The sequence below is a fragment of the Cryobacterium sp. PH31-AA6 genome (assembly GCF_030063195.1).
GTDB lineage: Bacteria > Actinomycetota > Actinomycetes > Actinomycetales > Microbacteriaceae > Cryobacterium.
In genome coordinates, this window is record NZ_JASISS010000013.1 from 1 (window position 1) to 57,671 (window position 57,671).

Here is a 57,671-nt window from a genome sequence, read left to right on the forward strand (position 1 = left end):
AAACGCGACGCCATGCGCCTACTCAAACGCTACCTCGCCCGAGAAATCTTCCCCATCCTCAACGCCATCCAACAACGCCACACCCCAACCCAAATCGCCGCTTGACATCAATAGGAGCATCGAGACCAGGCAAACCCACGAGTCCCTACAAAACCAGCTCCACCACCGCGCGCTCACCCGTGGGTCGCGCCACAACCTCAAACCCCGCGCCCACGAACAATGACACCGTCCCGTGGTACAAATCCGCAGCCGGCAACTTCGGCCGCTCGGCCGTGTCCACCGGGTACCCCTCGATCACCCGGGCACCCAGCCGCCTGGCCTGCTCGACCGCACCGGTCAACAACTCCGCCGCGATACCGTGCCGACGAAACCCGATCCGCACCACGAAGCAGGTGACCGCCCAGACCGAGGCGTCGTCGGCATCCTGCCGGCTGCCCTCGGTGACAACCTTCGCCCGTAGCAGCCGCGGGTAGTTGGGCCGGGGCTCGACCGCGCACCAGCCGACGGGTTCGCCGTTCTGGTAGGCGATCACGCCCGGTGCGGGATCATTGGTGCGCGCCTGCCCCTGCAGCAGCTTCTCGCACTGGTCGGGCTCCGCGGTCTCCCACTCCTTGCTGGGCAGCTTGAAGAACTGGCACCAGCAGCGGTGTGGGTCGCCGCGGTTGCCGAACACGGTGCGCACGTCGTCCCACGGAACCGTCTCCACGGATGCGATGGTGATCTCAGGGTTCGACACGCCTTCAAAGTACAACCTCGCGGGCCCGTGCGGGGGTTTGGGTACGAAATCCCTGCCCGCCGCCCGCCCGCGGGCCATGGCCGGCTCAGCGCGCGGTGGTCGGCTCCAGATCGGGCTCCACGCCGGCCGCGTCCCGGCCGGTGCTCTCGCTCGTGGTCCCGGCCGTGACGCCCGTCTCGTCGGGAGTGACGGCATCCGCATTGACGGCGTTGAGTTTTTCATCATCAGGCTGATCATCGGAGAGGTCCGCCTTCTCGTCGAGGGCATCCTGCGCCGGTTCCGCGTCGGTCACTCCAGCAACCACGCCCGCCGGGCGGACAATGACGTGCGCGGCAAGCGCGAGCAGGAGACCGAGCACGCCGGCGCCGATCAGAACGCTGCCGAGGGTGCCTCCGGACTGCGCCGAGAAGTAGGTGGCGTAATCCAGCGACCCTGAGGTGTAGAACTCGGCCTGCGCGGCGTTCGACGACGTCAACACCAGGTAGCCCACCGTGGTGACGATGAACCCGCCCAGCCACAGCAGCGCGAGGGGCACGTTGATTTTTGCCAGGAGGCCAGAGTCATTGCGAGACATGTTTTCCTTCGTTGGGGGAGCGGCCGATACCAGCCACGGGTCACGCTACGGAAACTGACGATGGATTGACTATGCACGGCCAGTGGGTTGGCCCGGGTGCCCTCCAAGTGCGGTGATTCCGTGCCCTCGCGCCGCCGGCATTGACCATTTTTCACCGGCGGCCCGAGTCTGACCCGCCTCCGACAGCTATTCGGGGCGCCAGCGGTGCACGAGCACCCCGCGAAGGCGGTAAGCTATCGGAGTTGTCTCCTGCTGGTTTTGTTCCTTGAAACCGTGTGGGAGCGGCGGGCTGTGGCGCAGCTTGGTAGCGCACTTGACTGGGGGTCAAGGGGTCGCAGGTTCAAATCCTGTCAGCCCGACCAAATGTCCCGGAAACTCAAGGGTTTCCGGGACTTTTTTGGTTAAGAGATTTGACTACCCCATCACAAACCCATCATTTACTCCTCTCCGGAGCCGCTGAGACGGCCTTCCTATCCGGGGCAGCGACGTCGTTTTCGGTCCATCCCGATCCTCCGGGATTGCGGTGCGCACCTCCTGGGTATGAGCATCCACGACGAATACCCAACCTCCTCCTCTACCGCCTCCACCGACGCCTGGGGCCTGGAACCCCTGATGGACATCAACGAGTTGGCGTCCTACCTGGGCATACCGATCTCCACCGTCTACGACTGGCGCGTGCACGGCAAAGGCCCAACCGCCTACCGGTTCGGCAAACACCTGAAGTTCGCCATCTCCGACGTGCGGGCCTGGATCGCCGAGCAGCGCGAACCCTCCAGCCCACCCCGGCGCACCGATCGGCGGTGAGCTGAGATGTCGCGGCCACGGTTGACGATCAGCACCTTCGGCGACATCACCATCCGGGTGACGCCGTCCGGCCGATTCGAAGCTCGGACCCGCTACCGGGACTGGGACGGTCAGACACGACAGGTTCAGGCCACCGGCGACACCGCCCGGGCTGCCGAGCGATCGCTGAAGAGCAAGCTCACGACGAGATACCTGCAGCAGCCCACGAACACGTCACTGACGCCGGACAGCTCGTTCAATGATTTGGCGACGTATTGGCTCGAGGACATCGACATGGAAAATCGAATCTCGAGGACGACCAGGAATCTGTATGAGCGCAACATGCGCACGCTCGTGCTCCCGGTGTTCCGCAGTCTCACGCTCCGCGAGATCGGTGTCGCTCGTTGCGATCACTTTATCAAGCAGCTGGCGAAGCTCTCTCACAGCCGCGCAAAGCAAGGTCGTGTCGTTCTGCGGCTTGCGCTTGAGTTGGCAGTGCGGCATGAGATTCTCCCCAGCAATCCGATGGACCACGTGTCCCGCCTGTACCGCGAGCCGCATCTCCCCGATGCGCTCACGGCCCCGGAGGTGAACGTGATCCGCGCGGCGATCGCCCAGTGGGAGAGCGCCGTCAATCACGTCTCCGGGCCCAAGCCCGACGGCCAGCTCAGTGCGATCATCGAGGTGATGCTCGGCACCTCAGCTCGGATCGGCGAGGTGCTGGCCATCCGGCGCCGGGACGTCGACATCACAAGCGCGATACCATCCATCCGCCTGGCCGGCACGATCGTCAGCCGGAACGGCGAGCAGACCTTCCGGCAGGACCATCCCAAGACCGCAAGGTCGCGTCGCGTTGTGGCACTACCCACGTTCACCGCCGACGCGGTTCGCCGAAGGCTCGCCAGAGTCGGCAGCATGGGTCTGGATGAACTGCTTTTTCAATCCCGGGACGGCACACCGCTGACCACCGCGAACGTGCGTCGACAATTGCGTCACGTGCTCGGGGGAGCAGGAATCGAGGGTGTGACCCCGCACATGTTCCGCCGCACGGTTGCGACCGCGGTCAACGCCAACGCCAACATCGAACTCGCCGCAGAGTTGCTCGGCCACACGGATACCAAGATCACGGTGCAGCACTACATTCAACGGAGCGAACTGGTGAACCCGGCGACCGCCGCGCTTCTCGACCGGGCATTCGCAAAAGACGAAGACTAGACACGGTGCCGTCACGGTGGGTGGTGGGTCGTGAGCCTCACGGTCGAGCGAGGGGTCAGGCGGGTGCTGTTGCGAATTCGGATTGCTTTGTGTCGCTGACCCCGGCACGAAGTTGAACCTATCTACGTCAGAGCGTTCAGGCTAACGTCCGGGATACAGATTAACTTCGGAAAACCAAAGGACGCCGATGTCCAATCAGCTTGGTGACAGTGACTCAGAGTTCAATGAACAACCCTTGCTTCTCAAGGAACTGATCGCGAAAGTACAGACCGACCTCATCCAGTCCCAACGCGAGCGGGAGGAACGAGGCGACCAAGCCATTTTTGAAGTGGCTGACCTTACGCTCGAAGTTCATTTCGTACTCCAGCGCAGCGGCGAAACAAGCGGCGGAATGGATCTGAAAATACTTACGGTGGGGGGGAAGAGCCAATATCAGCGCCAACAGGTTCATAAGGTGACGCTTCGCCTAGTCGGCGTGCCATTTGGCGCATCAGAAGGCCTTTCGGCATTTTCCGATGATTCCTTGCCCACGTTCCGACCAAGCGAGCATTGACGTGGCTGACGCTCGACTCCCGTCGGAGCCCAATACGTCAGTGTTGAACATTGACGATGCAGACATGACTACGCTCGCCGCCGCAGCGATCACCTCGGGTCGCATGGAAGTGGTGTCGTTAACGGCTACGTACGGGTTCACTCTCCAAGAACTGCAAGCGGCGACGTTTGGAAGTCGACCTGTAAAAACTTGGCTACATGAACACGTCCACGCCTACCAAGGGATGACGACGTCATACGGCTATTACACGACGATGCTGCGCTTGTACCAAAACACGCGTGTGGTCAGGATAATTCGGGAGATTGGATCAGCGTCCGCGCGACTCGAGCCCCCGTTGCTTGACCAAATACGCCGGCTCAAAGGACCGGCTCGGGGGCGCGCCCAGGAGAACGCACAGGCGTGGTACACCGTAGAGCTCCTGCTGATGTACCTAGAGGGCGACCTCGACCGCTATTCGCGGCTGGTCACTTCATCATCTGACGGGCGCTCATTCGCCGCTCTGTTCGCCGAAGTCGAGGAAAACATGATCGCCTATTTTAAGGCGGATCTGCACAACATCTGCCCCGCCACGACGAGTCCGTTGCTTCGCGAAGATCGGATGCTAGACGAGCAGATTCTTTCCTGGAAGTTTTGGGTAGATGACGGGGGCGGAGACGTTCGAAGCGTCCTGGAAAGCGGCGCTCTGGCGACGGAGTGGTGGCGGGCATGGCCGAGCACTTTCGAGGAACTCAAATCCTCCATGCCGAGCATCAATCTGTACTCGAGGTGGATTCATCATGCACTGAAAGTGCTTGATGCACCGGACCCTCGATCTCTTCTTCTCACGTACTCCGCGTTGGTTGACTTGGCGCTAAACCCTCCTATTTTGCCCCACCACGCCGACTTGAGGGCGCCCGGAATGCTCTCGGGTGATATGAACCCTTTCTGGCGGCTTATCACCAGCATGCAAATGGTGAGCAGTGCAGGCGTCCCAATCATTAGAGACCTTGAACGTGACTACATTCGTTTCAATCAGTCACTTTGCGATTTGCTTGGCTGGCCAACTCCGATGACCATCGCGGCCGCGTCCAGTGAACGCCTCCCGCATGCACTTCACATGCCTGACCCGATGACAGCAAACTACAGCCTGGCTTCTTTCTTGCGGGGCCAGGACCCGGTGGTTTTCCTCGATATGGATGTGTGGTGGGATAGCTCCGAACCGGCGAAGGCGTTTTGCGGCAAGTTCACCCATCCGGTAGTGCAACTCGCTGGCGACGGCGCATTCTTTTCCTCTACACCGCAGGATTCCATCACCTACGTTGAGCAATTCCTTCTGCACCGATACTTCAACCAGATCATGGCGTCGAGAACGCGGCCCCTGCCGCCCATCGAACTGCCCTTCAACGCGATCCAAGGCGAAGTCGATATATACACATCAAAGATGGAACAGACGATCCGTCGTCGTACGGGCCTCATGCATCCGCAGGTTCGGTTAGCGGCGGGCGCTGTACGAGCGCATATGGAGTAGCAAACCGGTGCGTCTCGTTGAAATCAAGGAGATTCGGCGCGTGCATAGAACGCCGCCTCGGCCGCGCGCCGCCTGGCGACGTCATCGACGACGAACTGCACGAAGTCCTCATCGCGATCGCTGATCACGATGTCGTCGACAGCATCCGCCGGCGGCTCTCCTGGCCACGAAATTTGACGCGTCGGACGGTCGCGATCGAGGCGCGTGCCCGATGTCGCAACCCAGTCGTGGAGGCGCTGGCGGGCATCCGCAAAGTCTCGGTGCCATCCGAATGGGGCCGAGCCGTGCTGGTCGGGGTCGTAGGCGCAGAGCCAGTGTAGGTGGAGTGCGGAGAGTTCCCAGACGAGTTCGGGGTGGCGATGCCAGAAGGGTGGCACGACGGATGCGGGGAGCCCGTAGGTCCGTCGTAACCAGTTCACCCAACGGTTGAGTTCGATCCACTCCGTTTCGGCGTCGTCTGCGCTGAGGAGATTCCAGTTGATGGGATGCGGCGGCTCTGCCGAGAGTGGCCCGTCGAGTTCGTCTTCGCCCAATGAGGCTCCCTGGTCGCTGGACGCCCAGTCGACCAGGGACGCTGTCATCGTTGGCCTCACATTCCGAGCGCGGCGGAGCCGGCACGGGCGTGCTCCGCCTCGAGCAAAACTGCCTTCTGGGTGGCTAGAGCATCCCGTTCGGTGCCTGCAGCTGAGCGGCGGGTGCGGTCGACGTCGTAGTTGGTGCGTGCGAGGTCGTGGCCGATCTTCTTCGCGACGAATTCCTCTCGATTGATGACCTCACCGTCGCGCTCAAACTGAAAGTTGCGCGCATAGCCTTCGGCGACGAAACTGTCGCCCTTTGCAAACCTTGTCAGTGCCCGGTCGGCGGTGGCGCGATAGGCGACGAGGTCGTGGAAACTTGGCTCGAGAACGGTGAAGCTGCCGCTGTCTTCGCGACGGAAGTGCGGCTGGCCGACGCGCACGTAGAAGCGGGTTTCACCGTTCTCGGTCACCGATTGCTGCGGGTCCGAGGCAATGAAACCGGATAGCGATTGCTGGGTGTGAAGTGTCATGGGACTCAACCTCCTGTGATCTGGGCGGACCGTCGTGATCCGCGTTCACTACGAGGTGCGCCGCGCGCCCCCCCAGACGCGACATAGCGGCCTGGTCGGGACCCAAGCCTCATTCCGCTGGGCTGACCGGGTGCTCCTCGGGCTCGTCACGAGTGGGTGCGCGCATTAATGCTTCGATGTCCGCCCGGTATTCCCGCAGCTCCTTGGCATCGGGACGTGAGGTCCACATTCTCAGGCTCGCGACAACGGGCGGGGCCGCGCGCAGCATGATCAGGCCCGTGCCGAACGGGAGGGTGCGGATCGTGTCCGGCGGCATGATCGCGACGCGACGGATCGAGCGCTGCGCTGAGCGTGAACCCCGATCGCCGATTGTTGTCGAGTCGGTCGACTCGTCGCGGTCTCCGATTAGCGTCGAGAGGTCCTGTAGGTCGCGGGAATTGGATGCTCCGCCGAGCACGATCTTGACGATCGAGGAGTCCCAGATGGTGCCGGCTGCGTTGTCGCTCCACTTCGTGCGTGCCTGAGCGAGTGATTGCAGCACGGGCATGGTTGTGATGCCGGTGCCGCCGCCCTCGGCCATGAGAGTGGGGAGGGAGGGGAGTGGCGCGAGGTTGCCGATCTCGTCGAGAGCGAGCAGCAGCGGCGGGTCGAGCCTGGCGCCCGCGCTTCGTGCGGCGATGCGGCGGGCGGTCTCGACGAGGTCCTCGACGAGCGCCGATACGAGTGCGGCGGAGTTGTTCGAGCCGGCGCCGGTTGCCAGGAGGTACAGGGTGCCGTTGCTCCGCAAGAATCCTTCCGGGTCGAACGCTTCGCCCTCGCTCGGTGAGACGGCATCCAGCACGCGGGGGTCAGCCAGTGCGCCCAGCGAGAGGGAGACCCCTTGCCAGATGGAGTCGCGGGTCCGGGGGTCGGCCTCGAGCATGGCTTGCAGGGAGTCGCCCCAGCCGGTGGCCGCGGCTGGGGTGCTCAGCAGGATGGAAACCGCGTCGTGCGCGGCGGCAGGATCAAGGGTCCAGCGAAACAGCTCGGCGGGTGTGCAGCGGTCAAGCGCTGCAGCGTGCAGTAGCGACTGCAAGGCCGTGCGTGTCTTGGCCTCCCAGAACCCGCCGCCGTCAACGCCGCCTGCGGCCAGTCCGGTTCCGGCTGCCAGCCCCGCCGCGCGGATCATCGCCGTGAGTGGGTCCTCGCAGCCGCGGATCGGCGACCAGCGGAGTCCCACCGGAATGCCCGGTGCAAGCTGCTGGGGGTCGAATACCGCCACGGGCCCCAGTCGTTGCCGGGCACGCAGCGTGGTGGTGAGGTTATCGGGGCGGGTTGAGGTGGTCACGACGGGGCCGGGGGCGTCAAGGATGGCGTTAATGACAATGTGCGCCCCCTTTCCCGAGCGCGGTGGGCCGATGACCAGGATCGAGTCTTCGACGCTCGCCCAGACCGTGGTGTTGTGGGATCGGCCGATTTGGTAACCGACATCGCCGGGGGTGGCGCTGGTGAGAGAGGGCCTCAGGTGAGCCGCGCGCTTCAGGAGTGCCTGGTGCGATGCGGCTCGGGTTACTTCGGCACGGGTGGCGATGCCGGGGATACGGTGCGGGTCGACTTTTGCTGCGCGGCCCGTGCCCCTGAACATCCGCCACAGCCAGATGGCCGCAGCCACGGCGACACTGAGCAGCAGGATCGTCGTGAGCCAGTACGCAACCGGGTTCAGGCCCGGTGCTTGCAGGGCCGCCGAGGGGGTGTCTGGGTTGAGGAGCACGGCGAGTCCGGCTTCGGGTCCGCCGGCTGGTTGTTCCTGTCTCGTCGCCCAGGCCGCGATAGCACCCGCGGCTCGGAGCAGGAGGGCAAACGCGGACACACCGATCAGGATGCCGATGCCGAGGTTGGCCAGCTCGTCGCCGAGCGTGGCCTGCGGTCGTGGTGTGCTCATCGAGACTGTCCGTTCGGTGGAGATCGGTTAGAACCGTAGATCCGGACCGGTCCGGCTGAATCGTCGCGTGGGGGAGTACGCGAAGGTCCGGTCACCGGAGAAGCCGGCCGTGGAGTCGAGCAGGTCGGTGACATCCTGCGCGTCGATGACGAGGCTCGCGATTCCCTCTTGGACCAGCCGGTGGCAGCCGGCGCTCGCCGGGCTCGTCACCGGTCCAGGAACGGCGCCAACCGGCCGGCCCAGGGAGTGCGCCTGCCCGGCGACGTTCAGCGAGCCGGATCGATGCCCTGCCTCGACGATGACCGTCGCGGCGGAGAGGGTCGCCAGAATCCGGTTTCGTTGGAGGAAGCGCCACCTTGTGGGGGTGGAGCCGGGCGGTAGTTCGCTCACGAGCAGTCCGCCGCTCTGTTCGATGCGCTCGAAGAGTTGCTCGTGGCCGACCGGGTAGACCCGGTCGAGGCCTCCGGCGAGCACGGCGACCGTTGAACCGGGATTGGCGACGGTGGCTGCTCTATGTGCTGACCCGTCGATGCCGTAGGCGCCTCCGGAGAGGATGACGCGGCCCTGGGAGGCGAGTTCTGAGGCGAGCTCGGTCGCCACTTGGCTGCCATACGCCGTCGCGGCTCGGGCGCCGACGATGGTGACTCGACCGGGGAGAGGAACCGAGAGGCGACTCGGGTCGCCCTTGAGCCAGAGTGCGATCGGCGCGGTCGTGCCCAGCTGCTGCAGTTCGCCAGGCCAGTCGATGTCCTCTGGTGTCAGCAGTCTCAGGTCGTGGCGTTCCATATCGGCCTGGATCCGTTCGATCTGACCGGGGTTGATTCGCGGGGCTAAACGTCGTCGCCACAGCTCACCCTCAGCGGGGTCGACGCCGTTCGGAAGTCGAACGCCTGAGGTGATGAGGCTCACTGTCTCCGCTGCGCCGAGCCTTGAGACCAAGGTTCCCGTGATGATGTCGCCCGGTTCGGACAGCGCCGCGAGGGTCATCCTGGCTTCTCGTTCCTGACTCATACTCTCGGCCATTACAAGGCCTCCTCGCTCTAAATGGATGTCGCGCTTCGGGTCACGCATCTCGGCTACTGACCTGAGGTCATCCGTGCGGTCGTGTCGAAGATCTCGAGCTCATCGGGGTGCAGCTGGTGCTGCACGACGAAGCTGCGATCCTTGATTCGCCAGAGGCCCTGTCCGGTGCCCAGTGCGGGCAATAAGTTCTGCTCGGTTCGGCTGAGGCCGAGTGCGCTTGCCGTGGATCCGAGCTGGTCCGGTTCCTGGCGGTAGACGATGCGAGTCTCCGCATTCGCTAGAAGCGACGACGCGAGTGCGCGCATCGCGGATCCCGAGTCGCCGACGTTGTCGAGGTCGCTGAGCTTGTGGAAGACGAGCATGTTCGCAATCCCGAAGTGCCGGGCCAGGCGCCACTGCGCATCCATGCGGCGAAGGAGCGCCGGATACGCCATGAGCCGCCAGGCCTCGTCGTAGATGACCCACCGCTGGCCGCCGGCCGGGTCGGCGAGCGCGGACTCCATCCACGCAGATGAGCAGGTCATCAGCACCGAGATAAGCGTGGAGTTCTCGGCCACGCGCGACAGGTCGAGGGAGACCATCGGCAGGGAGGGGTCGAAGCGCACGGTGGACGGTCCATCGAAGAGGCCGGCGAGGTCCCCGGCAACCAGGCGTCGCAGCGCATGGCCGACGAGACGCCCATCCTCCGCGAGCCGGCCCTCGTCGTCCTCGGGGTTCGGGGCGAGGATGCGATCGACCACCATGGGCAGGATCGGCACTTCAGCGCTCCGAACGGTATCCGCCAGTGCAAGGTCGATCGCCGTGTGCTCGAGCGGGCTGAGCGTCCGATCGAGTACAGTCTCGGCGAGTGCGCCGATCAGGTCACGACGCCGCGAGGCCAGCTGTGCCGACCACTCGGCATCCGATGCGGATGCCGCCCGGTGACCTTCGTCGAGCGGGTTTAGTCGGTTGCGTAGTCCGTGGCCGAGGATGATTGCCTTGCCGCCGACGGCCTCAGCGACGGCGGTGTGCTCGCCTTTCGGGTCGCCGGGAACGTAGACGCGTCGACCGAAGGGGAGCGAGCGGGTGTACAGCGACTTTGCCAGTGAGGACTTGCCGGAGCCGACGATGCCGGCGAGCACGATGTTCGGCGCGGTGATCATCCCCTGTTGGTAGAGCACCCAGGGGTCGTAGACGAAGGAGCCACCCGAATAGAGGTCCTGCCCGACGAAGACGCCGGCCGATCCCAGTCCGGCCTCAGCGAGAAACGGGTAGTGGCCGGACAGCGTCGCGGAGGTGTCCTGGTGTTTGGGCAGCCGGAGGCGTCCGGGCATCCGCAGTTGCGCGGAACCCGACTCACCGGCGGCGGACAGGTAGGCCCCCGATCGCGCCTCGTCCCGCTCGGTGAGCCATCGCGTGCGCGCCTCGAGATGCTTCGCCTTCTGAGCATCCGCTTCGATCTTCGCGGCAGCTCGCCGGCGAGCTCGACGGTCGCGGTGCAGCTCGCCGTGCGGCTCGACCAGCGTCGTCGTGTGTAGCCGCTCATTCACCCTCGCGTTGTTCACAGTGCCACCCTGTGCCCTGCGTGATGTGCTGACCGGTCACGTTTGGCAACCCAGGTTTCGGCAACGTCCGGATGCGCCCGAGAAGTCTGAATGGCTGACGCCCTGGACGCCGGGACAAGTTCTGATTCAGAATCGGCCGGATGCCGACGCAACAGCGATACGTAACCGAACGTTGTGCTGTACGTCAGCGCGTAGGTCGAGCCGTCGCTCTCGATGGTTCGGTCGGTCGATCCAGCCGGGATGCGGTCGTAGACGTACCCGTTTTCGAGCGCGGCATCGGTTGTCTCCTCGCCGTAGTCCCAGTGCCGCAGGTGCTCGATTGCCGCGGTGACTCCGTCTCGGTCGATCATGGCGAGCACCTCCTCGGCTTCGTCTCCCTGCAGGAAGGTGACGCTGATCCATCGGGATGCTGGTGAATTCGGGTGGGTGTAGAACATGTCGGCTCCAATCGGGATGCTGTGAAGGACAGGTGCGCACCGCTCACACGCTGCGGCACAGAGGCAGAGCCGCGGCCGTGAAGGCTTGTGCCTGCTGGCCGACCAGCCGTCGTGTTTCGCACGAGCTCTGGATGGCGGCTTGCTCAATCGACGCCACAGCGGCATCGAGCTCGTCGACGGTAGGCGCGGTCACGCATACGAGACCGGTTGCGCGCAAAACGCCGTGACCGGCCGTAAGGTCCGCCTCCTGATGCATCAGGTCCTCGTACTCCGCCGTCGCGCCGGCATCCTCGATCTGACCGATACGCCGGCGCTGGTGGGCGTCGCTGATCAGCTCGGTCTTCTTCTTGCGTAGGTCGCGCGCTGCTTGATCCGCGCGCACGGGCAGGTAGTGCAGCGACACGGTTCGAAGGATGCCGTTGGTGAAGACCAGGGGTAACAGGAAGCCGGGGAATACCTGAGATCTGGGCCATTCGCTAATCCAGAGCACCGCGTGGAAGGCACTGTCGGTGCGAAGACGATCCCAGCTCTCGGCGACGGAGACCGGGCCGGCGGTGTCGAGAGCACGGCCGATGTCGGGATGGCGTTCCAGGTCGACGCCGACGGCAGGGTCGTAAGCAGTTCGCAGGGTCATCGCGAGCTCGTCGGCAGTCAACCAGCCTCCGACAGTGAGGTCCGCTGCCCGCAGCGCCTGGGTCAGGGCCGTCATTTCCTGGCGAAGCACCGCCGCCCCGCCGCGCATCCCACCGCCCTGCGTGCGGACCTGTCGGGAGGCCGCGGTGAGATCGAGGGAAAGCGCGATCGTCGTCGCATGACGCTCACCCGCAGGCCCGGCACGTTCGATGAGCTCCCGGTAGGTGGATGCGGCCCAGCTGTCGTCATTGAGGCCGTGCCGCTCCCACCACTCGGCCAGCCCGGTGCCGGAATCAGGCAGGGTGCGCTCCGACACCTGTAGCCGCGCGATTCGCCCCGACCTGCACGCACCGGCCAGTACCCGCCCCCACCCCGCCACGCGCCGATGCTGCTCGCCAGGGTCAAGCAGCGCGAATGCCGGGTGCGACACCGCCACGACCGCGGTAAGGGTCTTCGCATGCGGGTCGTGAATCATGACCGCCCCTGACTCGGGATCATTCCATTCGCGCAGCGCGGCCGCGTCGCCCGGAAGCGACAGGGTCCCAATCGGACGCGGTCGCACGATTTGCCGCCGATAGGTCAACTGCTCATGGGCAGCACGCCATACCCATCGACTGACGATCGGCGCCCATTCGACGATCTTTCGGCCGCCAATCGGGATACTGGCAATCACCACCGCGGTACCCCAAATAGGGCTCGTCCAGGCAACGCCCGCGGCGCCCGCTGTGTAGAGCGCGGTGACGATGGTGAGCGTTCCGATTGACAGGGCAACCAGTTGCGGAACTGAAAGACCGAGAAGGATGCCCCGCTTGGTCAGTCGTGAGAACTGCACTGGCGCCAGCTGGTATTCGGCGCGGTTCTTGTCAGTGTCCATGACTACACGTCCTTCTTTGCTGATCGGACTGTGGGGGAGGCAGAATCCGGTGCAGACGCGGGCGGCCTTGGTCGCGGTGGCCTGGGTGCCGGGGGAGAGGCGCTCGGCAGGGCCGACTCACCGGTGGACTGCATATGAGCGTCTGCTGTTTGCCCGACCGCAGAACCGACCTTCGGGCCGGCCTTCGCCGCGGCCGTTGCAACAGTCGCGCTCGCCGCGACACCCGCGGCGGCCACACCCGCTCCGGCACCCGCGCCCCCGCCGGCGGTGCCAGCCTTGGCGGATAGGCCCGTGCTCGAGGCTGATGTGGGGCCAGGTCCACCGCCGTTCGGTGCGGCCTTCGGAGCCGGACCGCCTTGCGCTGACGGGCCACTCCCAACATCGCCACTTGGCCCAAGGATCTTCTTCGCTCCTTCCGCCATCGGTGCGTTCGGCACAGGGACGGGCCGGTTCATGGCCGACTTCGCCTCCTGCTCGGTCGACATGGCGTGATGAATATCGAGCCCAACAAAGCTCAGGAACTTGTACGTAATGTACGGCGCGAATGCGGCGATGAACATCAAGACGATCCCGGCGATCGGATCGCTCACGGATGCCAGATCCGCATCGATCGGTGCCGCGACCTGCGCGACCGCCACCAGAAAGATCACGACGAGTACCAGTTTCGACAGGATCAGGGCAATCACGAACGCAACCCATTTCGTGAACCAACCCTTGGCGGCATCCCAGGTCGCGCCCGCCAGCGCTATCGGCCCGAAGACAATGGCCACCAGCAGCAGTGCCTTGCGGATGAGGAGCGAGAACCAGACGATCGCCGCGGCGCTGATCGCAAGCGCGGACAGGAAGATCGTCACAATGACACCGACACCGGGGGCGCCGAGGTTGAGCGCGGCGAGGCCCGCAGGTAGGAGCGCGATCCGGTTGCCCATCCCCTCCATCGTGTTGCCGCTGGCGTGGACGATCCCGATCGTCAACTGATCGGTGATCTCCAGGAGAAGGCCTGTGATAGCGATGATCACGAACGATCCGAGCACCGACTTGGCGACACCGATCGCGGCTCGGGAGAGCGCCGTCGGGTCGCGGTGAACGAGCCCAGTGATGAGTTGTAGGCAGAAGAACACCAGTGTGACGAAGACCGCGACACCGAAGAGCACGTTGTAGACATCGATGTACGCCGGATCGGTGAGGTCCACGAGCGTTGTCGAGTCGAAAGCGGCCCAGACGGATTCGAAGAGCCAGGCCGCGGCGGAGCCCATCGCGTTCGCAAGCCAATCGAACGGCGCCGCGACCAACGATGCAGCGCCTTCCCCGACGGTGCTGCAGACCTCCGCAATCACCGGCACGTCGCACACGCTCATCCGAGGACCCCGCTCACGTAGGAATCGGGGTCAGACGGCTTGGCCGACGTTCCAGAAGAAGTTGACCAGAGTGACGGATGCGCCAGCGATAATCGCAGCGCCGCACGACACGAGAACGCCGAGTTTGCCTCGGGATGCGAGGTGAGGGTTGGACGAGTTGGCTCCGAAGCCCCAAACGATCGCCGAAATGATCAAGGCGAGCACGCTCAGGATCAGGCCAACTGTCATCACCGCACCGACGATGATTCGCAACTGCTCGATTCCGGGAAGCCCCGTCCCGTTCGGATTGATGTCGATCACAGTTGGCTCCCTCGGTCGTTTGATGCGTACGACAGCTAGGAGCGCACAGTATCCCCGAGTTTGCTCAGGTGGATGCCGAGCCCATACAGGTCCCGTTGCTCTTCCACAGCCACGAGAACGGCGAGCAGTCTCAGTGAATCGTGCGGTACGCCCAGGCTCCTGACCGGCCAGAAAGAAATACCGACGGCCTCCAGGTAGTGGCGAGGCCTTCGAGGAAATCGGGGGGTATGGGCTTTTGCGGCTGCCCGATCGTGTAACCAGCGCTCGCGAAAAGGGCTTGGGCATCTAGGGATGAGGCATACGCCGTCACTGATCGGGCGTGCCTCCGATGGTCCGCCAGGAGAACATCGTGCAGGGCTGCAATGAGGGCCGCACCGATACCATTCTCTCGATGGGTTGGTGCTACGGCAATGTACTCGATCTTCGTACAATTCTGAACAATCTTCGTGAACAGTGCTAATCCTCCCACCACCGGAAAGCCACGCTGAATGGTATCCGCTAAATGCTCAGCTTCGCCCGGTACTCCGGCGTGGATAACCCCAACCAGGTGGTGGCCATCGTAGGCGCCAAGCCATACCGGGTCAGGGAAGGAGTTGGGCATCAATGACTTGGCGATGGGACGGCCTGCCGAGGCAGTGATTCGTGCTGCCGAGGCAGAGTCAATGTTCGCCGCGAGTAATCTGACAGCTCTTGTCTTCTGATGCTCGACAATTGATCTGATCTGTACGCCTGCTGTCTGGTGTTTGCTCACAGGGTTGTCTCTTTTAATCTGACCTGACTATTTCCTTTATTGGACGTTGCGGCACGCATGAATTGCGTCGATGAGTGCCCTGAGTTGAGGCTGGGTTCGGTTAGCCACAGCATGGACGACGTCCACGCGTGCGCGAGCATAGCCTTCTGCTGAAGCGCGTGGCGGCTCGTTGTTTGAGCCGTGATGAATGACAGCCACGTTGGCAGTTCAGTTTCGATGTCAGCCCCAATTCGTGTAGTTGTGACGCACCCTAGTGCGCTTTCCCAACTTGGACGGCGGCGGCGTCGACACGGCGGCGTCGACACGGCGACGCCCATTGGCTGCCAATAGTTCACGGTTATGGCGGCCCTCGGCGAGATTGAACCCAAATCCAGTCAAGTGCGTGTGGTCGATTCGTTCGCAGAAGGCCGTGGAGACTGACCGTCAGAGAGTCGAACCAACGTCGAGCAGGAAGTTGACCCAGGCGACGCCGCCGCCCGCGAGGGCCGCTGCTCCGCAGGCGACCCACACCCCCATCCGTGCCCGGGTGGCGGTCTGAAAGTTACCGTTCGCCGAGGCGAGAGCCCAGGTGACCCCGCTGATGATCATCATGAGCACTGCCATGATGAGCACGAAGGTCAGCAGAGCGCCGACGATACTCTGCAATTCCGCAATCAGTGGCGGTCACGTCGATGTCGACGACGTCGATTCCCGACCTGCCGCCCGTTGGTATCCCGATGTTCGCGCCGGCCCACCGAGCCCACCAGGTTCGCACCTGGCTGATGTCGCAGCTCGCATCGTGAAAGCCCGCCGGCGTCAGTGGGCGCTTGCCGCCCGTCGCGCACGGAAAGACAGGGGTGCCCGCCCGGGCGAAGGCAAGCGCGGCGTCCCGCACGGGGAGTCCGGCTGTGGCCATGAGCACCGCAGCGATACTCATCAGAGGCTCCGGGCCACGAGCCGCTCGATCGGCAAGGCGGCTGGGGCCGTCGCTCCGGTGGTCAGATTCTGGGTTGGCTGTGACCGATCGAATTCTGGGGGATCGCCGGCCCCGATCTGGTCCGTCTGAAGCTGGTCGAGGATCACCACGGCTGCGCGACGAACGCGTTCGCCCGTCTCCAAGGCCACTTCGGATGCGGTCTTGCCCTCCACCGAGCTGGCCCAGGAGGACACATACGGAATCGTGTAGTCGCTCGTATCCATCCCGTGTGCCGCGCCAATCATCAGGGCGACCGACTCTGCCTCGACCTCGCCGATTCCGCGGTGCGAGACCGTGCCGGCGTCGGGTGCGTGTAGGTGAATGTGTGCAAGTTCGTGCGCGAGTGTCTTCACCTGGGCCGCGGCATCCATATCGGCGCGCACCGAGACCGTCCGACGTTCGAAGTCGGTGAGTCCGTTCGCGCCGCCGAGCGCGGCAGCATCCGGTGCCGTCGAGAGGGCGAAGCCCGCGTTATGCACGATTGCTGCAAGGCCAGCCCAGAGGCCTCTGGGGGCTTCGCCGGTGAGAAGTGCCGGGGCGGGACGTTCAGGGATCAGTGAGCCGTCGGTTTGCGAGACGTCCCACACGTAGGCCGCCCTGACGCCGATCATTCGCTGGCGGACGACCTCACCCGCGCGAGGGCGTTCGTTGCGGTCGAGCCTTCGCCATGAGCCTGCGTCGGTGGGGGAGGAGGTTGCGAAGCGTGCGGTGAGGGGCGCGAGAATCAGGTACCCCTTCTGGCCGGCGACGACGCGGCGCCCGAGCGTCTGCCACTGCTTGAATCCGGCGACGTAGGTCGGGAGTGCGCCTGGAACGAGGCCGTGTTCGTACGCGGCCGCATGTTGCGTCCAGATCAGGAGCGTGTTGTTGAAAGATCGTGTTCGGAACCGGGCAGCGAACTCGAGCGCTTTTTTCCACTCGTCACCGGTGACCAGTGCCTCGACGGAGGAGACCAGTTGTTCGTGGAGTTCCGTGAGCTTGGCATCCCGGTCCTGTCGCAACTGCGGCTTCGTTGACACAGCGATCACCTTTCCGATTAGCTGCCACGCCCGCACGGGTGGCTGACACAGAGGTGCGCCTGGCCACGCCAGGGTGCGCGGCGAGGCAACAACGCATTGAGCATGCTCAAATTCCGTTCAAGATTCGTTTTACCACCCGATTTGAGCATGCGCAATCCTTGCGTTGGTCATGCTCAACGAGTAGATTGGGCACTCTCAATGACCCGAGCATCCGTTCGCCATAAATGTCATTCCTGGCCCGGGGTGAAAGGTTTCGCACATGACCGATATCGAGAGCAAGACCGCCGCCCAGGATCTCGCGAAGCGCCTCCGGCTGTTGCTCGACGTCGCGGTCGCCGAAACGGGGAGTGAGCCGACGTTCACCCAGATCGCTGTCTTCCTCGCAGATCGCGGCATGAACCTCTCGAGGTCGCGATGGACGTATATGGTGAATGGCCACCGGTACGTGCAAGACCGTCCACTCTTCGAGGGCCTCGCCGAGTTCTTCGATGTCGACGCCGAGTTTCTCGTTGGCCAGGCCGGCGCAGAGACCCCTGCCAAGGTGAGCGCACAACTCGATCTCGTGCGTGCAATGCGTTCTGCGCGGGTGAAGACGTATGCGGCTCGCACCCTCGGTGACATTTCCCCCAACGCGCTTCAGGCAATCAGCAGATTCCTGGACGCGGAGATCTCACAGTCCTTGCCGGCAGTACGCGACGGCGCTGAGGACGTTGGAGCCATACAGACGTAGGAGGGGAAGTGACGCGGCAGTGAACAATGAGGTAATCGCGTCCGCGGCGGTTCACGAACTCGCACTTGGCGATAACTTCACTTTCGACCAGCTCGTCGGAGCCGTGCAACGCTATCGGCGACGTCGACTGCGAATCGTCGAACTCGCGGACCTCGGCGCTCACGACGGACTGTGCGCCGTCTGGCTCATGACGCCTGAAGAAGATCTGGTGCTTCACGCGCACAGCGATTCGGCGCTGCACCGGCAGCAATTCGTGCTGCACGAACTGGCGCACATGATCCTCGGCCATGACTTCGATCACGATCCCGACGGTCCCGACTTTCTGCTGCCCGACATTCCGCCGAAGACCCGGCGACGGCTGCTCAGGCGACAGGATCTGGACACTCCCGAGGAAATCATCGCGGAGACGCTCGCCGATCACCTTGCCGCGGCGATCAGGGGATCGGCGATGTACCGCTCTCGGTATCTGGAGATCTTCGGGTGACTGCTCTCCTCGTCTCCGTCCTCATGTGGCTGCTCGTTGCGAGTTTGCTCATCTTGCGGCGTGGTCATGCCGAGCGCAACATCACCTACGCGGCCTTCACGATCGCGGTCTCGATGACGCTGAATATCGATCTGGTCTATCGAGCCCTCGACTCGTTCGTCGGCGGCGCCAACCTGGTGACCCTGGTGGCGGACGTCGCATTGATGGTCGGCGTCTTCTTCCTCGGTCGCGGAGTATTGAAGGCCTCCGAGCATCAACCATGGGCCGTGCGCCTCGCACTCAACCGGTTCGCCCTGGTTGCCGCACTCGTCGGCGCGGTCGCCACATTCGCTTTCATCGATCGTGGTGAGACCACCACCAGCTTCATGCGTGACCTCGGCGCTCAACCAGTAGCTGCCGCCTACTCGATGATCCAATTCCTGTACTACGGAATCGTCCTCACGGCGATGGCCGTGCTTGCTGCGCGGCAACGCCGTAGCAGCGCTGGAACCCAACGACTGCCTCCGGTTTCCCTGCTGATCGGAAGCATCTTCGGAGTCGTGCTGAGCCTCATTGTCATCACCCTGGATGTCGCCCATGTGGCCGGCAACCTGGGCCTGATGGCATCCGTCGCCGTCGCGTATGAACCAGTCTTTCTGCTGGCAATCGTCTTCCTGTGTCTCGGGTTCGCTGGCCAGCCCGCCGCCCGCACCTTGCAAGCGCGATCTCGTGAACGGATGACGCGGATGCTTGTCGAAGAGCTCGAGCCGATTTGGGCAGTGGCGACCAGGGTACGACCGGGCATCAGCCAGAACGAGCAGGCGGGGTTCCACGCCGGCGAGCCCGAGACGCTGCTCCACCGTCAGGTCGTCGAGATCCGCGACGCGATGATAGACACTCGGGTGTCGTTTGATTTGCGCGACGGGGACAGAGAACTCGTTGAGCGCGCCGAACGCCACCTCCTCGGATCCGGAGCGACCGACGCAGAGCCTGTAGATTCGCCAGCGACGACCGGAGAAGGAAAGCAACGACGATGAGAGCCGGTTGGGTGGTGGCTGGGGCGGTGGCCGCCGGCGGTTTGGCGTTCGGCGGCCTCGGATTGGGGATCGCAAGGCGCCTGACCGCCCCGGCCAGCGGTAGAACGTACGAGCTCACGATTCGAGACGTGGATAACTCGGGGGAGCGACCCATCGTCGTCCTTGACCGCACGCCCGCCACGGCCGCGCCGGGCCTTTACTGTCTCCTACTTGAGACCGGCGGCTTGGTTCGGCTGTCGCACGAAGTCGAGGACCGTGGGCCGCGTCTGATCGGGCGCGAGGTGTTGGGGGAGCCGTGCGAGGGTCTGGCCGCCGGCCAACGTGCATCCTGGAGCGGCATCGTCTTCTCCAGCCCGGAGGATGCCGACCTGGAGGCCACGGATGTCCAGATATTGACGGATGTCGGCCCGGCGCCCGCATGGCTTGTCGCTCCTCAGGGCACCCCGTCGACCGAGTGGGCTATCCATATCCACGGTCTCGGCAGCACGCGCGCCGGAACGCTTCGTGGCGTGCAGGTCGCCTCGCAAGCCGGGTTGACGTCCCTTGTCGTGACGTATCGAAACGACGGTGAAGGTCCAACCGTGGGTACTGGTCGTTCTGAGCTCGGCGCCGCCGAGATCGATGATGTGCGAGCGGCCGTGCGCTTTGCCCGCGAGAACGGTGCCGGCAGCGTCATTCTCTTTGGCTGGTCGATGGGTGCGGCAATCGCACTGCAGCTCGCCGCCGAGTCTGAGTTTCGCGGAATCGCCGCCGGACTGGTGCTTGAGTCGCCCGTTCTCGACTGGGTCTCGACGATCAAGGCCAACTGCGCGCGATCGGGTCTACCAGCATGGTCCGGCATACTCGCTATCCCGTGGCTCATCTTCCGGCCGTGTGCACAAGTGTCGGGTCTCGCCAACCCCGTCGATCTGCGACGATTTGACTGGATCGCGCGGGCCGACGAGTTGACCGTGCCGACGCTCATCCTTCATGGCACCCTCGACACGTCGTCGCCGTTCGAGCTCTCCAGCCATCTCAGGACACTGCGCCCTGACATCGTCACCCTCGAAGCATTCGACGCACATCACACGATGAGCTGGAACTCGGAGGGAAATCGCTGGCGGACAGTCGTCTCGTCGTGGCTGGCATCGCTGGCTATGGGAGGTTGAACGAAATGCGTTGACGGCATTACGCCGCGCGAGTCCCGCACAATCCGTGTGCCGCCGGGGACGAAATAGCAGACCGGGCCAAGGTGCGGAACTGACAGCTTGCGAATCATCAACAACGTTATGGATCTGCTTGGAGGCGACCTGAAGGCTGAGATCACCTCGGGCTCGAAGGTCCGAATTGCTGCATCCGCGTTCTCGATCTTCGCGTTCGAGACGCTTAGTACGGAGCTGGAGAAGGTCACGCAGGGTACGCGCTTGCGTGGAAATCCGCCCCTGAACGGTGGCGCTCTACCGTCAGTTGCTGGCGTACGGATCATATGACGGTGTGACGAACGCAGAGCCCGTCAGGCTAGTCGGCCCGATTACACCGGCAAAAACCCTACTCAACCCGCTGTCACTCCTATATCATCGGGAATGTCGGCCTGCGCGGGTCGAGATGGGGGTGCGATGTGACCGAGCCATGGATGTCTGCCGACGACATTGCGACGCATCTTGGCGTCACCAAGGACACCGTCTACACCTGGATCGCCGAGAAGGGCATGCCCGCCCACAAAATCGGGCGGCTCTGGAAGTTCCAAGCGAGCGAGATCGACGACTGGGTTCGCCGCGGCGGTGCAACGACGGGAGAGGGTGACTCGTGATTGCTCGATTGTCGGAGGCTCCTGATGTAGTGGGATCTTTGAAGAAGGGTGCCACGGTGCAAGGTGGAGTCCCCAAGCTGTTGAGAATTGATCCACTATCTGTGTGCGAGGGGGTGAACGCTGAGCGATGACGAGTTCCGAAACTGCTGGGAACAGCTTTGCCCTCGGTACGCTCCGGACGACCGCCAGCCACACAATCGGCGTTTCCCATCTCGTTGAGCTTCTGCAGGCAGTGCCATTGGACGCTTCCGCGGATCGGTACCGTGAGGCCGTGGTCGATGGCAATGTCCTCGGGCGCCCAACACAATCGGGGAGGCTCCGATCGTTCCGCCACCTGCGCGAGCTGTACTTCCTCGACCCGGGTCGCACAGAGTTCACCGCATTGCGGCACTTCTGGGATCTCGATCGCTCGTCTCGCCCGCTCCTGGCCGGGCTCTTGGCTTTCACCCGAGATGAGGTGTTCCGCGCTTCCTTTGGTGCGATAGCTGGCCTGCCTGCGGGGGCGAGTGTTACCTCGGCTGATCTCACCGAAGCCATAACAGCACAGTTCGGCAGCGAGTTGTCGGAGTCAACACTCGGAAAGACCGGTCGTAACACCGGTGCCTGTTGGACCCAAACCGGCCATCTAGCCGGGCGCGCCAAGAAGATTCGCACTGCCGTGAACGCCCAACCGGCAGCCATCGCCTACGCCGCTTACCTGGGGCACCTGGCAGGCGGACGCGGGCTTGGCGTCCTCGATAACCCGTGGTCTAAGATCCTCGAGATTGCTCCCGGCCGTTCCTTGGATGCGCTGCGCAACGCGCACACCCAGGGACTCCTGGACCTGCTCGTAGCGGGCAACGTGGTTGACGTGTCATTCCCCGCATTGGGCGGCGTGGCATGAGCCGCGTCTCCGATCTCGTCGATGCCTTCAGAGCCGAGTTGTCCTTGACCTGGAAGGACAACGTTTCGGGCGGTGAGCGCGTCTGGATGCTCGTCTACCCGCCGGACCTGGAACGGCAAATGCGGCACTCGCTACCGAACCTGGGGCTGGCAACGACCCAGGCAGGCCGCGACTGGATAGTCCTCGACGTCACCGACGACTTCGGGCGCTGGTTGTCGTCACACCGGCACGCGGAGGCGTTCTACGAGGAGCCGAGCGACCTCACGCAGTCGATCCTCGACCAGTTCGAGGCTACACTTGTCGCGCGCATCCGGCAGACACTCGAAGCGGCTCCCGCGAACGCCGTCGTGGCGTTAGTCGGAATTGGATCGATATTCCCGTTCCTTCGAGCATCGAGCGTGATCAAGTCCGTCGATTCCGCTGTGACCGGTCGCCTCCTCGTGCTGTTCCCAGGACTTCACGACCCGGAGACTCACTCATTCCGCTTGCTCGACGCGCGCGACGGGTTCAATTACCGCGCCCGCGTCATCGATCCTCAGAAGGACCTCACGTGACGATCAACAATGACCTGTTTATTCGGCACCCGCTGAGCTTCGAGATTCCGAACGACGGTGTCACCAACGTCGACCGTCCCGAGGACTCCAACCAGTGGGATGTCCTCAAGTACGAGCTCGAGAGCTTTGTCTGCGAGGGCGAGTACGAGCACGGCCTTCAGCGCATCCTTGACTCGTACGTCGGCCACCGGAACAGAACGACGCAGCCTGCCGTGTGGGTCTCGGGTTTCTACGGCAGCGGCAAGTCCCACCTCGTCCGTGTGCTTCAGCACCTGTGGGCCGACACGAACTTCCCGAACGGTGCGACCGCGCGGGGCCTGAGCAACATCCCGCAAGGCATCCAGGACCAGCTGACGGAGCTGACCACGCTCGGCCGCCGGGATGGCGCCGCACCGTGGGCAGCCGCAGGCGCGCTCGACCGGAGCGGCGACACCCTCAATTCGGTGTTCCTCTCCATCGTCCTCGGGGCGGCCGGGCTGCCTCCGCGAGTCGCGCCCGCCCAGGTGGCTCTCTGGCTTGCGGGCAACGGGTACCTCGCCGCCGTCCACGACCACATAACGACCAACGGTGGGGACTTCATCGAGGAACTTGGCGAGTACAACCTCAGCACGAGGCTCGCGAACGCCATCCTCGCCTCCGACGCAGAGTTCGCCGCATCAGCCAAGGATGTGCGTGCCGCGCTTCGCAGCCAGTTCCCGCCGGACACGCGGTCGTTCTCCACTGACGAGACCGTCGCGCTGCTCAAGAAGATCCTTGAACACGTCGGCGGTGGTCAGATCCCGCCGTCGCTGATCGTCCTCGACGAGGTGCAGCAGTACATCAGCGGCGACGGCGGCCGCGCTATGGAGGTGCAGAATCTCGTCGAGTCGGTGTCCCGCGAACTCGATGGTCGCGTGCTGCTCGTCGCCACGGGTCAGCAGGAGTTGACGGCGGACTCGACACTCCAGAAGATCCAGGACCGCTTCACCGTCAAGGTCGTGCTCAAGAATCAGGATGTCGATGCTGTCGTCCGTCGCGTGCTGCTGAGCAAGGAGCCCGCGAAGAAGCCGGGTCTCGACAGCACCCTCGCGTCGGTCGCTGGGCAGATTTCCCGGCAGCTCATCGGAAGCAAGATTCAGCACACCGCTGAGGACGACAAGGACCTCGCCGAGGACTACCCGCTGCTTCCTGTGCGGCGTCGATTCTGGGAGAGCGTGCTCCGCCAGGCCGACGCCGGCCGCGCCGGACAGCTGCGCTCCCAGCTCCGAATCGTGCACGAGGCGAACCGCAAGGTTGCGCCCGAGTCACTGGGCACCGTGGTCGGTGCGGACTTCCTCTACTCCCAGAAGAACGAAGACTTGAACGGCGCGGGGCTGCTCCTCAAAGAAACGCAGACGCTGATCCACGAGCAGTGGCAGAAGAACGCCCTGCGTGGGCGCGTCCTCGGCCTGATCCATCTCATCGGTCTGCTCCCGACCTCGGGGCACGGGGATATCGGCGTGCGCGCCTCGGCAGACCATCTCGTCGACCTGCTCGTCGAAGACCTCGCCCACGATGGCGACAGGCTTCGGCGAGAAGTGCCTGCCGTGCTCGAAGCGCTCGCCGAGGAGGGCATCATCCAGCAGGACGGCGAGGAGTTCCGTCTTCAGACGAAGGCGGGCCGCGATTGGGACGAGGCGTTCCGCAGGCACCACGCCCAGGTCACCGACAGCGAGGTTAGCACCGAGCGTGATTCGCTGTTGCTCTCGGAAGTCGGTCGGTCGCTGCCCGCTTCGATCCAGCAGGGGCGCGCCAAGGAATCGCGCAAGCTTGCCCTGCACGCCGATGCGTCGCTCCCGCCCGAATCCGAGGCGATCCCGGTGTGGCTCCGCTCAGAGTGGGACGAAGGAATCACGGCGAAGCAGTTCGATGAGGCCGCCCGCAGCCTTGGCGTCGACTCGCCGATCATCCTCGTCCACGTTCCCCGACTTCAGGCCCCCGCGTTCGCAGCGGCGGTCCGCAACAAGCTCGCAGCACAGCGAGTGATCGACCAGCAGGGCATTCCGCAGGACGATGAGGGCAAGCAAGCCAGAAGTGCGATGCAGACCCGCCTCAACCGCGCGACGGACCAGGTGAACGCCCATGTCCGCGACGTCATCTCCAAGGCGAACGTTCTCCTCGGCGGCGGGACGGCACCCAGCGGAGTCAGCCTGCGCGAACGGATCGAAGCTGGCGCGCAGGACGCCGCGACGCGGCTCTTCCCGCGGTTCGCCGAGGCAGACGACAATCGCTGGCCGCAGGTGATCGCCAGGGTCAAGAGCGGGTCGGCGGTTGATGCCCTCAAGGCCGTCCATCACGACGCCGACGCTGAGCAGCATCGCGTCATCAAAGAGGTACTCAGCCACATCGGCTCGGCTGGCACCTCCGCGAACGACGTCGAGAAGGCCGTCACCTCGAAACCGCTCGGCTGGCCGAGGGACGCGCTCATGGCTGCCCTCGGTGTACTCCTTGACACAGGAGTGATCCGAGCGACGCTCAACGGCAGCGAAGCAACGACTACCGACGTACTCAAGCAGACCCGCCTCGGCAATGTGCAGCTCCGCCGTGAAGTGACAGTTCTCAAGCCTGCCGAGAAGATTCAGGGGCGCCAGGTGCTGAGCGCCCTTGGGTTCCCGACCGATAACGATGGACTCGTCTCGGCGGTCGAGCAAGCCGTGAAGTCGCTCGTTCAGCGCGCTAAGGACGTGAGCGGACCGGCGCCGCTCCCGGACATCAGCGTCCCGAGCAACATCCAGATCATCATCAGCAGTTCCGGCAACGACCGAGTGCACGCCTTACTAGGCGCGAAAGACGAACTCACGAGTTTCAGCGACAAGCTCGGGGAGCTTGAGCGCCGCAGCAAGAGCCGAGCCACAGCCTTGGCGCTCGCACGCACGCTCGCCACCTCCTCTACCGGATTAGAGACCGCGTCTGCTGTACGCAACCGCCTCGACGCACTGGTCGCAAGCCGTGATCTGCTCGCCGACGCCGACCCTGTCGCCCCGATCGTCAAGGACCTGGCCGACGCGCTTCGCGACGCGATCCACTCAGCCGCGGGCGCGTTGAGGGACGCCCGCAAGCAGGCTGTCGAAAGCCTCGAAGCACAGTCTGTATGGAAGCCGCTTGAACCAGCGCAACGCGCGTCGCTCCTCGCGGACCATCACCTCACTGCGGAGCCGGAGCCCAACCTCGCCGATCCATCGACCGTGCTGGCGGCGGCGCAGGCGCGACCTCTCCAAGGGTGGACTGCGGAACTGGACGCGATCCCGCAGCGTGCATCGCGCGCTCTGGAAGCAGCTCTGCGACTCACGACTCCGGCGGCGTCGACCGTCACGGTCACCGTCTCGACTGCGAGCCTGAGCAGTTCGGACGAGGTCGAGCGGTACATCGACGAACTGCGGTCGCAGCTTCTCGAAGCCCTGAGCAGCAATGACACCGTCGTGGTGAAGGGCTGATCATGACCGAAGCCACGATTACCGTCCTGAACTCCGACCAACGGCGCTTCCTCGATGCCCAGACGCAACGCGCCCGCGAGGCGGCACAGCGCGCGGCCGAGGACGCTCTGCGCGCACTCGCGGTCGGTGAACCGAGCCGGCCTGCTTACCTGAGCGAGGAGCAGAACGGGCTTCGCCTGGCGCTTCGGGAGAAGGGCCGGCAACTCGGCGACGACACGTCGCGATCGGGCGCGCCCCTCACAAACCTCGTTCATGACATCGCCTATGAGCAATGGCACCGCTTGCTGTTTGCGCGCTTCCTGGAGGTCAACGAACTCCTGCGGCACCCCGAGTACCGCGACATCCCGTTGTCATTGGAAGACTGCGGCGATTTTGCGCCCGACCTCGGCGAACCCGACGCGTGGGCCGTTGCCGCTCGCTTCGCCTCGGAGATCCTGCCCGGTGTCTTTCGCCTGACCGACCCTGCGGTACAGGTGCGGTTCGCGGCTGAGCATCGGAACACGCTGGAGCGTTTGCTGCTGGAGATCCCCGCTGAGGTATTCACGACCGAAGACGCGCTCGGCTGGGTGTATCAGTTCTGGCAGACGGCCGAGAAGAAGCGGGTGAATGACTCTGGGGTAAAGATCGGTGGCGCTGATCTGTCTCCCGTCACGCAGCTGTTCACCGAGAACTACATGGTCCGCTTCTTGCTGGAGAACTCGCTCGGCGCATGGTGGGCGGCGCGGCACCCCGAGTCGCCGCTCGTCGGCGCGTGGGAGTACCTCCGTCGCGACGAGGACGGCACTCCCGCCGCGGGCTCGTTCAGCGATTGGCCTGAGCGTGCCGCCGATGTGAGGGTAATGGACCCTTGCTGCGGGTCTGGACATTTCCTCGTCGCCATGTTCGGAATGCTCTGGCGTATGCGTGCCGAGGAGGAGGGACTGACACCGGCCGAAGCGCAAGACGCGGTGCTCCGGGACAATCTTCACGGTTTGGAACTCGACCCCCGCTGCACGCAGATCGCAACGTTCAACGTTGCACTGGAAGCATGGAAGCAAGGCGGCTTCCGCGAGTTACCAGCACCTCAGATCGCTTGCTCTGGGGTTCCTATCCGGGCTGCTCTATCCGAGTGGGAGTCTCTGGCAGGAGATGACCCGGAGCTAAGAAAAGTCATGGCTCGCCTTCACTCGTTGTTCCGGAACGCGGATACGCTCGGTTCCCTAATCGATCCGCATCCAGTAGGCGAGGTTGATCACCTTTTTTCCACGGACTTGAGCATCGGCGTTGGGTGGGATCGGGTGCGACTTGCTTTGGCCGATGCGCTCGGGGTTGAACAAACATCGGGTACTGTGCTTGGCCACACCGCAGAGGACGTGGTAGTTGCCTCTGAATTGCTTGCGGGTAGTTATCACTTACTGGTTACAAATCCTCCATTTTTGGGATTGGAGAAGCAATCCGTAATTCTGGAGTCTTTCATCAAAGCGAACTTCGATATTGCAAAGCGTGAGCTCGCTCTGGTGATGCTGATTCGTTCGCTCAGAATGCTCGATAGAGCTGGTTCGTTCGCTGTAGTCCTTCCAAGTGACTGGATGCACTACAGGGCCGGACGAAAGTTCAGGGGATACTTGCTCGAACGTCATGCATTGAGATTCCTTGCACTTCTGGGTGACAACAGCTTCTACACCCCACTGCGGGTCAACCCAGTGCTCACCATTGGTGATGCCAAGCGATCATCTGACCAGGGTGTGCCTACGCTCGTTGTTTCGGCGAGTTCCCTCTCGGAGAAGCCGGCCGCATTGAGATCCACCTCATTAGTTAAGTTTCAACAGTCGTCGTGGCTGACTTCACTGGATTCGCGCATCTCTCTGGCGAGCAACGACGGTAAACCTGAGCGCGCCATCGGGTCCGTGGTCGGGGATATCGCGGATGCCAGGAATGGTATGCAGGCCGGTGATGGTCAACGGTTCGACAGATATTTTTGGGAGATCCCGAACTTGGGAGACGGCTGGGAATTTCTCCAGCACTCGCCCGATGGAGAGGGTTTCTATTCTGGTAGAAAGAAGGTCGTACTGTGGGAATCTGAAGTCGGTGAGATGGCGCGATTAGCCGATTCAGTGAAACACCTAAATCACGCGGCTCAGAACTGGCGTAGAGGGAAGCCTTTGTGGGGTCGACCAGGCGTTGCGGTAAGTAAGATTGGCGCGAAAGTGGCCATATATCTTGGCGACCGATTTGACTCGGGATCTTTCGCAATCGTTCCGATTGACCCTAAGGATCACTTGGCATTGGTTGCATTCGCCCTCTCTGGGAATCTCCGTGATGAACTTGCGAAGATTAGTCCTGGATTTGCAATGAGTTCGCCTCAAACTCTGCTTCAACTTCCATTCGAAGTTGAACGTTGGCGCAACGAAGCGGCACGGCTTTTCCCAGAAGGATTACCGACACCCGTTTCTTTCGATCCAACTCTGTGGATATTCGATGGTGGCGTTTCGACATCGACATATCCTCTCCAAGTTGCTGTGGCTCGCCTTCTAGGCTATGAGTGGCCGGAATCTCATGGTGACTCAATCGATGCTCTGGTCGATTCTGACGGCATTGCGGCTCTGGTCGCTTTACCTGGAGAACCGGATCTTGCGACGCGACTCCGTGGATTTCTCACGGCAGCCTACGGCAGCGAGTGGTCGAGCAACCTCGAACGCCAGCTCGTCACCGATGCAGGTGGCAAGAACGGGAGGCTTGAGGACTGGCTTCGCGATTCGTTCTTCGCTCAGCATGTCAAGGTTTTCGACAACCGGCCGTTCTTGTGGCACATTTGGGATGGTCGGAAAGACGGGTTCTCGGCAATCGTCAACTACCACAACCTCGACCGACGGACGCTGGAGAAATTGACCTTCACGTCGCTCGGCGCCTGGGTCGACCGACAGAAGCATGAGGCTCGCGCAGAACGGGCGGGTGCCGATGCGCGCCTGGCCGCCGCTGAGGGCCTCCAGCGCAGGCTCAAGCTCATCCTCGAAGGTGCACCTCCCTACGACACCTACGTGCGGTGGAAGCCCATGACTCAGCAACCAATCGGCTGGGAGCCCCAACTAGACGATGGCGTGCGGCTCAACATCCGGCCGTTCGTGGCCGCCGACGTGCTCCGGTCGAAGGTGAACGTTCATTGGCGGAAGGATCGCGGGATGAACCCCGACGGGTCAGAGCGTCACAACGACCTGCACCCGATGCTCGATGAGCGCCGTGCAGCCCGGAAAGCCGCGGAGGCTGCCGAATGACGCTCGTCCGTGCGGTAGTCGCCAAGGCCCTCCGTGATGCCGCAACCTTCAACGCGGGGGTGAACTCTGCTCCCGCGGCTGTGCTGTGGGCCGACCCCGAGCGCACATGGGAGCCGGTGATCCGCAGCCTTCAGGAGGCGGTGCCCATCCTCGTTCTCGGCGAGCACGACCCCCTAGCTGCGCAGGGCCCGGCGCTCTGGCTTCGAGCCGTTCTTGCCTCGCCCGAGTCAGCGGAACTACCGTCGCATCTTGCCGCACGTGATGACCGCAACCCGTGGGTGATCTATCTGCCTGGTATCAGCCGAAGTTCCGTGGCCGAGGCATCGGCTCTCAACGACTCACTCGCGCCGCTCGCCGAGATCGCGATCCGCTCCAGTTGGTGGCCCTCCGCTCACGGCCAGACGCCTTGGACGCCGCACTCGTTCCTCTTGTCAAAGCAGGGTGCCGGGCTAGACATTGCTGGTGACGCCGCGACAAAGGCGGCCCTCGCGCAGGTGCTTGACAAGTTTTTCCTCGAGGACATCGATGACCTCAAGCGCATGGGGCGTCTCGACTCGTCGCGCCTGCACCACCTCGTGCTCGATGACTCGGTGCGCACCCTCCTTGAATGGATGGATGATCCGGTCACCGTGCGAAGCTCACTTGAGGGCGCGCGATGGCAGGCACTCATCGCCTCCTGCAGGTCCGTCTACGGTTTCAGCCCTGAGAAGGACGGCGCGCTCACTGCGGCCAGCAAACTCGGAAGCCGGGCTGGGGAGTGGAATGCGGTTTGGCAGCGGTTCGCGGAGAATCCCGCCCGCTATCCGAACATCGCCAACCTCCTCGATCAGGCACGCCCCTCTGTCGTGCCGCTATTTGGAGACACCGACCCGCATCCTGACTCGTGGCCCTCATGGAATCGCGACCAGGAGGAGGCCTTGCGGACTGCACTCGGTGCGCTCGCAACTCACCCGAACCCGGGTGATCGGGTCAAGGACCTCGCTGCCGCACACGCGGCGCGGGAAGACAACGTCTGGGCGGCCCTCGGGCAGGCGCCGCTCGCACGGGCCGTAGGCCACTTCGCCGAACTGGCAGACCGCGCGGCGACCGCCACACCTGCGACAGACCTCAAGACTCAGGTCGCCTGGTACGGCGATGAGGGCCACATGATTGACGACCTCGCACTGCGAGCGATCGCGGCGGCCAAGACCGCGCAAGACCGGGCCGCAGTGGCCACTGCGCTTGGCGCGCTCTATGACCCCTGGGTCGACGAGTCGGCGCGGGCCTTCCAGAAGGCGGCAGTGACCAATTATCACGGGCAAACCGGCCTCGACATCGGAGCGGGAACTGCCGTCGTCTACGTCGACGCGCTTCGCTTCGACCTGGCTACACGCGTGGCTCGGCGGCTGTCACCGCTCGACGCCGCCGTAGAGACTCGGTTGGCCGCATTCCCCAGCGTGACGCCGACCGGGCAGCCGGCGGTGGCCCCCATCGCGATCACCGTGGGCGGCGGAACCGCCTTCGACGCAGCCGACGACCAGGGCCGATCACTCAAGGGCGCGGTCCTGCGCTCGGCACTCGCGAGCGCGGGTGTTCAGTTCCTTGAGTGGGACGCCGCCGGGGTCGGAGATCCGACCGGAAAGGCATGGACACAGACAAGCTCGATCGACTCGCTTGGCCATTCGCACGGACATGCGCTCGCGGACCTCGTCGACCAGCAGCTCGACCTCGTTGCAGAGCGCGTTCGCGGGCTGCTCGACGCGGGGTGGCGGAATGTCGTCATCGTCACCGATCACGGGTTCCTCTTGCCCGGCCAGGCAGCGCAGAAAGTCACTCTGCCGTTGCAGGTCACGGAAGGGGACGCGGCACGCAAGCCGCGTGTGGCGAGGTTGAAGGCCGCAGCGGCGCGCCCGGACTTCCCAATCCTGCCCTGGACCTGGGACTCGTCCGTCGACATGGTGAGCGCGCCAGGAACCGCTGCGTTCGAGGCGGGCCGCCTCTACGAGCACGGCGGTTTGAGCCTCCAAGAGTGTGTGATTCCGGTCGTCACGGTGGCGCGCGGCGATAAGGCCGTTGCGCCCGTCCAGGTTGAGGCCGTCCGGTGGACCGGACAGCGATGCCGCCTCGACTACAGCCCCGCGGAGGCCGACATCGTCGCCGAGATCCGGCTCCGCCCCGCCGACGCGTCAAGTGTCGTGGGCGGCCCGAAGTCGCCCGCGGAGCCGGGCGAAATCAAAGTGCTCGTCGATGAGGAACTGGCCCCCGCTGGGGCTGTCGCGTGGGTCGTGCTTCTCGACCCGAACGGTGGGGTTCTGGCCCAAACACAAACCAAGGTAGGAGGCGCCGAATGACCGAGGCGATCACGCTGGATGAGATCGACGAGACCGCAGCATCGGCCTTCGAAGGCTACGTCGTCCGCAAGGATCTCGCGCAGCAGTTCAAGGGGGCTTACCCGGTCCCTACGTACGTGGGTGAGTTCCTCATCGGACGCTACTGCGCCACCACCGATCCCGAGGAGATCGAAGAGGGCCTCCAGGTTGTGCGACGTCTGCTCGCCGACCGCACCGTGCGCGCAGGCGAGGAGGAGCTGTTCAAGTCGCGCGCTCGCGAGCGAATGACGATCAAGCTCATCGACCTCGTCAAAGCTCGGCTCGACGCAAAGTCGAACGCCTACGTCGCTGAATTGCCGAGCCTTGGGCTCCGCGACGTGCGCATCGACGACGCCGTCGTCCGCGACAACGAGCGCATGCTCACTGGTGGCTTTTACGCCGAGGTTGACCTGTTCTACGACGCTGCGATCGCGGACGAGAACAACGGCAAGCCCTTCGCTATCGGCTCGCTGCGCCCGATCCAGCTCTCGACTCGTGACACGCTCTCGCGCCTGGCCGACGGACGCTCACGGTTCACGACCCAGCAGTGGAAGCACCTGCTGCTTCGATCGGTGGGATTCGAGCCCGCGCAGCTCAGCGACCGCGCGCAGGACGTGTTGCTGCTTCGGATGGTTCCGTTCGTGCAGCGAAACTACAACATGGTGGAACTGGGACCGCGCGGCACGGGCAAGTCGCACCTGTTCCAGCAGGTATCGCCGTACGCGCATCTGATCTCAGGCGGCAAGGCGACCGTCGCCCGCATGTTCGTGAACAACGCGACTGGGCAGCGCGGCCTCGTCGCGCAGTACGACGTGGTCTGCTTCGACGAGGTCTCCGGAGTCTCCTTCGACCAGAAGGACGGCGTCAACATCATGAAGGGCTACATGGAGTCGGGCGAGTTCTCCCGCGGACGTGAGTCCATCCGTGCTGACGGCTCGATCGTGTTGGTCGGCAACTTCGAGGTTGATGTCGCTCATCAACAGCGCATCGGCCACCTGCTCTCGCCCCTGCCGCCGGAGATGCGCGACGACACCGCGTTCATGGACCGCATCCACGCCTACCTGCCGGGCTGGGATGTTCCGAAGCTCAATCCCACGTACTTCACCCACCACTTCGGGCTCGTGAGCGACTTCCTCTCCGAGTGCTGGTCACGACTCCGGGACCAGTCGCGGCTTACGTCGATCCAAGGTCGCGTGAACTACTCCGACGCGTTGTCTGGCCGTGACCTTTCGGCGGTGAACAAGACTGTGGACGGGCTACTCAAGTTGCTGTACCCCGACGCGGAGTCCGCTATCTCCGACGAGGACCTCGAATGGGCGGTGCGCATCGCGCTGGAGTCCCGTCGTCGCGTTAAGGAGCAGCAGCGGCGTATCGGTGCGGCCGAATTCCGGAACACGCAGTTCGGCTACCGCCTCGGCGAGGGCGTCGAGCAGTTCGTCTCGACCCCCGAGCTGGCGAGTCCCGACTCGATCGGCATCGACCCGCTGCCGCCAGGTCAGGTCTGGGCCATCTCCGAAGGCAGCGGTGATGCCGGCCCCGGGCTTTATCGGATCGAGGCGGCTGACACGCCCGGCTCGGGCGCACGCGGGCTGCTCAACCAGGCCGCGCCTGCCACGCTCCGCGAGAGCTTTAAGGTCGCCGAGCAGAACCTCGTCGCCCAGGCGAGACAACTCGTGGGCGACCGCGACCCCCGTGAGCACAACCTCACTGCTCAGGTCCGAGCCCTCGATGCTGCCAAGACCGGAGCCGGCCTCGGCCTCCCGATTCTCCTCTCACTTGCCTCCGCGATGCTTCAGCGGTCGGTGCGTGGTGGGCTGATCGCGGTCGGCAATCTGTCCCTCGGTGGCGGGGTCGAGACGGTACTGAACGCCGCGACGCTCGCCGAGCACGCGATGGAGAAGGGCGCTTCCGCACTGCTTCTGCCGGTGTCCGCACGTCGTCAGCTCCTGGACGTCAGTGACGAAGTCGCGACGAAGGTGTCGTTCATCTTCTACAGTGACGCCCAGGACGCGCTTGTCAAAGCACTCGACGAGTGATCTGCCCATCCTGCCCCCACGCGTCTTGCAGATTGAGGTCGCGACAACTCGCGTGTGATTTCTGAAGTCGCCGATCCTGCTTGTCCACCTCCTCCTTGATGGAGGGAAGGTGAGCTGCGGTGACGGTGTCGATGCGGGTGATGTCGGCGGGCGACGGCTACAAGTACCTGCTGCGCACAGTGGCCGCCGGTGACGGCGACCGCAACCTTTCGACTCCGTTGACGAGGTATTACAACGCGGACGGCACGCCGCCGGGGCGATGGATGGGCAGCGGCCTCGCGGCACTCGGAAGCGGGCAACTAAGCGACGGCGATGAAGTCACCGAGGCGCAGCTCCAGCTGCTGATCGGCATGGGTCGTGACCCGCTTGCCGGCGTGCCGCTCGGCCGGTCCTACCCGGCGTACAAGTCGGTGGCTGAGCGAGTTCAGGAGCGAGTTTGTGCGCTCGATCCGGGGCTGGGTCCGACCGCTCGGGGCCGGGCCGTCGCGGCGATCGAAGCGGAGGAGCCTGAGCGGGGCACTCGACGGGCAGTGGCCGGATATGACTTCACTTTCTCTATTCCGAAGTCCGCCTCCGTGCTGTGGGCAGTCGCTGACGCAGGAACGCAATCACTCATCGTCAGGGCACACCATGCGGCGGTTGCAGAGGTGGTTGCGTTCATGGAGCGCGAGGTTGCAGCCACGCGCGCCGGTGCAACCCCTGGGGATGGTGCCGTTGCACAGGTCGAGGTGCGTGGGTTGATCGCGACAGCCTATGACCATTACGACTCACGCGCGGGTGACCCCCATCTACACACGCACGTCGTGATCAGCAACAAGGTGCAGACAGTGCTCGACAACAAGTGGCGAAGCTTGGACGGGCGGCCCCTGCACGCTGCGACAGTGGCGCTCTCCGAGTTCCACGAAGCCGTGTTCGCCGATCACCTCACGCGGCTCTTCGGAGTTGAGTGGGAAACGCGTGAGCGCGGACGGGACCGCAATGTGGCATGGGCGATCGCGAAGGTCCCTGAACAACTTGTGTCCGAGTTCTCGTCGCGGTCGCGGCACATCGACGAGGAGAAGGATCGTCTCATCGCTACGTACGTGGAGAAGCACGGCAGGCAACCCTCCAGCACGACGATTATCAAGCTGCGTGCCCAGGCGACACTCGCGACAAGACCGGAGAAGGAGATCCATTCGCTCGCCGACCTCACCGCTCAGTGGAGGCAGCGGGCGGGCAACATCCTTGGTGGCGATGCAACCGGCTGGGCACGTGAGGTCACCGCGAATAACGCGCCGTTGCTCTTGCGCGCTGATGATGTGCCGCTTGACGTCGTTCGTGGGCTGGGACAGAGCGTTGTGACTGTAGTTGGAGAGAAGCGTTCGACGTGGCACCGGTGGAATCTCACGGCCGAAGCTGCCCGGCAAACGATGCGGTACCGTTTCGCGAGCACACGCGATCGTGAAGCGATCATCGGCATGGTTGTGGATGCTGCTGAGGCTGTGTCGATTCGACTCACGCCGCCCGAACTGGCATCCAACCCTGCGGTCTTCCGGAGGAGCGATGAATCGTCGGTGTTCCGGCCGAAGAACTCCACGGTGTTCTCATCGGGTGAGTTGCTCGATGCCGAGGAGCGCCTGCTTCAACTCGCGCACACAACGACAGGACCTACGGTCCCACAGGCGACGGTCGAACGCGTCACGCGGAAGCCTGACCGTGAGGGGTTGGTGCTCGGGGAAGACCAAGCGTCTGCGCTGACGAAGATCGCTGTCTCCGGTCGTGTCGTTGATCTGCTCGTCGGCCCGGCTGGCGCCGGGAAAACGACCGCCATGAACGCACTACGCCGGGCATGGGAAAAGGAACACGGTCAAGGATCCGTCGTCGGGCTGGCCCCCTCTTCGAGTGCGGCACAAGTGCTTGCCGAGGATCTCGGGATCACAACTGAGAACACGGCGAAGTGGTGGCAGAATCACCTGCGAGAAGGTGAGGCCTTTCAGTCGGGCCAGCTCGTCATCGTTGATGAAGCGTCACTCGCGGGAACGCTTTCCCTGGACCGTATCACTCAGCTCGCTGCTGATGCTGGGGCGAAAGTGTTGCTCGTCGGAGACTACGCGCAGCTCCAGGCTGTCGACGCGGGCGGCGCCTTTGGGATGCTCACGCATGATCGTTATGACGTGCCCGAACTCGTCGACGTTCACCGCTTCACGCACGACTGGGAAAAGCGTGCGTCCCTCGATCTTCGCCATGGTTACACCGACGTCATCGATACCTACGACGAGCACCAACGCATCGTTGACGGGGACACCGAGGAAATGATCGATTCAGCGTATACCGCCTGGCGCAGCGATCTCGTCGCGGGGCGTGCAACGGTTCTCGTCTCAGACTCCAATGAATCGGTGACCGCACTCAACAACCGAGCGCGCACCGATCTGATTCTCGATGGCGCCGTTCGCGGGTCACGTGAGTCTGAGCTGCACGATGGAACCCATGCGGCATCCGGAGATATCGTCATCACGCGCCGCAACGACCGCCGCCTACTGGCAGGGCGAGGCTGGGTGCGCAACGGAGATCGCTGGAACGTCGTCGATGTTCGACGCGATGGATCGATGCTTGTTCGACGGGCTGGAAGTTCCTGGGGGACCAGCGTTCTTCTGCCAGCAGATTATGTAGCTGAGCACGTCGAACTCGGCTACGCCGTGACATCCTTCCGCGCGCAAGGCCTCACCACCGATACTGCCCACGTGCTCGTCGACTCGACCATGACCAGGGAGACTCTCTACGTGGCGATGACGCGGGGCCGTGACGCCAATATTGCCTACGTTGCCGTCGATACGCCCGACACTTCCCACGATGGTCCGCATCCTGGTGAGAACAATGAAGTCACCGGCCGCAGCGTTCTCGGCGGCGTTCTCCAGCACGTCGGCGCCGAACTCTCTGCGCATGAAACGATCGCTGTCGAACAAGAGTCCTGGGGAACGATCGCCCAGCTCGCCGCAGAATATGAGACGATCGCCGCCGCAGCGCAACGCGACCGGTGGGCCGCTCTGGTTCGGACATCCGGCCTCAGTGCAGAAGAAGCCGATGATGTAATTGGCTCGGATGCGTTCGGCCCCTTGACCGCAGAGCTGCGCCGAGCTGAAGCAAACCATCATGACCTGGCTAACTTGCTCCCACGTCTCGTCCGTGCGCGTGGCTTTGGCGATGCGGACGACATCGCTGCCGTCATCCGACACCGAGTTATCGACGCCACCGCGCGACCAGCTGGATCAGGCCGCACACGCAAGGTGCCCAGGCTCATCGCCGGGCTTGTACCCGAAGCGATGGGACCGGTTGCTGATGACATGCGTCAGGCGCTCGATGAACGTCGTCACCTCATCAGGCAGCGAGCCGGCGCAGTGCGCGACAAAGCCATCGTCGATGATGCGCAATGGATCGCGTCACTCGGTGAAGCTCCCGCTGCCGCATCGGAGCGTGAGAGTTGGCAGCTGGCAGCGCGGACGATCGCCGCGTATCGCGACCGATACGCCGTCACGACGCCGAGCCCGCTGGGGCTCCGACCCGAGGCCACGGCGCAGCGAATCGATCACGCGAGGGCCGAAGCAGCACTCACCGAGATCCGCCGTATGAACGCCGCGGCCAAGGTTGTGCAGTCCCATCGTGAGCCGTCTGAGCGGACAGCGGAGGGGCGGGTGCTCTGACCGCTGCCCAGTCGCGCCGGTGCACGCGCTTTTCTCCAGTCAACTGCGCTGAAGAAGATGAGCGATTACAGGCCGCGTGAATCGGGTGAGCGACGATCACACGCTGCAGCGATGCGAAATGCTCGTGACAGCTCCGTGTTGTGGTCGTTGCTCTTGTCCTCGTCGGCGAGTCGAAGAACGTCTTCGGAACCTGTGAGCAAACGGGCGCGTCCGTCTTGAATAAGGATGTTGGAGCCATAGCTGGCGGCACTCGTCACGGGGCCAGGAACCGCACCGACTGAGCGACCAAGCTCCACTGCTTCGTTGGCGACACGGAGCGATCCTGACCGCGCCCCCGCCTCAACGATCACCGTTGTCGAGGAGAGCGCGGCCATAATCCGGCCACGATCGAGAAAACGCTGCCGTGTTGGTGCAACACCCGGTGCAACCTCAGAGACGAGGAGACCTTGTTGCTCAATACGCGCAAACAGATCCGCGTGTCCGGCAGGGTATGCGCGATCGACCCCACCCGCGAGGACTGCAATCGTTCTTCCATCGGTCGCCAGCGCCGACTGGTGTGCGACTGCTTCGATACCGTAGGCACCGCCAGCGACAACGACACGGCCACTGAGCGCGAGGTCACTGGCGAGTTCAATCGCCATGTGGTCCCCATACGCGGTGGAGGCGCGCGCACCGGTCAGCGTGATGCGGTCGGCGAGAGGCTTGGCCAGCAGCGCAGTCTCGCCACGCGTCCAAAGTGCATATGGTGTGCGTGCTCCGAGATCGTTGAGGGCGACTGGCCAATCCTTCTCACCCGGAATAAGGACCCGGAGGCCTTGTCGCTCGAAGGCCGCCATCTGTGTGGCCAAGGTGTCGGCGCTGCTCACAGCGTGCAAGCGTTCGCGCCATACTGCCGCTGCGATTTGGTCGAGGCCGGGCACCGTGCCGTCAGCATCAGCGAGGCGGAGCAGTTCTACAGCGCCGACTCGGCCAACGAGACGACCGGTCGACGGATCATTCGGTGCAGCCACGAGCGAGAGAACGGTACGCGCGCTCCGCTCGTCGTGTCCGAGGGAAGAGAGGGAAGTCATCATCGGGCTCCTTCACAGCCAGTCATCACCGTGCAGGTGCGCAGCACCGCCCTTTCCTATGTCGTTGGTTCGGCGTACCCTTGGAACCAGGCGACACATTCAATGTTCGCCATCGCCCGCGCGATGGCATGACGGCCACAGTGGCAGTCCTCCAAGGTTCAACGTTGCCGAGCCATGAGAGGACCGTTGTCATGTTTCGAATCATCTGGGCTATCAGCATCCACCTCCGCAACTTCATGCGCAGGTACATGCCGACCAACATCCTGCTCGACGCGATTCGCACCCGCCGCGGGCTCAAGTGGGGCGTGCCCGCGATGTTGCTCGCGGTCCCGTATCTATTCGCCGCGAGTACCTGTACGGCTTTGATCGACGGGGGAGCGTCCCGTTGGCTCTACGTTGTTGCTCTTGTCTGCATCTGGAACGCGCTCAAGTTCATCGTTATCGGGCCAGTAAGCGTTGCGTTACTTATCCAGCAACGACGTTCCGAGCAGAGGGTAAACCGCGAACGTCACGCCTCGCTTCCAACTCAGGTCAACGCATAGCTGGTTCTCGCTCTACCTCAAACGGCGGTCTTTCCCTGAGCTACTGGCCTCACCCACACTCGCACGTAGGGGAGGCGCGGCCTGAAAGGGGGCATACCGGCGATGCTCATCGGTGCCGCCTACATCGCCATCGCCGCTATCATCACAACTCTGATCGGCCACGGATGGAGCCATTGGCTCCACGTGCTCTTCTTCCTATGCCCTACAACGGGCTCATGTTTCTCCTCTTTGGCCCCTGGGGCGTCGTGCTCCTTCTGCGGGCTCGATTCGCAGAGGCCCGCATGAGTGTCCGGACCGCGGCGGCAGCCGGGAAGCGTTGAGACTATATGAATGCACGACGAACGCTTCGCTCCACCTGGAGCAACTACCGAGCATAAGCGTGATTGCCCGGTGCGGTTCCGCTCGGTTTCGACGAAAGCGTGCGTAACCCCGCCGCACGCGTGGGCCACGAGCACTTCATACCTGGGCCGGCAACCGCCATCGAACGTGGAGACATCGATGTCGACGAACACCCGAGGCTCAGCGAAACCCAGCTTGCCCGCGAGAGATGCAGTCTCCCTGTTGGACGCTGGCTTGCAGGTCGGTGCGGTCCTGGACGATCCGCAGTCACGCTGCAGAGCGCCGTGGCAATGGTCGAAAGCCTAGGCGCTTTGGTTAGTCGTACTCCTCCGCGGTGGTTGCCGTCTGCCGAGCGCGCTCGTGCGGTGTCTGGTCGCTGTCGATCCACATCTGCATGGGGATGACGCCGACGCGATCGCTTACACGAGCCCACGAGAGCTCATAGCCGATCATGCCGAGCCTGGCGCTAACAGCTTTCACGGCCAGCAGTGCGTTGTTGACGTCCTCGAAGAGTCCGCTGGTGATCAGCGGGTGGGCTGAGTTTTCGGTGCTGAGGTCATGCGCTAAACGTGCGGCCGTCACACTCTGGTAGCGGTCGTCGCCTCGGTTATCGACGGTGAGGATATGTGGCCGCCCCACGGGGGCGAGCCGGCAGATGCTACCGAGTACTCGATCGCGATCCTGCCAGGCTGAAGAACGGGCAGCCTGAGCTGCCGATGTGTCTGCACCAGGGCGACGTTGCGAGTCCTCGTACATGCTGTCCGCCGTTTGAAAGATCTCGTCCTTCTCTGCATACTCGGACCGCAGTGCGGCAAAGCGTGAGGAGTGATGTGTCGCCCAGGTCAGACGGAGCACTTCGAACAACTGCCATGCGTCCTCAAGAGGTTCGGTACCGAGAGAGAGCGATTCGGCGAGCAGCGGTGCGAGGACGTCGAACAGTCGCGTGTGCACGTCCTTCGCATCCTCGTAGCCAGCCTCAGCATCAACACTGGAAGCGAAGGATTCAAACTCCCCGTTGTAGCGGTGGGGTTTCTTCAACGCGAACAACCGTCCGAGGAGGTCGAATCGTTGTGCAGCGACCGCGGCGATGCCCGTCGCGTAGAAGAGGAACGCGCCGGAAACGACCCGCAGCGACAGCAGTTTCACGAGCCCTGAACCATCAGCAGGGGTAGCAAACCGACGAAGTTCGTCGATCCACCATCGGTCGGTCTCTTCATTGCCCCAGTAAGTGACAGCAGTGAGCATCGCTGCGGGGAGCCTGGACGCCTCTTCAACCCGAACGAGCATGGATTCGTACTCATCATTCTTGTGATGGTCGGTGAGATGAAATTCCGGGAGACGATGTAGGGCATCGAGCTCCTGCCGAAGCCTGTCGTGTAGCCCGATCGCGACTCCGCGGCCAGAGAGCTCGCGTTTGGCGGTTTCGACAGCAACTGGGATCGTCAAGGGGTGTCGGGCGCGTCGAATCGTCATGGCGGCGACGCTGTCGGCAAGGCCCCCGAAGCCCATATCCGCATCTTGGGCCACATGGATGCCTTTCTTGAGCGTCCGCAGGATGGCTGCCTCCTCGGGCGGCTCGGCCGGTTCGAACCAAGTCAGAGTGAACCGGTTGGGGTGGTGCGCCGCGATCGCGTCGCGCAGCGCGGGATCATATTTGGAGGACCAGCCGGCGATGATCAAGCCGTACTCTTCCAGGATCCGCTGCAGCAGACGGGCAGTGCTGGGGTGGTAAGCCTTCAGCTCGGTCACGGTGTTGAGCATCGTCGTCGGGTTGAGGTAGTCACCGTGAAGGTGGATGACACAGCAATCAAGCGTGTGGAGCGGTGCCATGCCTTCAATGTCGGCAGGGCTGGCGACGATCGTTGGTTCGATTCCCTCTGCCCGGAGCGCTTGTTCTATGAGATGGTCGAAGTTCAGCGTGACGATCACTTTCACCGCCCCGGACCGCACCAGCCTGGCGATCGCGCGGTGCGCAGGAGTGGGAACCTTCCGACCTGCCTCCATGTCTTCGGGGCTCTGCTCAAAGTAGCCACGCAGTAGACGTTGCCGCTCGATCTGCGTCGGCGCGATACGTTCGAGGACTCCTTCATAGGTCGGGGACTCGCCGACCTGCTCCTCGTACCAGGCGATCGAATCCGCGGGAGCCGCACCAGCAAGCTCGACCGAACGTGCGACGAGATCCTCAAGCACACCCCACGCAGTCGGGATGCCGCTCGGGGCAGACACGCCTGCCCCTATCAAGAGCGCGTATGCACCGGGATTCGAATGGATGGAGAACGCGACGGTCAAGAGTTCGCCCTCGTTCGAGGAGATATGTGCCATGTCCACACGGTACCCGGTACCTCTGACGCCATATCCGCGCCTGGAACATGCTGAATCACTACGCCTTCATAGACATCCTTCTCAACGAGCTAAGTAGGGCATGCTGAGACGTGCCGCTTTGCGGGGATCAGGTCTAGTTGGTGGGGCGGGGCAACTGTGTCTGTCGTGGGCAAGACGAGATACTGGTTCACAAGTGCCTATATCGGAGGAGGTCGGATTGGATACTCCGCCGCAACTCGTACAACAGATCCTGTTCAGTCTTGACCGTTTGGCCGACGGGAACGGTCATCACGAGTACGAGAAGATCTGCTTCGCGTTCGCGCGCCGCCGAATCAGCATCAACCTGCTTCCCGCAACCGGGCCAGTTAGCGCGGGCGGGGACCAAGGGCGTGATGCGGAGAGCTTCTGGTCAAACATCGCAAACGAGATTCCGACGACATCGGTGCACGCCGCCACCGTCTCCGCCGAGCGCGTGGTTCTCGCCTGCACCATCCAAAAGACCGACATCCCTACCAAGATCCGTTCCGATCTCGGCAGCATCACGGGTCAAGGAACGCCCGTGGCCCGCGTCCTGTACTTCACGGTGGCATCCGTGCCCGTCGCGAAACGGCACAAGCTCATCGCAGAAGCACGTTCGGACCACGACGTCGAGCTCGAGATATTCGACGGCCTGGCACTTGCAGAGCATCTTGCGGATCCGGATCTCTTCTGGATCGCGGCGGACTATCTGAAGCTGCCAGCCTCATTAGCTCCCGAACGTGATGATGAAGACGACCCGCTGCCAGACTGGTATGTCCGGGACCGCGACTACTGGCGGGCGCGACCAGATCCCGGGCGGACCATGGGTGATCTCGTCGGCTTGCGGGACGTTCTACGACACTCGACCTATCACGACCAAGCGCGCGGCGACTTGGGGGACTGGATCGCAAAGATGCGTGAGTTCCTCATCGGTGAAGGCGCGGTAGATGTGCAGATGCGAGCCCGATACGAGATAGTGGTTGCCACCCTCCGCGGCACAGGCGTGCTTCACGCGGCGGACCCGCTTGTCCGCGAGTTCTTCGAGGCCGTCACCGATACGCAGGACGATCTGCCGCTTCTCGAAGACGCTAGCGTTCTGCTCCAGTACGGCTATGGGTCTCGCCTTCGCGGCAACACCAACATCACGATGGCTGAGCTCGACGGCTACTACGACTCCCTTCGAGCGCACATTCAGACAGCGCTAGCCGACAGCCCATATCCAAATGCGAAAGCGCTGCTGCTCGCGATCGATGCGCGCCTCGCCTTCTTCCAGGCATATCCGGACGATCTCCCCGAACGTATCGAGGGGCTGCGTGATCCTCGCGACACCCTTCGTCTAGTTCTTGACGCCTACAAAGTCGACGAGACCGTGCCCGCGCAGACAACGGCGGTTCCGCTCAGGGATCTCGACGGAGGCATGGCCACGCTCGGTGCGCTTCTGGAGGTACTGCCGTCCGCGCCTCTGTTCCCGGTCGAGCACACTGCAGAACTGTTCGAGATGCTCACGCTCTCCCTGGCCAACCACGCGGAGTACGCACGACTTCGCGATGGTCTCGACGAGGCGGTCGCCCGTGCCGGAGGCGACGCGAGTAAAGCAGAGCGCGCCCATGCTCGGGCCATTACCTTCGCCGGCGCCGGCCAATTGCTTCGCGCCCTTGCCGAAGTGCACGAGGCCAAGATCGGATGGCGTCATGGCGAAACCATCGAGGAAAGTATTCCTATGATGCTGCTCGCTGCCTCGATCTACGACTATCTCGGTCTGTTCTTCGCTGCGAAGCTGCACGCTTTTGCCGCCGCGGTTGCCGCAAACGGTGCTCAGCAAACCGACGTCCGTCGCTTCGTTCCACAGGCCATCGCCGTAGCGGCGATCAATGACTTCAAGGCGGGCAACTGGTGCTCAGCATCGCGGCTAGTTCGCGTCACGCTTCTCGCTCAGAATGCGTATGCGGAAGACCCCACGAACCTCGACCGACACGCATATCTAGCCGACGTGCTTCAGCGGGAGGCATTCGCCCTTCATGTCGCCAATACACTGGCGCCTGACTACGAAGCCGTGATTCGAACCACTGCCCAGGATATGGGCACCGAAACCTTGCTCGACGACATGGCCTCTCAGCTCGTCGGCGACGATCACTGGACCATCGAGGCCCTCGTCGAGGGGCTCGATCGACAGGGATTAGGGCGCCCCTTCGCCGATGCCGGGGAGACGAGGGACTTACGTTGGTCGGCGTTCGGCGCCGCATGGACCGTGCGGAGCCGAAACACACGCTGTGACACCCTCGCCGCAGAACGCCTAGCGTCCGGCATCCAGATCATTCAGACTGAACTCGCGCTCGCGGACGCCGTCTGGCTTCCCGCGGAAATTCACATCGAAGTGAAGACCGACCGGGACGAGAGACCGACCGGTGCCGAGAATCTCGAGCGCATCCCAGATAACAATCTCAGCCGTTGGGTCGTCCATCTCGACCCAGGGGACAGCGTTCAGGAAGAACGTGCGCTCGTTGACCTCGTCACAGATGCTTCGCTGCTGCTTCTCGACAACTCCCTCCTAGAACGCGAGAAGTTCCTTGCCCTCGTCAGCGACGCGTTCGCACGAGGCCTCGGACACAAGCTCTCAGGAGGGCGACCCTACGACGAGGCAGCTGACTTCCTCCGGGACGAGGACTTTGAACGCATGACGGCTCTTCCTCACGGGCCACTCGGCGAGGGAATCGTCCATCACGCATCCCCCGATCATCCCGAGCTTGCCCTTCGAACTGACCTTTCGGAGTGGTACGACCACGACGAATCAGTCGCGAACATCGAACGCCGTTATCAGCGCATGATGCCCATCGGACGTATTACCATCCCCCGGCTCGCCATGACTGAGCCCACGGCCGCTGTCCTCCGCCAGCTCCGCGATGAGGGTTGGCGCGATTGGCAGCTGATGATGGCGACCACGAACATCATCGGCAACGCGCGCCCTGGATGGGAGGGCTTGCAAGTTGCCGTCGATAGTCCTCCAGCGGTTCGCGAACGCGCCTCCGCGCTCTTGCGACGAGAGGAACTCGACACCGATCCGCAGCTCGGTAGTGAGGCGTTCACGCGCGAAAAACTCCTGGCCGCGCTAGAGTTCACGACCCTTCTCACGCTGCCGTCCTACGGGTTGCACGTGAACACCCCGACCCCGAACGCCCCCGCTATCCTGACTGTCCTCCGAGGCCGATTCAACTTTGGGGTAGATGACGTGCAGCACGACGATCTTCTTGTCCCACCGCTCAGTGGCGGGGACGGTGACGGCGACTAATGCTTGCGAGAGACGAATATTTGGAACGACCAATTGACTTTTCCCGCCAGCGCCACATGCTGTGTGGGAAATGCAGTCACCAGTGGGTCGTCGACCTCGGCTGGATCGATCGGTGGGATCACGCCCTAGAGCGGTGCCCGGGCTGCGGCGTGACCTGCGAAGCCGAAATGGCGCCGCGCGTCACCGTCGACCCGGATGATCCAGCACTGAGAGACGAGAACGTCGCGCGCCTCGTCTGGTACCACACGAGCACGCAACCCGATTGGCCCACGAAACACTTCGATCCAGCCGCAGGACTGACCGCGCAGACCCGGCAGATGATGGGCGGCGACAATCGCGTTGCCCAATGGGCGGAACGGCAGAGAGCCAAGGCTCTGCACGTCGGAACCTACGAGGCCGCAATCCACAACATGCTGCGACGAATCGACGGCCAAGCAGATCACGGCAACCAGTTCTACCTGTACCGTGTTCACCTCAAACCAACCGTTGTAGTGCGCGACGGATGGCTCATCGACCCGAGCAACTTCGTAGGCGACGTGATCTTGGACGAGGCGTGCCCGCCTGGAGTCGACGTCGCCCGCTATCTCAACTACCACGAGGACCCAGGTGGACTCTCTCTCGCCCTCGGGCCGACCGCAATCGCCTCCACGCAATCGATCGCGATCCCATTGCTATTCAACGACCATCCCGGCTGGATCGCTACCGCTGTGGGCGAGTTCGAGAACGCGCCAACGACATCGCCGCCTTTGATCGGATCGCGCCCGGTCGGGAGACGTCGAGCGCCGTCTCCGAAGAGCAGCAAAGCAAGCGAGCTGGTCGCACTACTCACACAGCGATTGCCAGTGAACCTGCGATCGAAATTCGAGGCTGCCACCGCGTTCGATGACAATTTGAAGCCCGAGGATTGGTCTCGATATGTCATGGGGATTATGAACACCATTGTCGCGCCTGAACAAGTCGCGGCCACACTCGACGGGGAAATCGTCCGGTATCTCTGAGGCATGCCGCGAACCAGTCACGACCTTGCGGGCTGATGACGAGGCGCCGTGACACTCTTGCGGACTCGTACTCAGCTTGCGGACGACGCGCGGGGAGTTCATGTCTGAGCCTCACGGGAGAATGGGACGCGAGGCGAGCGTTTAGAAGCAGAAGGGGAGCTAATGTGTTGAAGTGGATCCGGCGAGCGATGGCTCCCACGACTGATGCCGAACCCGTGCAGGCGAAGTCCGGGAACGTGCACCAGGCGATGCTCGGGGAGGGGGTTGTCTACTTTGCGCATACCGTTCCGACCTCGAAGCGCATTGATCTTGGTAAGGCCGCCAAGTACCTCCTTGATACTGAACTCGCCGTGAGCGCAGCGTGGCCGTCGGACGAGTCAGCGCGTATTCCTCCGTCCTTGGAAAGGATCGAACGAGACCTGGCTCACATTCAACGGCTCGAGACATGGACCGACAACGTGAACGGGCTGCGGTCCTTGGCGAAGGGTGTCTTCTTGCATCCGGTGATCGCGTTCCGAACGCTCCAACTGCTCAAGGGGAACCGCAATCAGATGCCGGAGGACGACGAGGCCCATCCATCTCTAGAAACCATACGTGTTGAGGTAGAGAAGATTCTCGTTGATGCGCAGAAGGTCACGCTCCTGGAGAAGGAGATAGATGCTGACCTCTTCTGGAGCGAAAGTGAAGACCTCGACGCTTACGTGCGGTTCTTCTTGCGGACGACCCAGCACACCATCCGGATTGGTGACAAAGACAGAACGATCACCCTTGAGCCCCGGTTGCTGCTGCATCGTGAAGGTGTGGCGCAGATCACCGTTGGAGTGCACCTCCCCGTTGGCTGCACGCCGGCAGAGGTGATCGATGCATCGTTCCCAGCGTCACCTTTGTTCTACTCCTCTCGGATTCCTGAGCCATACGCGTCGGCAGGTTCCAAATGGGCGGGAGGAGAGTGGTCAGAGCAGCCTGAGGGCGGAGTTAGGGTCCGAGTCTTTGAGCACGAGGAACCTGCATCGCTTTATGACTGGCTGGAGGTTCTTGTCGGTCGGATCATGCGGGGAGTCGGCGCATTTGTGGGCGGTCCCTCGTATACCTATCCGATGATCATGGTGCAGGCAGGAGCATGCTGCACCGACTGGGCGGACAACCATGCCAACGACATTGTGCATCTCGCGATCCGCTCGGTCCCGCGTGGTGATGACCAGATCACGTTGGGCCCCGGTCCTGACCTGAGTATTCACACCGGAATGCGGATCCATGCCACAGGTGGGTCTGTACTGCTGCTTCACTTGCGCACATGGCGTGCAGGAATCCTCGACCTTCATCACACTTTGCTCTATGAACGAATCGGGCTCGTCTACGTGCGGCTGCGAAGGTTGGAACAGCGGGTCTCGGAGTTCCAGACGGGCAAGCGCGACATAGCGCGCACATACCGCAGGGCGTTAGAGCTGGAGAAGGAGGTGCGTGGCGCGCATCATCGTTCAGGGACGGCGCGTGACATCTCTCGCCACGTCCTGACCGCGCTGGGTGCCTTCGAGATTCTCGAGGTTGTCCGCACCGGCTCGAGCATGCTCGGTGAGCGGGCGAGTACGCGTGCGAGTCTGCGAGCCGCGCGTGCGGCGAACAGGTTCGCGCTGATCGGACTAGTAGTCGCAGTTTTCGCAGCAATTCCGGCAATCCCGGCAATCCTGTCACTCATCGAGCAGCAACGCGTAGCCGATCCGGAAGCAGGCATCTGGTCGGTAATGCAGACCCTTGCAACGTCACCGCTTCTGCTGTCTGCCCTGATTCTTGGCGCGGCTGTCCTCTATGGCGTAGTGCTGTTCGGTGTGCTCGCATTCCGGGTGATCCGGTACCTTTTCGGGTTACGTAAACGGGGATACGTCTCCCGCGTTGAAGGGTATGAGATCGTCGTCGACGACCCCGCTGATGCGATCGGCAGCGCGCGCTGATCCCTTGCTCTCATCACAAAGGCAGATCGACGTGACCTGAAACGGGGTTCTATGCCCGTTACTTGTCGTCAAGTTCGAGCTGGGAGATCTAGAGCATCCAGCGTCGAAGCGTGGTGCTCGACGGCTTGCTCCAATCGTTCTCGAGAATCGAGCGTATGTAACTCTCGGTGGATGACGCGACGACGGCACTCAGCATGGCCTGAGCGGACGCTTCGTGCGACAGGGAGTTCAGCCAGCTGGCGACGCTGTCGCCTACGGGGAATTGATTGCAGGATTCCGCTGCCGCGAACAATGCACGCGCCAATGGCTCCGCAAGGTCGAGTCTCTGTTTGTGTACCAGGTGGCGGAGCACGTCTAGAAGCCAGAACAGCGGAGGGCGGAGTCCCTCGCGTTCGAGTCCGCCCGCGTCCTGCCCACCGGTGAGGAGATCGCACATACTCTCCGCGAACTGCTCCAGTCCGTCCGGGTCCGCATCGAACCAAGAGATGAAGGTCGATCGCTTGATGCGGTGAAGTTCGGGAAGAAAGAGAGCCCCGTTATCTCGATGCGCGAGAGCGAAATCATTGAGCGTTTCAACTTCGAAAGGGCCACTGAGAATCTGCTCGAGCTGAGTGCTCAACGGGCCTCTATCGCCGTCGAGCTCACGTTCCATTGCTTCGAGCATCTCGTCGACAGTCGGGTATCGCTGCGCTGGGGACTTGCGGGTAGCGCGCGTAACCACCGTCCGAAATCGTGTGGTCGGGAGCGGGACGTGCACGGGTGTCGGGAGTTCGCCGGTCATGATCCATCCCACGATGGCGCCGACGCTGTACACGTCCGTTCGTGGGGTCGCGGAGTGCGCGTCGGCATGTTGTTCGGGAGCAGCCCATCGCTCAGTACCGACGAGATTGCCTTTTCGAGTGAGATCTGCGGTCGTTGTGCCTGGAGCGTTACGAGCAATACCGAAGTCTGACACCACCCATCTGGCACCGCCTTCATCCTCAAGCCAGAGAATATTCTGTGGCTTGAGATCACGATGGACACGACCCTCCACATGGAAACTGTGGAGTCCGTCAGCCACTGCACGGACAACCGCGAGCGCGAGTTCCTCACGTTCATTCTGAGAGAGGTTCTTAATAGCTGGGGTGAGCTCGCCCGCTGCGATCGGCATCGTGTACCACTCGCCATCTGGGTCGACATCGAGCACTGACATCACATGCGGGCCAGCAGCCGATCGCATCGCTTCGACTTCTCGAGTGAAGCGGCGCTCGACGTTCCCCTCACCGCGGCGCATCTTGACCGCGTACTCGATTCCCGTGACAAGGTCACGCCCACGCCCAACAATCGCATGTTCGGTTGGTTTACCGAAGGCTTCGAGGATCTCGTACCGCTCGCTGGGACTGCTCATATGCACATTCTCCCGTGAGCGGTGTTGGGCTCGTCGTAATTCGCGCACTTCGATGGACGAAATCACCCGTGCCATCGCGGACGCCGTCCGATCTATGCCAGGTCGAAGGGTGCATCACTAAAAAGTACGGGGATCGCAGTGAATACCAGAGGGAGAAGATGATGCTGGTGCATCGCTGCGTGGGCCACCGGGCCGGGTCTACCCGCCCCAATGCAAGCTCGAATCACCCAAGCGATCGTTTCTGAGTGGGGGCGTGTGAACGGCGAACCAACACATCCGAGTGTTGGAATCGGATCTCCAAGTCTTGACTGGCAGGATGGTGGAAATGGAATAGTAGAGCGCTGCTGTGCGGGCGGGCCAAACACAGGAGTGCTGCATTGGACGTTACCAAGGACTACATCTACTCCCGTGTGCAGAGTATCTTCCAACGCGGTCTCGTAATCATCGTTGGTTCCGGTGCTTCGTGCGCGCTCGGCTTGCCCGGAATGACAGCGCTTGCAGCACACCTTCTGAAATGTGTCCCGGATCAGCTTTCGGGCCTATCGAAGGACTGCCGTGCGGAGTGGGACAGAATTGCCACTGAGCTTCGCTCAGGCGCAGGACTCGAATCGGCTCTAATATCGAGCGCTATCCCGGATCCGCTGGCCGAGGTAGTCGCTGAGCTGATCGCTGACTGCATCTTGGAATCCGAACAACGCGCCGTAGCATCAATTTTGAGTGAGCCTTCGGTGTCCGCGTTTGGCCTCCTCCTCGATCACCTGCTTCAGGCTGCAACCGTGGCAGACGTGATCACAACGAATTATGACCGACTCATCGAAGTGCACGCGGCGCGAGCAGAAGTCCGCGTTGACTCCATGTTCTATGGACATACGATTGGCAGACTTGACGCTGTGCAAAGCCGCGAGGAGCTCCTTGGTGCGCAGACCGTACCGGGGAAAGGTCGAAACATTCGTGTTGACCCGAAGCCACATATTCGTTTGTCGAAACCGCATGGCAGTCTGGACTGGTTCACCCACCAAGGGCAGCACTATCGCAGCGATATCCCTGTTCCGGGAACCCGTCGCATCGTAGCGCCAGGCGGCAATAAGTACAGGCTCGGCTATGAGATTCCATTCGACGCACACCGATCGCGCGCGAATGCTGCCATCGACAACGCCTCTGCCCTGCTCTTCATTGGATACGGGTTCAATGACGATCACCTTCAAACGCACATTTACGATCGACTGCCGCACGTGCCAACTGTCGTCTTAAGTCGACATCTCACGGACAAAGCCCGTGAGTACCTCGCCTTGAACCCGACCGCCATCGGGATCGAAGCGGCGGTCGATGATTCGCGCAGCACTGCGACACAAGGTGCTGATGAAATCGAACTCGATTTGCCAATTTGGGACTTGGACCATCTAGTGAAGGAAGTGCTTGCCAAATGACGATCAACTCGACATTAGAGTTCCCCCGTGACAAGGCCCTTGGTCGGGTATTCAGGGTGGACACTGCCAGCGTCTGGGCGGAAGCAATCGATCACGAGAGACTTACACGCATCGGTGTCGGAAGCCTCATCGCTTTCCAAGGATCAAACTCATCCGAGTACCTCGTTGGGATGCTCGACAGAGTGACCCGCGACCTCCAAGACGAAGCTATTCTCGAGGACGTGGATCTCGATGGTGAGGTTCCAGTTGAAGCGCGTCAGCGAGACTTGCTTCGAGTAGTTCTGCTTGGAACCTACCGAACCGTGGACGGAACCAAAACGAACACCTTCAAGCGCGGGGCTGACAGCTATCCGCTCGTGGAGTCGCTCTGCTGGGTCGTCGATGGTACGAACTTGCAGAAGCTGATGGGGTTACTCTCTCAACAGCTTGACCCCGAAAAGCAGCTTCTGCTTGGTCGCTTCGTTGCCGATCCATCTGCGAAGGCAGTCGCTGATGGCGACCGCCTGTTTCAGCGTCACGCTGCGCTTCTCGGAAGTACCGGATCTGGCAAGAGCTGGGCAGTCGCGCTCATCCTAGAGCGTGCAAAAGCGCTCGCACACCCTAACCTGATTGTCTTTGACATGCACGGCGAGTACACGCCACTAACCGAGGGTGACGAGCCGATTGCACGCAGCTTCCGCATCGCTGGACCTGGGGAAGATGATTCCGATGAGAACGCACTATACCTACCGTGGTGGCTGCTCAACCAGGAAGAGATGCAGGCGCTCCTTCTGGATCGATCGGAGACCAATGCTCCTAATCAGGCTGCGCGGCTTACTCACCATGTGCGGGAGCTGAAGCATGAACGATTAGTCGCTGAAGGTCAGGTGCAAGTAGCGAGCAGGTTCACAGTCGATAGCCCAGTTCCATTCAGCCTTGTCGAGCTCATTAGCAGGCTCGAAGCGGACGATAACGAGATGGTGACCGGGGCACGACCAGGCTCTGAGAAGGCAGGGCCGTTCAACGGGCGACTGACGCGGTTTGTCAATCGAATGAGCGCGCGAGTTGAAGACAGACGCTATGGCTTCATGTTCGCCCCGCCCGAGGATCAGGTCGGATATGACTGGCTTCATGGCCTCGCGAAGAAGCTCTTGGGGACGAAGCCTGGCATTAAGATCATCGATTTTAGTGAGGTCCCCAGCGACGTCCTGCCCATAGTGGTCGGTGTTCTTGCGCGTGTGCTCTATGAGATCCATTTCTGGACAGTCGAGGAAAAGCGCACTCCTATCACTCTCGTGTGTGATGAAGCTCATCTCTACTTGCCGGCGGGCGTTGCGGGTGCTGCCGAGCTCCGTGCACTTGACTCGTTTGAGCGCATTGCAAAGGAGGGACGGAAATACGGAATATCGCTGCTTGTGGTGAGCCAGCGGCCGTCGGACGTGAGCCGAACTGTTCTCTCGCAGTGCAACAACTTCATCGCGCTCAGGCTCACGAACGATCAGGACCAAGCAGTAGTGCGACGTCTCATGCCGGACAGTATGGAAGGAATAGCCGCAGCACTACCGCTACTTGATGTCGGTGAAGCAATACTTCTCGGAGATGCGATTGTTCTCCCGACTCGTATCCGGCTCGACGTACCTAAGGTTAAGCCGACAAGCGCCACAAGGAACTTCTGGACAGAGTGGAACGAGACAGCGGTCGAGGATGCCGATCTGGTTGCCGCGGTAGAAGCGATGAGAATGCAGTCGCGCCGTTAGAAGGTGACCGCGGCGAAGGGGCATTCTGGGGGACCAAAAGGGGACCAGAATCATGCAAGCCATGCAATGCATGACGTGATTTGAACCGTTCTGCGCACCTCTACGCCCCGGAAAATCAACGATCTGGGCGACTAGGGCTACCTGGGGGTCAAGGGGTCGCAGGTTCAAATCCTGTCAGCCCGACCAAAGGGCCGTTCGCGAAACTGTTCACGAAACGGTCCGGTCGAAACAAAAAAGAAATCGCTCCTGAGGATTCTCAGGAGCGATTTCTGGTTTCGGATGTTGTTGGGTGTGTTCGCGGGAACGATTTTCGAGGTGCCGCCGCGATTTGGTCGGTTCCGCACCCGCCATCGAGCACGAGGGGTCCACATCACCCTGGCTATCCGCCCAGATGGAGTATGAAGGCTTCGGTTTGACGTACCGCCGCGCTCGCGAAGTATTTGGGAAATTTGCGTGCACGTGGCCTTTCAAGGTCGACCCGCGCCGTCCCGCTGGGCGTTCGTGTCTGTCCGTTCTGTCCCAAGCGGCGGACGGACAGGGGGAGGGTCCCTTGCCTCGGGGAACAGAGCGCAGCTGACCACACGATGAGCTGGAACGCAGATTTCGAGCGCTCGCGGATAGTCCTCACTTCTTAGCTCGCCTTGCTCTGATGTGTGGGCTCAATGAACTCTTCTTGCCGACGACGCGGCCTAGATCCACGCACTCATCGGCGGTCTCGCAACACCGTATCGGGCCGGGTTGGCAGCGATGGCCCAGCGAGAAGGCCATCCAAGCTGTCACGGACAGCCACCGCGCCGAGCTGCTCGCTGGCCAAGTTGCTCGGTGGCGCGAAGCCGCCGCCATCCGCGAGTACGCCGGCGAGCCTGAGCGGAGAGCACGGATTCGCCTGTTGCCCCGGCTGGGCCGACATCTTCCGCGCACCCCGGCGGGTGAGCTGACGGATTGGATTCTCGGTTGCAACGGAACCTGCGCTGCGACGGGCTGGCCAAGGCTGAGCTAGGGATCTCATAGTTTCTTTCGTTCCGGCGGCATGACCGCGCCGCCTGCGTTTGTTGTCTCGAGGCGCGAGCGGGTCGGTATGGTTGCCGTCGGTGTGGTGCGCGGCCAAGTCCAGGCGGAGCGCAGGATGAAGGCCAGGAGCAGCACTTCGATTCCGATGGAGATGCCGTAGAAGCCGGCCCACTCCCATGTCTCCCCGACCGCGTTGAACAACGAGTAGGGGATGAGGAGCGATGCGACGACGAGGTTTGTCGCGCGGTTCACCGGGGCGGGCAGCGTGGCGGAGAGCACCACCATCAAGGCCGGGATCGACACGGACACGAGGAAAATGGTCAACAATGCCGCGCTGATGTCGAACTCGAAGACGACGCCAGCGAGGATGCCGTCGACGACGCCGGGCTTGTAGAAGTTCAAGACGTCGACGTAGACATAGAGGAACATGAAGGCGGTCCATGCGGCGGCGATCTTGGTCTGCACGGGGATCGGTGGGTTGTCGAGCAACCTTGGGGTGTTTGTTCGGTTGGTCATCGGTTCTTCTTTCTTGAGGGATGGTCCGTCCGCGGGAGTGGCGGAAGGTCTGGGAATGCATTCATACGGGTTGGTCGTTTCTTGTTGGGCCGGTCACTGGCGGGTGCGGGTCCTTGAGACGTCGGTGACGCGCAGCACGACGTTGCCGCGCTTGCGGCCGGTGTCGACGTAGCGGTGTGCCTCGACGATGTCGACGAGGTCGTAGGTGCGGTCAATCACGGGCTGGAAGCGGCCGGATTCCGCGAGGCTGACAAGGTGGGCGAGGTCGGCGGCACCGACCGTGCCGCCGTCCCAGGTGACGAGCTTTCCCGTTCTGCGGCTCTGCCCGCGGCTGCGCAGCATCTTCCACAGGTCGGCGATGACGAGCAGGAGCGCCCCGCCAGAGTTGATGGATGCCTCGACCCGTTCGAACCCGGCATTGCCCACGCAATCGACGATCACGTCGAATCGGGCGCCGTTCCCGGTGAAGTCCTCCCGCGTGTAATCGATGACGTGGTCGGCGCCGAGCGCGGTGACGAGCTCAGTGTTCCGTCCGCTGGTCACTGCGGTCACGTCGGCGCCGAGCTGTTTCGTGAGCTGGATGGCCGCCGTTCCGACGGCTCCGGATGCGCCGTTGACGAGCACGGTCGTCCCCGGCCGGATCGCCACTTTCGACAGGAAACCCTGGGCCGTGATGCCGCCGAACACGAGGGTGACAGCCTCCTCGAGGGTCAGGTTGGCGGGAGCCCGGGCGATGGTACCGCCCGCGGGCACTGACACGTACTCGGCATGGCCGCCGAATGCACTGCCCATCATCGCGATCACCCGATCGCCGGGCGTGAAGCTGGTGACGCCGGCGCCGACGGCCTCGATGACGCCCGCGGCATCCATGCCCAGCACGGGGCGGCTCGGGCGCACCAAACCGATGTGGACTGCCGCGAGCATCCCGAGGCCTGCGGGGATGTCTCGGGCACGAGACCGGTGGTCGGCGACGCTCACAGTGCTCGCGTGCACTCGGATGAGCACCTCGCCGGGCTTCGGCGACGGAACGGGACGCTGCTCAAGGCCCACGAGCTCGGGTGCGCCGAAGCGCCGATACACGGCCGCAGTCATGGTGCTCTTCGTGCTCTTCGTTGTCATGACTCGATGCTCGCCCCCCGCGTCGCCCGGCAGCATCGGGAGAATGGCCTGAAACATCTCAGCCGAAAGTATGGTTCTGCACTCGTGCTCAGTGCCGATGCGGGCGTCCTGGCAACCCAGGAGCATCGAGAGATGACTTCGACTCACGCTCCGACCGTGAAACCCGCCCATACCACTCTCAAAGGGCGCCCCCGCAGTGGCTGGCTCGCCATCACCGGGCTCTTGCTGCTCAGCGCCCTCCCGGTGCTGGGAGGCGCGCTTCGACTGAGTGAACTGACCGGAGAGAATCCGACGATCGCTTCGCCGGTCCCGCTGATCGGCCACGTCGTCGGGATGAGTGTGTTTTGCCTGGTGGGCGCGTTTCAGTTCTCGCCTGCGCTGCGCATGCGGCGCATGTGGCACCGCACGGCGGGTCGGGGACTCATCCCGGCCGGCTTCATCGCAGCACTCTCCAGCTTGTGGTTGGCTGTCTTCTTCGGCGGCCCCTCCGATGAGTTCGCTCTTGCGATGGTCCGCCTCGTTTTTGGAGCCTGGATGACAGGATTTCTCGTGATGGGGGTGATCGCGATACGGCGTCGCGACTTCGCTTCCCACGGGGCGTGGCTCACGCGCGCCTATGCGATCGCCGTTTCCGGCGGAACCCAAGCGCTCGTCTTCGCCCTCTGGTCCATAATTATTGGCGAGGTCGATACCCTTGGTGAGACCCTGCTGGTTGCCGCGGCCTTTGTGATCAATAGTGTTGCGGCCGAGTTGATCATCGTGAGGCGAGCCAATGCATCCCGTGCGCGCGTATGAGGTCGTGACCGGCCTCGTTCGCTCGGCGTGGGAGGCGCCGGCGGCGGCGCCTGCACCGTCGCGCCGCGTGTGGCGCGACTGGGTGCTCCTGGTGGTCGTCGCGACGCTCGCAGTCGTCGAGGGCATCGTGAGAACCGACCTCACCCAGCCCGTCGTTTCGGTGCTCGGCGTGGTGGCGATCGCCCCGACAGTGCTGTGGCGCCGGACAAGACCACTGTTCATGCTCGTGCTAGCCGTCGTGCTGACCACACCGCTGGAACTCGTTCTGCCCGATCCCGTGCTCAACACGAGCGTGTTCGTCGCCGTGCTCGTCTACGCCCTCTTCCGCTGGGGTTCCGGTCGCGACCTCGTGCTCGGCTCCGGGATCCTCCTCGGCAGCCTCGGGCTGACGTTTCAGCGCGACGGCAGGCTCGACGACGTGATCGGAGGGTTCGCCCTGCTGCTCTCAGTCGCGGTGCTCGGGGCCGTGTTCCGTGCGCGGGCGGGCTCCCAGCAGCGCAACCTCGACCGCATCCGGATGCTGGAGCGCGAACACCTGGCCCGTGACCTTCACGACACGGTCGCCCACCACGTCTCGGCGATCGCAATCCGCGCCCAGGCGGGCATCGCGATGGCGGTACGGGACCCGGATGCCGCGACCGATGCCCTCGGCGTGATCGAGGCGGAGGCCGCCAAGACCCTGAGCGAGCTGCGCTCGATGGTGCGCGTCCTGCGCCAGCACGAGACTGCCGAGCTGGCGCCCAGCCCGGGGTTGAGCGACATCGACCAGCTCGCGGGAACGCGGCCGGGCGGCGTGCAGGTCTCGGTACGAGTCGCCGGCGACGACGGCAGCATCCCGCCGCCGGTTGCCGCGGCGGTCTTTCGCCTCGCCCAGGAGTCGGTGACCAACGCGCTGCGCCACGCGCGGCAGGTGACCCGCGTCGACGTGGTCGTCGGCGTGGACGAGGGCGGGGTGCGCGTGAACGTGACCAACGACGGCGATGTCGCTGCATCGCCGAATCCAGGCTTCGGCATCATCGGCATGATGGAACGTGCCGCTCTGCTCGGCGGCACCTGTCAGTCCGCGCCGGCGCCGGGCGGCGGGTGGGCTGTCACCGCGACGCTGCCTCGTGTTGGATGGGCAGCATGACAATCCGAGTGCTCATCGCCGACGACCAGGAGCTCGTGCGCACCGGGCTCAGCATGATCCTTTCCGCACAGCCGGATATCGAGGTCGTCGGTCAGGCCCATGACGGGACCGAGGCGGTCGCCCTCGCACGCAGCCTCCGACCGGATGTCTGCCTTTTCGACATCCGGATGCCCGGCCTCGATGGCATCGAGGCGACCCGCGCGATCGCCGGCCCGGGCGTCACGGACCCGATGGCCGTCGTCATCATCACGACGTTCGACCTCGACGAGTACGTGTTCGCGGCGCTGCGGGCGGGCGCGAAAGGCTTTCTGCTCAAGGACGCGGGGTCGGAGCTGCTCGCCCAGGCCATCCGTGCCGCTGCCAGCGGGGATGCCCTCATCGCGCCGAATGTCACAGTGCGCCTGCTCCAGGCCTTCGCCGGGTCGGAACCCGCGGCATCCCGGGTGCAGCCGGTCGAGCCGCTCACCGAGCGTGAGGAGCAGGTGCTCACCAAGGTCGCGGGCGGCTTGAGCAACAGTGAGATCGCGGGCGAGCTCTACATCACGTTGAGCACGGTCAAGACCCACGTCGCGAGCC

The 57,671-nt window shown here is 63.1% G+C and carries 45 protein-coding genes and 1 tRNA gene (1 of these 46 running past the window's edge); 26 read left to right on the forward strand and 20 right to left on the reverse strand.

Annotated elements, in window-relative coordinates; genetic code table 11:
• Positions 1–145 precede the first annotated feature (145 nt).
• Positions 146–736, reverse strand: a complete 591-nt coding sequence (locus tag QMG61_RS10365; protein ID WP_283494255.1) for a GNAT family N-acetyltransferase — start codon at positions 734–736, stop codon at positions 146–148.
• A gap of 85 nt (positions 737–821) precedes the next feature.
• The gene (locus QMG61_RS10370; RefSeq protein ID WP_283494256.1) at positions 822–1,310 is read right to left on the reverse strand and encodes a hypothetical protein; all 489 of its coding nucleotides are present in this window, start codon (positions 1,308–1,310) and stop codon (positions 822–824) included.
• A 285-nt stretch (positions 1,311–1,595) separates the two neighbouring features.
• Between QMG61_RS10370 and QMG61_RS10375 the strand changes: the two genes are divergently transcribed.
• The 5 genes from QMG61_RS10375 to QMG61_RS10395 all read left to right on the forward strand — a co-directional run bounded on the left by QMG61_RS10375 (position 1,596) and on the right by QMG61_RS10395 (position 5,368).
• Positions 1,596–1,672, forward strand: a tRNA-Pro gene (locus tag QMG61_RS10375).
• Between the two features lie 178 nt (positions 1,673–1,850).
• Positions 1,851–2,114, forward strand: a complete 264-nt coding sequence (locus tag QMG61_RS10380) for a helix-turn-helix domain-containing protein (protein WP_283494257.1) — start codon at positions 1,851–1,853, stop codon at positions 2,112–2,114.
• 6 nt (positions 2,115–2,120) lie between these two features.
• Positions 2,121–3,308 carry a tyrosine-type recombinase/integrase gene (locus QMG61_RS10385; protein WP_283494258.1) on the forward strand — a complete coding sequence of 396 codons (1,188 nt, stop codon included), beginning with the start codon at positions 2,121–2,123 and terminating at the stop codon, positions 3,306–3,308.
• A 187-nt stretch (positions 3,309–3,495) separates the two neighbouring features.
• Positions 3,496–3,861, forward strand: coding sequence for a trypco2 family protein (locus tag QMG61_RS10390; RefSeq protein WP_283494259.1), 366 nt, complete (start codon positions 3,496–3,498; stop codon positions 3,859–3,861).
• 64 nt (positions 3,862–3,925) lie between these two features.
• Entirely contained in the window at positions 3,926–5,368 is a 1,443-nt protein-coding gene (locus QMG61_RS10395; protein ID WP_283494260.1) for a hypothetical protein, read from the forward strand.
• Positions 5,369–5,391: 23 nt separating this feature from the next.
• On the opposite strand, the gene QMG61_RS10400 is transcribed toward QMG61_RS10395, so the two are convergent.
• From QMG61_RS10400 to QMG61_RS10455, 13 genes are all read right to left on the reverse strand, one after another.
• Positions 5,392–5,949, reverse strand: coding sequence for a hypothetical protein (locus QMG61_RS10400; protein WP_283494261.1), 558 nt, complete (start codon positions 5,947–5,949; stop codon positions 5,392–5,394).
• Positions 5,950–5,957: 8 nt separating this feature from the next.
• A complete protein-coding gene (locus QMG61_RS10405; protein WP_283494262.1) occupies positions 5,958–6,416 on the reverse strand; it encodes a single-stranded DNA-binding protein in 459 nt (152 codons plus the stop codon).
• A 109-nt stretch (positions 6,417–6,525) separates the two neighbouring features.
• The gene (locus QMG61_RS10410) at positions 6,526–8,337 is read right to left on the reverse strand and encodes a type IV secretory system conjugative DNA transfer family protein (RefSeq protein ID WP_283494263.1); all 1,812 of its coding nucleotides are present in this window, start codon (positions 8,335–8,337) and stop codon (positions 6,526–6,528) included.
• 27 nt (positions 8,338–8,364) lie between these two features.
• Positions 8,365–9,360, reverse strand: a complete 996-nt coding sequence (gene dprA, locus QMG61_RS10415; protein ID WP_283494264.1) for a DNA-processing protein DprA — start codon at positions 9,358–9,360, stop codon at positions 8,365–8,367.
• Between the two features lie 53 nt (positions 9,361–9,413).
• Complete coding sequence (locus tag QMG61_RS10420; protein WP_283494265.1) at positions 9,414–10,889, reverse strand: putative type IV secretion/conjugal transfer ATPase; 1,476 nt, start codon at positions 10,887–10,889, stop codon at positions 9,414–9,416.
• Positions 10,890–10,900: 11 nt separating this feature from the next.
• Positions 10,901–11,341, reverse strand: coding sequence for a hypothetical protein (locus QMG61_RS10425; RefSeq protein ID WP_283494266.1), 441 nt, complete (start codon positions 11,339–11,341; stop codon positions 10,901–10,903).
• Positions 11,342–11,384: 43 nt separating this feature from the next.
• A complete protein-coding gene (locus tag QMG61_RS10430) occupies positions 11,385–12,848 on the reverse strand; it encodes an SCO6880 family protein (protein ID WP_283494267.1) in 1,464 nt (487 codons plus the stop codon).
• A gap of 2 nt (positions 12,849–12,850) precedes the next feature.
• Positions 12,851–14,206: a TrbL/VirB6 family protein gene (locus tag QMG61_RS10435; RefSeq protein ID WP_283494268.1), complete on the reverse strand. Its 1,356-nt coding sequence runs from the start codon at positions 14,204–14,206 to the stop codon at positions 12,851–12,853.
• A 30-nt stretch (positions 14,207–14,236) separates the two neighbouring features.
• Positions 14,237–14,506: a DUF6112 family protein gene (locus QMG61_RS10440; protein WP_134406187.1), complete on the reverse strand. Its 270-nt coding sequence runs from the start codon at positions 14,504–14,506 to the stop codon at positions 14,237–14,239.
• 130 nt (positions 14,507–14,636) lie between these two features.
• Entirely contained in the window at positions 14,637–15,107 is a 471-nt protein-coding gene (locus tag QMG61_RS17520; protein ID WP_502847029.1) for a GNAT family N-acetyltransferase, read from the reverse strand.
• 573 nt (positions 15,108–15,680) lie between these two features.
• Positions 15,681–15,902: a DUF6112 family protein gene (locus QMG61_RS10445; protein ID WP_502847028.1), complete on the reverse strand. Its 222-nt coding sequence runs from the start codon at positions 15,900–15,902 to the stop codon at positions 15,681–15,683.
• On the reverse strand, positions 15,799–16,173 hold the full coding sequence (locus QMG61_RS10450) for a bifunctional DNA primase/polymerase (RefSeq protein WP_349358298.1): 375 nt from the start codon (positions 16,171–16,173) through the stop codon (positions 15,799–15,801). The genes QMG61_RS10445 and QMG61_RS10450 overlap by 104 nt, the downstream gene beginning before the upstream one ends.
• Positions 16,173–17,231, reverse strand: a complete 1,059-nt coding sequence (locus QMG61_RS10455) for an ArdC-like ssDNA-binding domain-containing protein (protein ID WP_283494269.1) — start codon at positions 17,229–17,231, stop codon at positions 16,173–16,175. Before QMG61_RS10455 ends, QMG61_RS10450 begins: the two co-directional genes overlap by 1 nt.
• A gap of 259 nt (positions 17,232–17,490) precedes the next feature.
• On the opposite strand from QMG61_RS10455, the gene QMG61_RS10460 reads away from it, so the two are divergent.
• From QMG61_RS10460 to mobF, 12 genes are all read left to right on the forward strand, one after another.
• A complete protein-coding gene (locus QMG61_RS10460) occupies positions 17,491–17,961 on the forward strand; it encodes a hypothetical protein (RefSeq protein ID WP_283494270.1) in 471 nt (156 codons plus the stop codon).
• 19 nt (positions 17,962–17,980) lie between these two features.
• Positions 17,981–18,445, forward strand: a complete 465-nt coding sequence (locus QMG61_RS10465) for a hypothetical protein (RefSeq protein ID WP_283494271.1) — start codon at positions 17,981–17,983, stop codon at positions 18,443–18,445.
• Entirely contained in the window at positions 18,442–19,461 is a 1,020-nt protein-coding gene (locus tag QMG61_RS10470; protein WP_283494272.1) for a DUF6545 domain-containing protein, read from the forward strand. Before QMG61_RS10465 ends, QMG61_RS10470 begins: the two co-directional genes overlap by 4 nt.
• Before the next feature lie 26 nt (positions 19,462–19,487).
• The gene (locus QMG61_RS10475; RefSeq protein ID WP_283494273.1) at positions 19,488–20,609 is read left to right on the forward strand and encodes an alpha/beta hydrolase family protein; all 1,122 of its coding nucleotides are present in this window, start codon (positions 19,488–19,490) and stop codon (positions 20,607–20,609) included.
• Positions 20,610–21,058: 449 nt separating this feature from the next.
• On the forward strand, positions 21,059–21,250 hold the full coding sequence (locus QMG61_RS10480; protein ID WP_283494274.1) for a helix-turn-helix domain-containing protein: 192 nt from the start codon (positions 21,059–21,061) through the stop codon (positions 21,248–21,250).
• 271 nt (positions 21,251–21,521) lie between these two features.
• Positions 21,522–22,133, forward strand: coding sequence for a hypothetical protein (locus QMG61_RS10485; RefSeq protein WP_283494275.1), 612 nt, complete (start codon positions 21,522–21,524; stop codon positions 22,131–22,133).
• The gene (locus QMG61_RS10490) at positions 22,130–22,687 is read left to right on the forward strand and encodes a BREX protein BrxB domain-containing protein (protein ID WP_283494276.1); all 558 of its coding nucleotides are present in this window, start codon (positions 22,130–22,132) and stop codon (positions 22,685–22,687) included. Before QMG61_RS10485 ends, QMG61_RS10490 begins: the two co-directional genes overlap by 4 nt.
• Positions 22,684–26,139 (forward strand): BREX system P-loop protein BrxC, encoded by a 3,456-nt coding sequence (brxC, locus tag QMG61_RS10495; protein WP_283494277.1) that lies wholly within the window; start codon positions 22,684–22,686, stop codon positions 26,137–26,139. The genes QMG61_RS10490 and brxC overlap by 4 nt, the downstream gene beginning before the upstream one ends.
• A 2-nt stretch (positions 26,140–26,141) precedes the next feature.
• Positions 26,142–29,390, forward strand: coding sequence for an Eco57I restriction-modification methylase domain-containing protein (locus tag QMG61_RS10500; protein ID WP_283494278.1), 3,249 nt, complete (start codon positions 26,142–26,144; stop codon positions 29,388–29,390).
• Positions 29,387–31,720 carry a BREX-1 system phosphatase PglZ type B gene (pglZ, locus tag QMG61_RS10505; protein WP_283494279.1) on the forward strand — a complete coding sequence of 778 codons (2,334 nt, stop codon included), beginning with the start codon at positions 29,387–29,389 and terminating at the stop codon, positions 31,718–31,720. Before QMG61_RS10500 ends, pglZ begins: the two co-directional genes overlap by 4 nt.
• A complete protein-coding gene (gene brxL / locus QMG61_RS10510) occupies positions 31,717–33,774 on the forward strand; it encodes a protease Lon-related BREX system protein BrxL (protein WP_283494280.1) in 2,058 nt (685 codons plus the stop codon). Before pglZ ends, brxL begins: the two co-directional genes overlap by 4 nt.
• 119 nt (positions 33,775–33,893) lie before the next feature.
• Positions 33,894–37,451: a MobF family relaxase gene (gene mobF / locus QMG61_RS10515; RefSeq protein ID WP_283494281.1), complete on the forward strand. Its 3,558-nt coding sequence runs from the start codon at positions 33,894–33,896 to the stop codon at positions 37,449–37,451.
• Between the two features lie 65 nt (positions 37,452–37,516).
• On the opposite strand, the gene QMG61_RS10520 is transcribed toward mobF, so the two are convergent.
• Entirely contained in the window at positions 37,517–38,524 is a 1,008-nt protein-coding gene (locus QMG61_RS10520; RefSeq protein ID WP_283494282.1) for a DNA-processing protein DprA, read from the reverse strand.
• A 188-nt stretch (positions 38,525–38,712) separates the two neighbouring features.
• Between QMG61_RS10520 and QMG61_RS10525 the strand changes: the two genes are divergently transcribed.
• A complete protein-coding gene (locus QMG61_RS10525) occupies positions 38,713–39,063 on the forward strand; it encodes a sulfate permease (RefSeq protein WP_283494283.1) in 351 nt (116 codons plus the stop codon).
• A 654-nt stretch (positions 39,064–39,717) separates the two neighbouring features.
• Here QMG61_RS10525 and QMG61_RS10530 read toward each other — a convergent pair.
• A complete protein-coding gene (locus tag QMG61_RS10530; protein WP_283494284.1) occupies positions 39,718–41,724 on the reverse strand; it encodes an SIR2 family protein in 2,007 nt (668 codons plus the stop codon).
• Between the two features lie 217 nt (positions 41,725–41,941).
• Here QMG61_RS10530 and QMG61_RS10535 point away from each other — a divergent pair, with 217 nt between their 5' ends.
• The 3 genes from QMG61_RS10535 (at position 41,942) to QMG61_RS10545 (ending at position 47,975) form a co-directional block, all read left to right on the forward strand.
• Positions 41,942–45,028 (forward strand): hypothetical protein, encoded by a 3,087-nt coding sequence (locus tag QMG61_RS10535; protein WP_283494285.1) that lies wholly within the window; start codon positions 41,942–41,944, stop codon positions 45,026–45,028.
• On the forward strand, positions 45,028–46,026 hold the full coding sequence (locus QMG61_RS10540; RefSeq protein WP_283494286.1) for a hypothetical protein: 999 nt from the start codon (positions 45,028–45,030) through the stop codon (positions 46,024–46,026). Before QMG61_RS10535 ends, QMG61_RS10540 begins: the two co-directional genes overlap by 1 nt.
• A 164-nt stretch (positions 46,027–46,190) precedes the next feature.
• Positions 46,191–47,975 carry a hypothetical protein gene (locus QMG61_RS10545; RefSeq protein ID WP_283494287.1) on the forward strand — a complete coding sequence of 595 codons (1,785 nt, stop codon included), beginning with the start codon at positions 46,191–46,193 and terminating at the stop codon, positions 47,973–47,975.
• Between the two features lie 88 nt (positions 47,976–48,063).
• Here the strand turns inward: QMG61_RS10545 and QMG61_RS10550 are convergent, their stop codons facing one another.
• Positions 48,064–49,362, reverse strand: coding sequence for a serine/threonine-protein kinase (locus QMG61_RS10550; RefSeq protein ID WP_283494288.1), 1,299 nt, complete (start codon positions 49,360–49,362; stop codon positions 48,064–48,066).
• Positions 49,363–49,739: 377 nt separating this feature from the next.
• Here QMG61_RS10550 and QMG61_RS10555 point away from each other — a divergent pair, with 377 nt between their 5' ends.
• Positions 49,740–50,789, forward strand: coding sequence for an SIR2 family protein (locus QMG61_RS10555; protein WP_283494289.1), 1,050 nt, complete (start codon positions 49,740–49,742; stop codon positions 50,787–50,789).
• Positions 50,786–52,525, forward strand: a complete 1,740-nt coding sequence (locus tag QMG61_RS10560) for an ATP-binding protein (protein WP_283494290.1) — start codon at positions 50,786–50,788, stop codon at positions 52,523–52,525. The genes QMG61_RS10555 and QMG61_RS10560 overlap by 4 nt, the downstream gene beginning before the upstream one ends.
• Positions 52,526–53,530: 1,005 nt before the next feature.
• On the opposite strand, the gene QMG61_RS10565 is transcribed toward QMG61_RS10560, so the two are convergent.
• Positions 53,531–54,052, reverse strand: a complete 522-nt coding sequence (locus QMG61_RS10565) for a DUF6326 family protein (RefSeq protein WP_283494291.1) — start codon at positions 54,050–54,052, stop codon at positions 53,531–53,533.
• A gap of 93 nt (positions 54,053–54,145) precedes the next feature.
• Positions 54,146–55,171, reverse strand: a complete 1,026-nt coding sequence (locus tag QMG61_RS10570) for an NAD(P)-dependent alcohol dehydrogenase (RefSeq protein ID WP_283494292.1) — start codon at positions 55,169–55,171, stop codon at positions 54,146–54,148.
• A 132-nt stretch (positions 55,172–55,303) separates the two neighbouring features.
• On the opposite strand from QMG61_RS10570, the gene QMG61_RS10575 reads away from it, so the two are divergent.
• The 3 genes in view from QMG61_RS10575 to QMG61_RS10585 are tightly spaced (each overlapping or abutting the next) and all read left to right on the forward strand, a layout consistent with a single transcriptional unit that may run on beyond the window.
• On the forward strand, positions 55,304–55,966 hold the full coding sequence (locus QMG61_RS10575) for a DUF2306 domain-containing protein (RefSeq protein WP_283494293.1): 663 nt from the start codon (positions 55,304–55,306) through the stop codon (positions 55,964–55,966).
• Positions 55,944–57,095 (forward strand): sensor histidine kinase, encoded by a 1,152-nt coding sequence (locus QMG61_RS10580; RefSeq protein ID WP_283494294.1) that lies wholly within the window; start codon positions 55,944–55,946, stop codon positions 57,093–57,095. The genes QMG61_RS10575 and QMG61_RS10580 overlap by 23 nt, the downstream gene beginning before the upstream one ends.
• A protein-coding gene (locus QMG61_RS10585; RefSeq protein WP_283494295.1) for a response regulator crosses the window boundary here: on the forward strand, positions 57,092–57,671 show its 5' portion. The gene runs 74 nt beyond the window's last position; 580 of the gene's 654 nt are visible here — the first part of the coding sequence; its start codon is at positions 57,092–57,094; its stop codon lies off the right edge, out of view. Before QMG61_RS10580 ends, QMG61_RS10585 begins: the two co-directional genes overlap by 4 nt.

Excerpts from the sequence above, each read along its gene's own strand:
- QMG61_RS10370 (WP_283494256.1), bottom strand. The coding sequence starts at position 1,310 with ATGTCTCGCAATGACTCTGGCCTCCTGGCAAAAATCAACGTGCCCCTC.
- QMG61_RS10380 (WP_283494257.1), top strand. The coding sequence starts at position 1,851 with ATGAGCATCCACGACGAATACCCAACCTCCTCCTCTACCGCCTCCACC.
- QMG61_RS10385 (WP_283494258.1), top strand. The coding sequence starts at position 2,121 with ATGTCGCGGCCACGGTTGACGATCAGCACCTTCGGCGACATCACCATC.
- QMG61_RS10390 (WP_283494259.1), top strand. The coding sequence starts at position 3,496 with ATGTCCAATCAGCTTGGTGACAGTGACTCAGAGTTCAATGAACAACCC.
- QMG61_RS10395 (WP_283494260.1), top strand. The coding sequence starts at position 3,926 with ATGACTACGCTCGCCGCCGCAGCGATCACCTCGGGTCGCATGGAAGTG.
- QMG61_RS10400 (WP_283494261.1), bottom strand. The coding sequence starts at position 5,949 with ATGACAGCGTCCCTGGTCGACTGGGCGTCCAGCGACCAGGGAGCCTCA.
- QMG61_RS10405 (WP_283494262.1), bottom strand. The coding sequence starts at position 6,416 with ATGACACTTCACACCCAGCAATCGCTATCCGGTTTCATTGCCTCGGAC.
- QMG61_RS10410 (WP_283494263.1), bottom strand. The coding sequence starts at position 8,337 with ATGAGCACACCACGACCGCAGGCCACGCTCGGCGACGAGCTGGCCAAC.
- dprA (WP_283494264.1), bottom strand. The coding sequence starts at position 9,360 with ATGGCCGAGAGTATGAGTCAGGAACGAGAAGCCAGGATGACCCTCGCG.
- QMG61_RS10425 (WP_283494266.1), bottom strand. The coding sequence starts at position 11,341 with ATGTTCTACACCCACCCGAATTCACCAGCATCCCGATGGATCAGCGTC.
- QMG61_RS10430 (WP_283494267.1), bottom strand. The coding sequence starts at position 12,848 with ATGGACACTGACAAGAACCGCGCCGAATACCAGCTGGCGCCAGTGCAG.
- QMG61_RS10435 (WP_283494268.1), bottom strand. The coding sequence starts at position 14,206 with ATGAGCGTGTGCGACGTGCCGGTGATTGCGGAGGTCTGCAGCACCGTC.
- QMG61_RS17520 (WP_502847029.1), bottom strand. The coding sequence starts at position 15,107 with ATGCCCAACTCCTTCCCTGACCCGGTATGGCTTGGCGCCTACGATGGC.
- QMG61_RS10450 (WP_349358298.1), bottom strand. The coding sequence starts at position 16,173 with ATGAGTATCGCTGCGGTGCTCATGGCCACAGCCGGACTCCCCGTGCGG.
- QMG61_RS10460 (WP_283494270.1), top strand. The coding sequence starts at position 17,491 with ATGACCGATATCGAGAGCAAGACCGCCGCCCAGGATCTCGCGAAGCGC.
- QMG61_RS10490 (WP_283494276.1), top strand. The coding sequence starts at position 22,130 with ATGAGCCGCGTCTCCGATCTCGTCGATGCCTTCAGAGCCGAGTTGTCC.
- QMG61_RS10500 (WP_283494278.1), top strand. The coding sequence starts at position 26,142 with ATGACCGAAGCCACGATTACCGTCCTGAACTCCGACCAACGGCGCTTC.
- pglZ (WP_283494279.1), top strand. The coding sequence starts at position 29,387 with ATGACGCTCGTCCGTGCGGTAGTCGCCAAGGCCCTCCGTGATGCCGCA.
- brxL (WP_283494280.1), top strand. The coding sequence starts at position 31,717 with ATGACCGAGGCGATCACGCTGGATGAGATCGACGAGACCGCAGCATCG.
- QMG61_RS10520 (WP_283494282.1), bottom strand. The coding sequence starts at position 38,524 with ATGATGACTTCCCTCTCTTCCCTCGGACACGACGAGCGGAGCGCGCGT.
- QMG61_RS10525 (WP_283494283.1), top strand. The coding sequence starts at position 38,713 with ATGTTTCGAATCATCTGGGCTATCAGCATCCACCTCCGCAACTTCATG.
- QMG61_RS10530 (WP_283494284.1), bottom strand. The coding sequence starts at position 41,724 with ATGGCACATATCTCCTCGAACGAGGGCGAACTCTTGACCGTCGCGTTC.
- QMG61_RS10540 (WP_283494286.1), top strand. The coding sequence starts at position 45,028 with ATGCTTGCGAGAGACGAATATTTGGAACGACCAATTGACTTTTCCCGC.
- QMG61_RS10550 (WP_283494288.1), bottom strand. The coding sequence starts at position 49,362 with ATGAGCAGTCCCAGCGAGCGGTACGAGATCCTCGAAGCCTTCGGTAAA.
- QMG61_RS10560 (WP_283494290.1), top strand. The coding sequence starts at position 50,786 with ATGACGATCAACTCGACATTAGAGTTCCCCCGTGACAAGGCCCTTGGT.
- QMG61_RS10565 (WP_283494291.1), bottom strand. The coding sequence starts at position 54,052 with ATGACCAACCGAACAAACACCCCAAGGTTGCTCGACAACCCACCGATC.
- QMG61_RS10570 (WP_283494292.1), bottom strand. The coding sequence starts at position 55,171 with ATGACAACGAAGAGCACGAAGAGCACCATGACTGCGGCCGTGTATCGG.
- QMG61_RS10575 (WP_283494293.1), top strand. The coding sequence starts at position 55,304 with ATGACTTCGACTCACGCTCCGACCGTGAAACCCGCCCATACCACTCTC.
- QMG61_RS10580 (WP_283494294.1), top strand. The coding sequence starts at position 55,944 with ATGCATCCCGTGCGCGCGTATGAGGTCGTGACCGGCCTCGTTCGCTCG.